Genomic DNA, 57,671 nt, shown 5'->3' on the forward strand with positions numbered 1-57,671 from the left:
TTTCTTAACTTAATGACATTGATGTAATAGGGGACAATTTTTATGATATAGTCAGTATATCTGATATTAAGGGACGAGCAGTTGTATTATACATGGATAATGATAGCAATTTAATTAGAGTAGATGATGATAAAACTGTATTATTCAGGAATATGTATTTTTCATATAAAACAACAAACGATACACTAGTATTTACTAAAGAAGGGCAAGATGGAAAACAAATAAAAGATACTGTCTACTTTTATGAAATCGATACAGATAAAATGTATGAAATAAAATTAGATAAAAACGATACTGATATTGGTAATTTAGAGTATTATATTGATGATGAAAAAATAACTATAAAAATTGATAACAAAGAAGAATGGTCAAAGAAAATTGATGATATAGAATGGTCATCTGAAAAAGTAATTTATTTAAATTAAAGAGGAACTATAAACAAATTAGATTAAAAAAGGTGGCTGTTAAAATACTTATTAGTATTCTAAAACAGTCCCTTATTTTAAATATATACGTAGGAGAATAGATTAAAATGGAAGATTTTGAAGCAATCTGGAACATATATTGCGATTCATTTCCAGAGAATGAACGTAGAAGTTTAAAACAGCAGATGGATATAATGAAAGAGGATAAATATAGTTGGTATCCTGTAAAAGATAATAATATAATTGTAGGATTTTATACAACTTGGGATCTAAGTGATTTCGTTTACATCGAGCATTTAGCTTTTGACAAGAATAGTAGAGGAAAGGGTTATGGAAGTAATATAATCAGAGAAATCATAGATAATAACAATAAAATAATATTAGAAGTCGAAGAACCAAATACACATGAAGCTAAAAAAAGAATAGACTTCTATACACGATTAGGATTGATACTTAATAACTATGATTATGTTCAGCCAGCTTATGATAAGAATAAAAAAAGCGTACCTCTACTTATCATGTCATATCCCTCTAAGATCAGTGAGGAAGAATTTAAGAGAATAAGGAATGAATTATATAAAAAAGTCTATAAAGTAGAAGGTATTATTCAATAACAGATCATATTATTATAGATTCCTTTTATCTATATTTCAGGAATATCAATAATATTACAAAGCAAAAAATATACTAACATATAATAAGAAAAATGTCACATTAAAATTATTAGTTTTTTTATATAATAACAATTAATATTTAAGTGCTTTTACAAAACAACTAATATTTATTTGCATTTTACTAAAAATAGAACAATAAATAGTTGATTGCAAAATATGTTGAATTAATTGAACAATAGCAAATTAAGTGATATAATAAATATAGAATATATAATTAATACTAGTATATTAATTTAATATTATGAATTTATTGGAGGGTGTTAAAAAATGAAAGGCAGATTAAAAAGTACATTAATTTACGCTTTATTTTTTGGAGGAATTTGGGGTATCGCAGAAGCAACACTTGGTTATCTATTGAATTTGAGTACTATTGGTATTAGTGGCTGTATTATGTTTCCTATAGGTTATTGTATTTTACGTAAAGCTTATAAGCAAAGTAATAATATTTCAGTGATATTCTATTCAAGTTTGATAGCTGGTATTATTAAACTAGTCAATTTATTAATGCCTATTTCACATCCAGTGAAAGTTATTAATCCAGCATTTGCTATTATTTTAGAAGGCTTAAGTGTAATGGCATTAGTAACATGGAGTGTTAAGAAAAACAAGGAGATTGGACTAACTAGTGCACTATTTGCAGGTTTTTCTTGGAGAATTATATATTTTATAGATGCTATTATTCTATTTAATATTGGTATTCCATCTAGAATGATTAGTAAAGGTCCACAAGAATATTTATTGAAATTCTTAATAATCAATAACTTGGTTAATGCCTTCATCATAATGTTAATTGCTAAAGCAGAGAAAAGAGGTAAGATATTAAATATTTCTGAACGTACTGTAAGACCTATTACAGCTGTATGTTCTCTTGTATTAGCTATCGGTGTTCAATTATTGATGACATACATAAAAACCATAGCTTAATTAATATTTAGTAGTTGTTAAAAATTTTATATTTACAAAATAAGAAATGCTGTTATAATATGTATGTAAAAGTAAATATGTTCGGATGAAGATTGCGGAAGATTATCAACCGCTATTGGACGAACCTCTGGAGAGACTCTTTAATGAGCACCGAAGGGGAAAACTAATTAATAATTAGTGAAACTCTCAGGTAAAAGGACAGAGGATATATTCACGATAGAATATATTTTTGTAACCAGAGGTCAAATCATATGATTTGGCTTTTCTTATTTTCAAGCCATGGAATCATACCATTGGCTTTTTTTATTGCAAGGAGATACTATATTTTCCTATACTAAGACATAAATTATTAAAGACGGAGGATTTCTAATGGATACAATGATTGAAATATTTAAAAGAATCGACAGCGTGGTATGGGGGCCCCCATTACTTATATTGTTGGTTGGAACAGGATTATATCTTACCATTAGACTTGGACTAATACAGGTTTTTAAACTACCTTTAGCACTTAAATATCTATTTGGCAAGGATCAAGATAATAAAGCTGAGGGAGATGTATCGAGTTTTGCAGCATTATGCACTGCTTTAGCAGCGACTATAGGTACAGGTAATATTGTTGGAGTTGCAACAGCTATGAAAGCAGGAGGTCCAGGAGCACTTTTCTGGATGTGGATTGCTGCATTTTTTGGAATGGCAACTAAATATGCTGAATCCTTATTGGCAGTAAAATATAGAGTGATTGATAAAAATGGTCAGATGTCAGGTGGACCTATGTATTATATAGAAAAAGGTTTAGGTAATAAATTTCTTGCTAAGCTTTTTGCGATATTTGGTATTGGGGTTGCATTCTTCGGCATAGGGACATTTACACAGATCAATTCTATTACAACTGCTGTGAAAATCACTTTTAATGTTCCAATTGTAGTGACGGCAGTTGTATTGACATTGTTAGTGACTTTCGTTACATTAGGTGGAATAAAAAGTATCTCAGGTGTATGTGAATTTATAGTTCCTATAATGGCTGTTTTATACATAATTGCTTCTCTTACAATAATTATATATAATATAAAATCTGTACCAAGTGCCGTTTCATTGATTATAAATAGTGCGTTTACACCTATGGCTGCTGCTGGTGGATTCTTAGGGACAACAGTAATGAAGGCTATTCAGAATGGAATTTCAAGAGGTGTATTTTCCAACGAATCAGGACTTGGTTCTGCTCCAATAGCGGCTGCTGCGGCTAAGACTAATTCATGTGTTAAACAAGGGTTAATATCTATGACGGGTACTTTTTTTGATACTATCATAATATGTACCATGACAGGTATAGCATTAGTTATGACAGGTGCTTTTAAGTCAGAATTTGCTGGAGCCGAAATGACTAACTTGGCATTTAAACAAGGATTACCTATAGCTGGTGGAGAATTCATTGTAACTATAGGACTTATATTCTTTGCATTTACAACAATTCTTGGATGGAATTATTATGGAGAAAGATGTACAGAATATCTATTTGGAGTTAAAGGCATTGTACCATACAAATTAATATTTATAGGATTAGTTGGAGTAGGGGCTTTCCTAAAATTAGACTTGATATGGGTTATAGCTGATATTGTAAACGGATTAATGGCTATACCTAACCTTATTGGAATTATTGGTCTAAGTGGAGTCATATCATTTGAGACTAAACAATATTTTAAAACTCTTAAGGAAGAGAAATATAGATAGATAAAATTAAATATAGAGTAATAATTATAATAAAAGCTTATGATGTTAATAATCCATAAGCTTTTTAGATTGTTTGATAAAGGACAATATTGTGCAATAAAGAACAAGATTATCTTCTAGTATCTAAAGTTAACGTATGATATTATCTAATAAAATAACAATTATTTATAAACTTATCTTCAAATTCCTTCTACATTAATAATAAAAAAAAAAAAAAAATATTCCTTCTTTATTTTTTTGGTTAGATAGATTATTACATGAATATTTAATCTATTAAATATATTCATATGGCAATAGGTTTAACTAGAATTGGCTAGATTAATACCCATTAGTGACAAAAGAAATAAAAAAATAGGAGGAAGAATTATCATGAAGAAATTTCACAATCTTATGACTCTAATTATTGCGGTTCTATTACTTTTTACAACAATCACAAGTACTAGTACGCAGGCACAACAGATCAATGAATGGCAGGCTGGAGTAAGTTATAGTGTTGGGGACTTAGTAACTTATAATAGTACAGTTTATGAATGTAGGCAGAATCATACATCATTAGTAGGATGGGAGCCACCTAATGTTCAATCACTATGGCTGGTAACTACAACACCTGATCCAGACCCTAATCCAGACCCGGATCCTAATCCAGACCCAGACCCAGACCCAGATCCAACACCTCCACCAACTGGTAAAAGGATAGTTGCTTATTATCCTGAATGGGGAGTTTATGGAGGACATAATCAATATAAACCATCTGATATTCCATGGGATAAAGTTACTCATATTAATTATGCTTTTGCAGATATCAAAAATGGGGAAATAGCATGTTTTGATCAATGGGCAGCTAAAGAAATGTCATTAGGAGAACCTTGGAATTCTCCTTACAAAGGATGTTTAGGTCAGTTCAAGAAATTGAAGCAGCAATATCCTAATACTAATATTCTTATTTCAGTAGGAGGATGGTCAAGGTCAGCAGAATTTCATAATGTTGCGGCTACGCAGGCTTCAAGAGAGAAGTTCGCTCTTAGTGTAGTTGCCTTTCTAAGAGAATGGAACTTTGACGGTGTTGATATTGATTGGGAATATCCTACATTCTATCGTGCAGGAGATACAGTTGATAATCCTAATGATTTAGGTACACCTTATGCGACTCCAGATGAGAAACAGACTTTTACTTTATTACTACAACAACTTAGAACTACTCTTGATCAAGCAGGTACTACTGATGGAAAATATTATTATGTAACTACTGCTGTAGGTTGCGGTAAAGATAAAATAGACCAGACGGAGCCTAATCTATATGCACAATATGTAGACTTTATCAATGTTATGACCTATGATATGCATGGTGCTTGGGAAGGCATAACAGGTCATCAATCACCAATGTATTTTAATACAAATGCAGAAAATGCTTACAGATCATATTTCCAAACATTATATACTGACCCTGTTCAAGTTGAAGCTAATGTTGAATTAGCTAAGAAATACACAGTACATGAAGCAATGGAGTATCTAAAAACCTTTGGTATACCAGCTGATAAACTAGTTCTAGGTTCACCATTCTATTCAAGAGGATGGGCAAAAGTACAGAACAATGGACCAATAAGCACTTTGCCAGGATTGTATGCAACTTGTTCTGGTACTAATCATACAGGTACTTATGGGGCACATGGTATATGGGATGGTGGAAGATATGCTGGTAATAATCCATACTATGATATGATAAACAAAGAACAAGACAACTCTTTCCAAAAATATCGTGACCCAATTTCAAAAGTTCCATATCTATATAGTGAAAACAAAGGGGAAATGTATACCTACGAGGATGCTGTCTCCTTACAAGAAAAAATAGATTACGTAATTAATAATAACTATGGAGGTATTATATTCTGGGAATTAACTGGTGACCATGTTCCAGCCACTGGCACTAATAAAGGTGGAACTGGCGAATTAGTCAATCTACTTTATAATGGGTTACTTGGACAATAGAATAAATAATTAAAGAATGGTATCAATATTGGTATCATTCTTTTTTTATAAATATTTTCATAAAAAAAACCATCCAAATGTTAAAAAAATGGATGGTTTTTGTTATAATTAATAATAATGACCATATACTACCATGATAAAACAACAGGGGGACAATTATGGGGAAAAAAGTAGTTAAAAGGCAAAGCATTACTACCAAGTATTTTTTGAATTTTATTTTATTGATTATTATACCTGTATTATTAATTAGTTTTCTACTGAATATGGCTTATAAAAATATCTTTGTAAATCACTATTCCGAGATGGTTCTGCAAACAATGGAACAGATGTCTATAAGAATACAGGATGAGTTAAATAATATTTCTTTAAAAGGTGCGATGATAGGAAACGATTCTGAGATTATCGATCTAGTGTCTAAGATGAAACAATCTGAAGCTGAAGGTTATCAGCGTTTAGACTTATCCAATCAAGTCAATTCTAAAATAAATTCATTGTTGAATTGTTCTGATGACATATATTCAGTTATTTTCTTTTATAAAGATGGTGAACATTATTACTTCAAAAGTCCTTTAATAGAAGATGAGAAAACTTTGAGAAAAGAAGCGTGGTATGGTGAAACCATTAAGAATAAAGGTAGAATCATAATGCCAGAAGAAACAAAAGAACTAATTAGTACTGGACTTAGTCAAAAACAATTACTTTTTACTATGAGTCCAGATATCTTAGGTGAACAGAATCAAGTTGAAGTAGTTTGTTTTGTTTTTATGCCCAAGAGTATAGATTCCATATATACCAAATATCAAAATCATAGGATGGGAACAGGATTACTAATAAATAAAGATAATGATATTATCGTATCATCAGATAATAAAATCTCAAAGGAAGATATTAAGGAGTGCGGTGTATTCAATAAAGATTGTGTTAAGAGCAGTTATAATAATATATGGATCAATTATAAAAAGAGTATGATTTATACTTATTCAACTAATAACGATAAATGGTTACTAGTGAATATAATTGATTACAATATGTTAACCAGTGAGATGAATCAGGTAATGATGTATTTTGTTTTAATCTACATAGTCATAATTATTTTATTCATTATTTTTGCTGTTTTCTTTATCAAAGACATAGTTACTCCAATCAAACAATTAATCAGTAAGATGAAAAGTGTGCAAAAGGGGAATTTTGATGAGAAGATTGTTGTAGAAGGTAGTTCAGAAATAGTTGAGATGGGTGAATCTTTCAATAATATGGTATCCGAGATAAATCAATTGATTATTGAAAGGGACATACAAGAAAAGGAGAAAAGAAAGGAAGAAATGAAAGCCTTGCAGGCTCAGATTCAACCTCATTTCATATATAATACATTATCATCAATAAGACTTATGGCAATGATAGCAAAAGTAGATGGAATCAAAAATATGACAGATGCTTTTATGAAACTCCTGTCTGCTATATTTAAACATAATAATTCATTGATTAAGGTAAAAACAGAAATAGAATATCTTGATAATTATCTATACATAATGAAAGTCAGATTTGATGAACTATTCACAGTTGAATATGACATCAGTGAGGAAATAGAATCGTTATATATGATAAAGCTTACATTACAACCTCTTATAGAGAATGCTATCCATCATGGAATTAGTAAAATAGACAGAAAAGGTATCATAAAAGTTAGAGGTTACATAAAGAAAGAATTATTGATTTTTGAAATAGAAGATAATGGGATAGGTATTGAAAAAGAAAGAATATATGACATAATCAATAGTCAAAAAAGTGAAGACAGAAAAAGTTTTAACCATATAGGTGTAAACAATGTAATGCGGAGGATAAAATTGAATCATGGAGAAGGATATGGTATTACAATTGATAGTGAGTATATGAAATATACAAAAGTTACATTAATACTTCCTATAATAAATGAAGGAGGAAAAAGTGATGTATAAAATATTACTTGTAGAGGACGAACCTATTTTCAGATTTGCGTTAAAAACATTGATAGAATGGGAAAAGTACAACATTGATATGAGTTTGGAAGCAGCTAATGGGAAAAAAGCATTGGATATCATAAAAGATAATATGGATATAGATGTTATTATAACAGATATTAATATGCCTGTTATGGATGGATTGAAATTACTGGAAGAATTAAAAAAAATGTCAATCAATCCTGCAGTTATCGTACTCAGTGCATACGATGATTTTCACTTAGTTCGTCAAGCTTTTCAATATGGGGTAACTGATTATATACTTAAGAGAGAAATGGAACCTGAGCAAGTACTAGAATTAGTGCTTACTGTTATAAATAAGCATAAGAAAGTTAAGAAAAATCAAAATCAGATTAAGAAAGACAAAAATAAATTTATAAAGGGTTTATTATTTGACAGAGAAAATTATGATATTGATCAAGATATATCTGAGTATTCAATTAGACTGGTTAATAATAACTTGGCGGTATTGTGTATTCTAATAGATGATTTTCAACAGATTGAAAATAGATATAAAAATAGTATTAAGGATTTTGAGAGAAGTGTTGTAAGAGCAATAGATCAAGTATTGAATAAATTGGAATTCGGAGAAGTACTTCCAATGTCTTCAAAGGAATATATTATCATTCTATCAAGCAAGTCATATAGCCTGTCTAAGATAAACAATGAAATCAATGAAATTTTGGAAGGTGTCAGGCATGTACTTTTTAATGGAGTAAATATTAAGACTAGCATTGGGATTAGTGATATAAAAAGCGGATATGACTATATACCATTTTCTTATACACAAGCAAAAAAAAATGTACAGTTGAGATTTATATTGGGAAAAGGAAAAAATATATTTCCAAAAGATGCTATATATGTAGAAGAAAGTAATAGACATAGCATTATAGGTGAAGAAAAAGAATTATTGAAAGCATTGGACAACCTAAATAAGCAGGTTGCTTTTCAAGAACTAGATAGGATATTTGAGATTATCAGTACGTTCAAGATAAAAAAAATAAATGATATCCTCATACCATATATGGAATTGTTTTTCCTCATTTCACAGTACATAAATGATATAGATACTGATTACAGTCTTCCTAATGAAAAGGTTGATTTTTATGAGCATATAAAGATATATGAAACTGTTGATGAAGTGAATGCATGGATAAAAAGTTTAGTAGAGGATATATTCAATTATCTACAAGAGGATAGATACCTAGGAATAAGTTCATCTAGTAAAAAAGCAAAACAATTCATTGAAAAGCATTATATGGAGAGGATCACATTCAAGAATGTATGTGAGCATGTTCACCTCAGTGAAGCATATTTCAGTAAGATATTTGCTAAAGACCTAAATCTTACATTTACAGAGTATCTAACGAAAAAAAGAATAGAAAAAGCGAAGTTATTATTATCGGATACAGATATGAAGATATATGAGATTTGCTATTCTGTAGGATATGCTAATGTTGAACACTTCAGCAGAACCTTCAAAAAAATTGTGGGTATGAGTCCAAAACAGTATAAAAAGTTATAAATATTGAAATAAAGCACAAAAAAATATCAATAAAAACAATAAATATCATGAAATCCATAAAATATTATTGGCAGATAAAATAATTAGTAAATAATTGCATAAAAGATATCATGAATAGCCTACTATAAATCATTAAAAATTACCAAATAATATTGTAAGATATATATGAAATTACATATAAGGTAATTACTTATATAAACTCAAGGAGGGAATGAAAATGAAATCATTCAAAAGGCTAAGTGTTTTATTATGTTTAACTTTATTGATAAGTATCATTGGGGTAGGATGCCAAAAGAAAGAAGATAACAATGGGGGCAAAGAAGTTTCCAAAGATGTTCAAAAAGAAAACAACGAGGAAACTAATAAGAAACCTGTAACTCTTACTTTTGTACTATGGAATGAAGTTGGTTATGAATATCTTACAGGGATAAACAGCATTAGTGAGGCTTATAAAAAAGATCATCCTAATGTAACTATCAAAGTAGAACAGATACAGCCAACAGAATATGATAATACAATGAAAATAAGAAATTCAGCTAATCAATTACCAGATGTATTCTTGGTAAGAGCGAGTAATCTACTAACATACAAAGAAATAATGGAACCATTAAATGAGCTTGAAGCTACTAAGAATAATAATGTAGCTCTTGATTATGCGCTAGATGGTAACGTTATAGGAATTCCACAAGGAGCATTTAATGAATTTGTTTATTATAGAAAAGATATCTTTGAAAAATATAATCTAGACATTCCTAGAACTTGGGATGAATTCATTAATATTGCCAATACAATCAAGGAAAAAGATGAATACATACCACTATTACTTGGTGGAAAGGATTCTTGGACTACATACCCATTCAATGAATTCATGCCATTGTTACAAGCTGATGATGGAAAATACTGGAGTGATATGGCTTCAAAAGATGAACCATTCAGCAAGGGCGAACCTTTCTATGAAGCATATTCTAAGATTAAAGTACTCTATGATGCAAAAGTATGTGGAAACGATCCACTTGGATATGGTTGGGATCAACAAAAAGCTATGTTCCTAGCAGGTGAAGGTGCAATGTTAGCAGCTGGACAATGGTTTGCTCAAGAATATGACACTATGGGTGGTAACAAAGATGAAGATCTTGGTATATTCGTTCTTCCAGTACGTGAATCAAAAGACGAACCATTGAATGTTATTACAACTGCTGAAGGCTTCATGGGTACTCCAAAAACAAGTAAGCATATTGCTGAAGCAAAAGAATTCATCAACTGGTTTTATATGAGTGAATACTATAAAGAATATGTGGATTACACACAACAATTATCTACTATGAAAGATGTAAGTGCAGACATACCTTTCTTCAACCAAGCATTTAAAGGCGTTGATCTGGAATATGTAGTATATGATGCAGGAAATGAAGAATATAAGAAAATAGCTGATACCATAAGTTTTGATGTAAAAGGTATGGGACAAGATATGTTGGCGGGCGTAGATTTTGAAAAGATGATGAGCGATATGAATAAGAAATGGAAAGATGCAAGAAATAAATAAGTTGCATATAATCTAGAGGGATTCTTTATTTTAATTATAATGACAAAGCTTTGAAAGAAGTTATATTATTTTCTTTCAAAGCTTTATTTGAAACAATAATCGGTGATAACTTTTTACCTTATATAGAGGGGATGGACAGTATATATGTTAACTAATAGAAATAGACAAAAAAATATAATAATTGTAAGTTTCTTAGTTATTCCTACTATCCTATTGGCAGTGTTTGTGATATTTCCTTTGTTCAAACTTTTTCATCTAAGTTTTACTGATTGGGATGGTATGAGCAAGACAATAGGATATGTTGGAGTAGATAATTATGTAGATGTTTTTAAAGACAGTGATGTATGGGTTAGTTTGAGGAACAATGGTACTTATTTTGTGATTCATCTACTATTTATTCCTATAGAAATGTTTATAGCATTTTTATTAGATAAAAGAGTAAGATTTTCTAAGACATTCAAAGGAATAGTTTTCCTGCCATATATAATTAATGGTGTTGCAGTGGCATATATGTTTTCATTTCTTTATAGTTCTCAAGGAGGAGTATTAAACTCAATCCTAGAATTGTTTGGAGCTGCTCCTGTATCATGGATCAGTAATATGAAAACAGTTAATTTCTCATTGGCTGCTGTATCAATTTGGCGTTTCTGCGGTATACACGTCATATTATTTCTAGCAGGTATTCAATCAATTCCGGGAGAGATGTTAGAGGCTGCTAAGGTCGACGGGGCTAATTCGTTCCAATTATTCGTTAAAATAGTTATACCTAACATTAGAACAGTAATTGAGATTATACTATTCTTGAATGTTAGAGGTGCATTAATGATATTTGATATTCCATTTGTAATGACAAGTGGAGGACCGGGAAAATCAAGTACAACTTTTACTCTGTATACAATACAGCAAGCATTCACTTACAGCCATTTTGGTAAAGCGTCAGCCATGGCAGTGGTTTTATTGTTGATGATAGTAGTAATCAGCGTTATACAGAAAAAGGTAATATCAGAGAAGAGGTGATTGGATGAAAAGGAATAACAAATATAAAAGTAAAAGAAACTTGGTTGAAGTATTAAAAATGATTTTTTTCTTAGGTATTACTATAATTGTATTTTTACCTATTATGGTTACTGTTTTTGCTTCTTTCAAAACACAATTTCAGATTGGTTCAGAATTTCCTTTGAAACCTCCTACACAATTTTTCTTGGATAATTTCAAGTTTGTATTTGAGAAAGGAAATGTACTTACAGGACTTAAGAATTCACTTATTCTAGTAACTGTTTCAGTAGTGGTAAATGCAGTATTATCAACTATGATTGCCTATATTTTAAGTCGTTTTGATTTCAAACTTAAAAAAGTGTACTTTTTAATATTTTTAATGGGTATGCTTGTACCAAGTTTCGTTACAGAGATAGCAAGGTTTGGAATTATAACTAAAGTGGGCTTGTATAATACTCTGTTAGCACCAATAGTCATATACATAGGAACGGATTTGATGCAGATATACATCTATCTCCAATTCATGAATCAAATACCTATGAGTATTGATGAAAGTGCAATGATTGATGGAGCTTCATATTTTACCATATACAGGAAAGTCATATTTCCAATGGTAATACCAGCTACTGCCACTTTAGGTATACTTAAGGCAGTTGAAGTAATGAATGATATGTATATTCCTTATTTGTATATGCCATCAGAAAGTAAACGTACGTTGACAACCATGTTGATGAGTTTTGCAAGTCAGAGAAGCGGGGCATGGCCTCAATTAAGTGCCGCAGTAATAATAGTAATGATACCAACAGTTACTCTATACATTGTTTTTCAGAAGTACATATTTGATGGTATTGTTGCTGGAGCTGTAAAAGAATAGGGAGTTAATATAAATCTATTTTTCAAGGAGGAGAAGGTATATGAAAAGAAAAAGAATAAGAGGAACAAAGGTGATGGTATTATCTTTTGTACTCATGTTTTTACAGGTTTTTGGAGTTTTTATGCCAGTATCAGCTAAAGAAGTTATCAATGAGGAAAAACAACAAGAACTGACTGCATCTGGGGTTGCAGAAACTTTGGACAGTAATATGACAACTATCAGTTCTAATCAAATGACTGTCATTATAGATAAGAATTTCCCAAGAGTGGAAAAATATCAAATGACTTCAGGAGAAATAATGTATGGTCAAGAGAGTACATTGGATAGCATCAAAATCAATGGAGTGAATTACAAACCGCAAGTTGATTTTTCCAAAGTAAATGATAATCAAGCCGAGTATACACTTAACATCACTGATATAGATGTGGTTATGACAATCAAGTTGGAAGTAGTAGATAATAAACTATTCTTTGATGTTACTGGTATTATGGAAAATGGAAATACCTTAGCAAAGAATATTGAAATACCTAATCACAGCTTATTAGCTGTACATAGCAATCAAGAAGGTGCAGCTTTTGCAGGGACACGCATGTATAATGCAGTAAGTGGCAGTGGTGACGTTTTTACATCTGTAGAGAACAATGTAGCTGTAGATAATCAACCCCTTAACTATATGTATGCAATTATTAATACTAACCAGTTAGCAGGAACTATATGGACTAACGCATTACCTGATTATAGCAGCGATAGAGATAATGAGCGAATCAAGAAGCAGACTGTAGGAAAAACAGGTTATTACAGTACAGGAATCTGGAGTGCTTCTTGGTTATACAGACCAGACAAAATTGATGAAGTAGAGCCATTACCAAGTGTAAAAGTGATTATTACCGGTAATGCCAATAATGACGATTGTGTTGATTGGCAGGATGGAGCAGTTGCATTTCGTGAAATAATGAACAATCCAAAGTTTAGTGAAAAAGTACCAGATTTATTGATACATAGGATACCATTTAATTTTGCAAGTCAAGCAACCAATCCATTCTTAAAAACTCTAGACGAAACAAAAAGATTATATCTGGCTACTGATGGACTTGGACAGTTTGTAGAGCTTAAGGGCTATCAATCAGAAGGACACGATTCAGCACATCCAGATTATGCAGGACATATTGGTATTCGCCAAGGTGGAGCTTGTGATATGAATACATTGATTGATGAAGGTCATAAATACAATGGATTTTTCGGTGTTCATATATCCGCAACAGGTGCTCACCCTGAGGCTTATGCATTTGACAATGAATTAGTTAACATAAATAAACCAGGTTGGGATTGGTTGGATCCATCATATGATTTTGATAAACCAACAATGAGAAGAGAAGCTACTACCAATAACAGATTGAATAGATTCAGAGCGTTGAAAGAAGAAGTGCCAAACCTTGACTTCATTTACGCTGATGCTTGGTTTGAGAATGGATGGAATGGAAGAAGGCTAGCTAGAGAGATTAATTCACTAGGTTGGGCTATGACTACTGAATTTCCTAATACATTAGAAGAAGATTCTATCTGGTATCACTGGGCTGTAGATTATAATTACGGCGGACAGGATATGAAAGGCTTCAACAGTAAAATAGCCAGATTCATACGTAATCACCAAAAAGATACATGGATTGCACGTAATGAACTTCTTGGTGGGGCAGAAGTAACTGACTACGAAGGATGGCAGGGAAGTAAGAACTTTGACAATGCTATAAAAGTTGTATTTGAGGTTAATATGCCAACGAAATATCTACAACATTTTCCTATAATAGAATGGGAATCTGATACTATTAATTTTACCGACAATGTAAGTGTAAGTAATAAGACAGGAACAAAAATCATTACAAAAGACGGTATCAAGGTTCTAGAAGGAAGTAAATATCTATTACCATGGGACCCAGCTACAGAAGAAAAATTATATCACTATAATAAAAATGGTGGTACTAGTACCTGGAAATTGCCTTTAAGCTATGACGGGCTTGATACAGTCAAGTTATACAAACTTACTGACCAAGGTAGAGAATTAATTGAAGATATTCAAGTTATTCAGGGACAAATAACTATTAATGCAGACCCAGCTACACCATATGTAGTGTATAAGCAAGATGCACAGGTACATGAAAATGTTGATTTTGGGCAAGGAACGCTTATCAAAGACCCTGGATTCAATAATGGTGATTTAGATGATTATACAGTCACTGGAGAAGGAGTGTCAGTGAAACGTAATGATTCTTCACAATACGAATTAGTAATAGAAAATGGTAGTGGTGCAACTATAAGCCAAGAGATTACTGGTTTATCAGAGGGAACATATGCGGCTTCAGTATATGTAGAAGTAAAAGGAAATAGACGTTCATCTATTGGTGTGATGACTAGTGATGGAAATGACAATTCCAACTACACAGATAATTCCATAGCTTATAACTATATCTTGGCTGATTCAAAAAACAATACCAAAATGCAGAGAATGAGAGTATTGTTTGACGTTCAATCAGGTAGTGACTCAGCTACTATATATTTAAAAACAGAAGCAGGTACGGATACAGCCATATTTGATGATTTACGTGTTGTTAAGACAACAAAAGTTGCTAAAGGGGAAGATGTGTATTTTGCAGAGGATTTTGAGAATATAGTTCAAGGGATATATCCATTTGTTAAAGGTTCTGCTGGTGGTGTCAATGATCCAAGAACCCATCTATCTGAACTTAACGCTCCATATACTCAAAAAGGCTGGAACCAAAAAGAGATAGATGATGTAATTAACGGTAACTGGTCACTGAAAGCACACAAGGAATCAGCAGGACTTGTTTATCAGACTATACCTCAAAATCTAAGATTTGCTGAAGGTCAATGTTATGAAGTGACTTTTGTATACGAAACTAATGCTGATGGTGCTTACGAATTTGTAATTGGCGACGGGGAGACACAAATATATACCAAGCCTATAAAATTTGCTGATGAACCTACACAATTCACAAAATCATTCCAAGCATCTAATTCAGGAGATAGCTGGATAGGCATAAAATGTGTTAATGGAAATTCAAGTGATTTCGTCCTTGATGATCTTGTTATAAAAGAAATTGAATATCTACCATCTGAGCCAACTGAGATAACTCCAGTGGATTTAAGTAAAGTATCACAATCTAATATGACTGCCACAGCAACAAGTCAAGAGACTTGGGACCCTGCCTCAAATGCTATTGATGGGGACAAAGGAACTCTATGGCATACAAAATGGGATTTATCAGATTCACTGCCTCAATCAATTACACTAAACCTTAACGATACTTATAGGATCAATAAGGTAGAGATGCAGCCAAGGATTGGTCAATATAACGGAATAATATCCAAGTACAGACTATATGTATCTAATGATGGAATTGATTATATAAAAATAGCAGAAGGGAATTGGGATGTTAATTATGATGCAAAAACAATTACTTTCAATGAAACAGAAGCTAAGTATGTAAAACTTGAAGCCATTGAAGGTTATGGTGGATGGGCAAGTGTTGCTGAACTAGATGTATACAGGAATGAAGTTTCCATAGTAGAGACTGCACCTATAGAAGTTGAAACTGGGGTAGGCTATGCACCAACACTTCCAGTGGATTTACCTACTAGATTAAGTGATGATTCTATCATGGATTTACCTATAGCATGGGATGGTATTGAGAGAGAAAATTATATGAAGGAAGGAACTTTCATTGTAGAGGGTCATGTCAATGGAAGTGAAACCATAGTTACTGCTACAATAATAGTAAAATGACATTTTCATTATGAAAATAGAAGTAGGGGTTGTATTGTAATACAACCCCTACTATCTTATAGAAAGTCTAAAAAAGTTCATTTAATCGTTCTAAGACATTACCACCGCCATTAAGTGAGATACTACCAATTTTTTCGCATATTTTTTCAATATGCTCTAGCTCTTTGAGTTTGTATAGTGTCTTGTTTTCATCCATAAGTTTTGCTGTGTTTAATAAGCTTCTAGTGGAAGCCACTTCTTCTCGTCTTGTTATAACATTGGCTTGAGCTTTTTTCTCAGCTAATAACACAGTATTAAGTATGTCTTTTATATCACCTGGTAGAATTACATCTTTTATGCCGGCATATATGAATTCAATACCCATTTCAGATTCCTTTTCTTTTAATCTTGACAGGACATAATCACCAATTTCTTGTTTCATTTTTAACAGTTCATCCAATTTTATTGTGCCTACATATTCACGTAGTATAAGTTGTACTAGAATGTATATTTGGTTCACGTAATTTTTGATTTCAAGTGTTGCCTTCATAACATCTTTAACTTTGTATTGACAAAAGAAGTTTAATCTTAGCGTCACTTTATCAGCAGTCATTATTTCTTGACCAGTCATATCTAATTGACATTGTCGCATATCTATACTTTGAGCTGTAACGTCAACATATTTAGTCCAATAATAATATCTTCCAGCACCAAGTATTGTCTTGAAAGTATTATTATAGAATAACAATACTTTCTCATATGGCTGTACATGTATTTCAACAAATTTGTCTCTTAATTTTGGATGAAAGATATTTTTGGAATTGAATATATTTGATTCAACATTTTTACTGACTTCAGGTTCCATCATATCTATTACCTTGAATTTATTTTTTTTATGTATATTCCAAAAGGCATACTTACCTGTTTCATATATGTTAGATAATTTTCCATCTATATAATGTAAAACTAATTCGTTATTTTTAACATCTATAATATCTAGTTCGCTTAATAGCTTTTCATCATCTTTTAATATATCTAGATCGAATTTAACGTTAAAACGTTGTTTAGTTACATCTAAAATAACAACTTTATATTTTAGAAAGGATAGAAATGAATATTTTCCTGGGTCAAGGGACTTGATGTAATCACCATTTCTAAAAAGAAGGCCTCTTTCAGTTTTTTTGATATAATATTTCATTGCATAATCTCCTTTCAATATGTTGATTAGTATGTTAATAGTTCTAATTCCCACAAATCAAATGCGGAGTTAATGTTAAGTAAGGGTTATAGTATATCGGAGACATATACGTTTCAAGATGTTGTGCTATCCTGAACACGATATATCTTGGATATATTCTAATCCTAACGGTATCCCAATAGCCTCAAGTACTTGGTCTGTTGCACTTAAAACCAGATATGAGTTAACTTAGAATCAAGTTACTCATAATAATTTTTGTGCAGGGAATTAGATAAATCAATAAGTTTTTTGGGCAACTATAAAGGTTGCATAATCTTGGGGATTTGAACCCCGAACATTTTTGATGTTCTGGCCATTTAGTGCTCTAATCGAGCATAATTGAGGTACTTAACCTCTTTTATCCGTATCACTTCGGCATACCTTAAGAGAACTCTTAGGCACCGCAAGACATTAAAAGTCTTAGCATAGAAGAAAATACAATTTATAATTAAGGAAGAAGACTTCCAATAATTAACCTTTTACGACACCAATAGTTTTCAGCTTCTTTATTGGTTCTATCAAATCAAGTTCATTATTAATGACAGTATCTATATCTTTATAAGCGAACTTTGATTCTTCAGGTATATCTTTCTTGGATCTTTTACCAATTATTACTTCATTTGCTTTTAGGTCATTGATTACTTCATCAACACCAAAGGTTTCCATTGCTCTTTTTCTGGACATCAATCGTCCAGCACCATGAGAACAAGATTGGAAGCTTTCAGGATTACCTTTGCCTTTTACAATATAACTATAAGAGCCCATTGCACCTGGAATAATGCCAAGTTCATTTTCTCTTACACGTATTGCACCTTTTCTATGCACCCAGACATTCTTACCATAATGATGTTCAATGGCAGCATAGTTATGATGACAATTAATCAAATCTGTATAATCAGTATTTAGATCACAATGTTTCTTAACCCATTTATTTACTATATTAATAACATTATCAAGTATCTGACTTCTATTTTCACTAGCAAAACCTAAGGCTAGATTCATCCAATTGATATAATCTTGACCTTCCTTGGTACTTACAGGTAGAAATGCTAATTTATGTTCATCAGGTACAGAAGAGAACCATCTAGTGTTTAATTTTCTTGCTAATTTATGGTAATAATCACATATCTTATAACCCAAATGACGACTACCAGTATGAAGCATTATACATACCAATCCTTGTTCATCCTCTTGTAGTTCAATAAAATGATTACCACCACCAAGGGTACCCATTTGGTAATATCCATCTTCAATTTCTGGAATCAGCTCTTTTGCATCTTGATATATATTAAGATTCTTAATAGCATCATCCAATATTGTGCACTCTTGTCTACTGGTATGATGGGAAAACCCAACTGGTATATTTCTAAGAATATCACCTATGATGCCTTGAAGTAATGAACCATTAGGTGTTTTGGTATCTTTTAATAATCTTACAGGGATATTAGTCTGGATAAAAGCCATACCACAACCAATATCAACTCCTACAGCATTAGGTATTATCACATTTTCAGCTGCTATTACTCCACCTATGGGCATTCCTTTTCCTGTATGTGTATCAGGCATTAGGCAAACCCATTTATGTAAAAAAGGTAGATTAGATAAATTCGTAGCTTGTGCCATACACTCATCTTCTATTTTACTTTTATCTTCAACCCATATTTTTATAGGAATTCTATTTTTTTCTTTATTATAATTTACAAACATTTATCTCACGTCCTTATCAATTATGTATATCTCATCCTCATGAACCATATGTTACCATCTGGCTGATTATTTATCATTAAAAAAAAGTTGCGAACTTAAAATTGACATGACTTTTTTGTAGTGATAGTATTTTATAGGACAGAAGTTTATCACGATGCAGATAGTGATTTTAGTAGAATAAGAATGAAGGTGATATATATGGCTGGGTTCAACGAGTTAATAAAGAATTATGAAAAGATAAGAGATTATCTAAGGGATTTTCACATTTATGGCTATAAATGTCGTAATGATTTTGGTTCAAAAAGTGGACGAAGTTACGATAACGAGAGAAGAAGGATAGAAAATTATTTGTCTGGTTATATAGGGTATGATAATTCAGTTAGAGGTAAAAAATTATTTATAACAGCTGATACAGTTGATTTAGAAGAGAATCCACTTTTTATAACTTGGATGACAAAAACATTTACCAAGAATGATATCATGTTACATTTTATTATATTGGATATTTTAAGAATAGATGAAAGACTGACATTAAATGAAATTACGGATATTATAGTTAGCGATTATCTAAGTATATTTGATGATATCAAGATACCCGATAATATGACTATAAGGAATAAACTGAAAGAGCTTACAGGAATAGGATTTTTACATAGCATGAAAAAAGGTAGAACATTACATTACTATATTAATAGGCAAGTAATTGATTCATTATCAAAAGAAACTATTGATAAACTACTTCACATCTGTGGTTATTATCAAAATGTATTTCCAGTTGGAGTTCTAGGGAATTTTATTCGTCATAGAGTAGATAATTCTATTGTAAACAAACCTCTATTTTCTTTCCGTCATATTTATTTAGCTCATACACTAGATGATGAAATTTTGCTAAATATTCTAATGGCTATTGGTGAGCATAGAAATATTGAGTTCGTAAGTACCTATAGAAGAAATAGTAATATAAAATTAAAAGTCCTACCATTAAAAATATTAGATAATGTGAGCAGCGGTAGAAGGTATCTAGCTGCATATAACAATAAATATAAGCGATATGGAACATACAGAATCGATAATATAAAAGAAGTAGTAATTGGAGATATAGATGATAGCTATGATTTACATGTAGAAAATCTATCTGAGCGTTTAGAGAAAAGTTGGGGTATTACTATATTTAATGGAAAAAAACTAGAAAAATTAGAGGTAACATTGATTATAGCTGATGATGAAGAATACATATTGAAAAGACTTCATAGAGAAGGTAAACATGGAACTATAGAGAAGTTAAGTGAAAATACATATCTCTATTCAATCGAAGTCAACGATGTCAATGAAATGGTGCCTTGGCTAAGAACGTTAATAGGAAGAATGATATCATTTAAATGTTCTAATGATATTGTAGAAAAAAGATTCTTAAGAGATATTGATGCCATGTATGAAATGTATGGGGGTTAGGGAATGAGTCTGTTTAGTGAAGTATACGGAAAATATTATAGATTGATAAGTGAAATATTGAATGAAGCTCAGGATAAAACCGTTTCAGTGGAGTATATTTATGATTTGATAAGGAACCAAGGATTTGGAGATACTTTACTGACTCTAGCTCCTAGAATTATAAACGATGATGAAGATAGTTATAACTTGTTAAGCAAGAATAAAGAAGGTTATGAATCTATACTAGATAAGGAACCATCGGTTTTATTGACTACACTGGAATTAAGATGGTTAAAAACATTATTGATGGATAAGAGAATACAGTTGTTTTTACACGAAGAAGAATTAAATGTATTAAAGGAACAATTAGCAGATGTAGAAGAATTGTTTGACCAAGATACAATAATCTACATAGGTCAAGCAAAAGACGGAGACCCTTATGATAATATTGATTACATTAATAATTTTAGAAAGTTATTATACGCAGTTAATAATAAGAAATGTCTTAACATAACATACTTGAATGCAGAAGGTGTAAGAAGAAGTGCAAGTTACGCAGGATACAGAATAGAATACTCAGCAAAAGATGATAAATTTCGTCTGAACGCAGTTTTAATCAATAGAGGTAAGATAATATATCATAGCAAGATTAATGTGGCAAGGATAGTAAGAGCAGAGATCATAGAACCAGCCAGTTATCCATCGGGTATATCTGAGTATATATATAATCATAAAATGCCTGAACCAATAGAAATCATTTTAAACAATGAAAGAAATGGCTTTGAACGAGTTTTTGTCCATCTTTCCAACTATGAAAGGAATTCAGAATATGACGAAGAAACGAATACTTGCAGAGTTAAAATATATTATTATGACTTTGATGAATCGGAATTATTGATACAACTGTTATCATATGGACCAATTCTGAAAGTGGTTGGACCAGAAGGATTTAAACAGAAAGTAGTAGATAGGATTAATAGGCAGAAAAGATTATTTAATGAATAATATATAAGGTCAAAAATGTCGAGTATTACTATATATTTAATGATATAATAAATTTACTTCCGGAAGAATTAATATAGAGGAGATAAAATATGGATTATTCTTTTTTTATATGGTCAACAGCAACATACATTGAAGCAAGACTTAAAGAGGAAATAGATTACTCTTGTCTGGAGAGAACTATAGGGTTTTCATATCGTCATATTAGAGAAACGTTCAAAGAATGTACAGATATATCGTTATCAAGGTATATTTTGATGAGACGAATTGCTAATGCAGCATTTGAAATCATTCATACCAATAAAAGCCTTCTAGATATTTCAGGGGAATATACTTTTTATAATTATGATTCTTTTACTAGAGCTTTCAAAAGGTGTACTAAGATAACTCCATCTGAATTCAGAACAAAAGGCTGTAGAGTAGGAAGATACAGATTTCTCATGGGAATGTATGCACCTGTCATATTAGAAGAGAATGAAGATATACTTTTATCTAATTCAATCAGGGAGGTCGAAAATATAATGAGGAATCGTGAAAAGACGGACAATAGTTGTATATTATATGGGGTTCCAAAGGTAGCATATTCATTCGAAGAATGTACACCTTTTCCTACAGCATTAAAAGCATGTCTTAACTATATGGGGCAAGAAATAGACTATTCTTATATAATGGCTACATCGGGAGCGGCATTTCGATTAAGATGGAATATCAATTATTGGGATGGCGGAAATGTAGATATCATGAATATATACGAAGATAAATATGAAGCTTTCAAAAGAGCATTTAAGGCAGCTGGCAGAACCTATAAAATACTTAAAAGAGAGAATGCAAGTAGAAAAGATTTTATTGAATTCATAAAAGTTGAAATAGACCAGGGAAGACCTGTTATCGCCTTAGGTATCATAGGACCACCAGAAGCTTGTCTTATAACAGGATACCAAAACAATGGTGAAACATTATTAGGATGGAACTGTTTCCAAGAAAACAGGGAATTCAGAAAAGATATAAAGATTCACGAATCAGGATATTTCATATGTAATACTTGGTGGGAGAATCCAGCTACAATAGCTGTCATGGCTGTTGGTGAAGAACAAAACCAACCAATGGATGCAAAAAATATAATAGAAGATGCTATTAGAATAATGACCACAGAAAAAATATGTTATGAAAGTACTGACAGGGATAAAAGAATTGAGTATGCAGGAGGTCAAGCCGCTTATGATGCATGGTCTAATGCAATATCAGACAATAATGAATTTCCAAATGATGCTATACTACCATTACTGTTTGAACGTATGATGTGCCAAGGTGATGCACAAGTAATGGTCGGTGAAGGAAGATCATATGCAGCATGTTATATAAGCTGGGTCGGCAATAACAATGAAATCATAGCTGATGAATGTGAACAGGTAGCAACACTGTTTAGAGAAGAGGCACAATGTGCCTTCAAAATGAACGAAGTCAAAGGCGGTTTCATGCAAGACGAACAAGCAACAAGAATATTCGCTAAACCAGACGTAAGAAAACAAATAGTTCTTTTAATTAATAAAGCTAAAGAATACGACGCAAAAGCTTGTACAATATTAAAAGAGATATTAACTAAATTTAAGTAGTAATATTTATGTCAACTAGAATATCCTGATTTATCACTTATTAAAAGCAAAATAATTTTCTTCAGTCAAACTTTGAAGAGTATGATATATTTTTGTTTAAGATAACTCATCATATTAACTTTTATACTTTGTAGCTTAGACGCTTTTAAAAATATTACCCTTAATTATCTCATTTAACTATATATAGGCTATAATAACATTAAAAATAATTTAACGACAACATATGACAGAATTTTTCTTTTATTTATAGTATAATTTATTTATTGTATGCATACAATAAATAAATTATACTACTAATGAAAGGAAAAAAGTTTATGAAAAAAATAACATGCTTAATTTTATCCATTTTGATTACAATGGTTGTAACCTCCAATACATATGCTGCTAGCAACTCCTTTACACTTCGTAGTGTTGTAATACCAAGTGGTGGAGGAGGATCAGATTTACCAATACCTATAGTACAAATGGGTGGTGAAATTGTAAAGCATATAGGTACTGTAAAGCATACATTTACAGCAGAAGAAAGTCGTAATGCCGAAATTGCTGAAAGTACTGCATTAGCTTTACTTGGTGCACTTAGTGGAGGAACAGCTTACTTATTAACTATTACAAGAATAATTACTAAATATAAAACAGTAAATGTTAGTGATATTGGTGGAATATATACAAAAAAATATTATGTTAGAGTAATATTAGACCCTAGCCAAAGACATTTGAATGTTCCAGTACCTTATCAATTTAAGTGGGTTACTATATTCTATGATAGTCCTACAATGAGTGATGATGACATTGTATATACACAATCTATGAATGATGGTTCTCCAAGGTTAGCATCTAACTAATAATAAATATATATAAGGAAATAGCAAAGTGAATATTTCCTTATATTCTACTCATATATGGAAGGTGTTTGAATGAATAATAAAAAGATAATAGTAAAAAAAATAATTGATTCAGCTATTATATTTGTTTTTGCCATATTATTAAACAGAAGACCTGAATTAATAGAATTAGGAAACGAAAAGACAAATTTTTATTGTCATATATTAATATATTCGTTAATAATTATTGTGTTTTTGATAGTTAATAGTTATATATTTAAAAGAATAATGAAAAAATATGAGAAAAGATAAAAGTCTCTTTAGGTTAACGATAGCGTTTAAATGACTCATTTTGTATAATTATTAATATTACATAAAGTATTAAAATATTCTTGAGATATATAACACTTTTAACTAATAAAACAACCAATAGCAAAACTACAAGTTATTTTAAAATTTATTTTACTATAAACATTAAACACATACTGCTTATAAGTATCTTCAGGAAATTTTGGCAATTATTTTTTTAAGTAGTTTTCTCGAAATTCAACACAGCTATTCTTGAATAACCCTTCTTCTTAGATTAAATAATGATATAAACTCACTCATATATGTTTTTTAATGATCCATGAGAAACATCCTAAAAAGATTTATTTTCTGACTTATCTGCAATAAATTCAATCATTAGTTTTCTTTGATTTTCTTTCGATTTACAGATATAATAAGTGATGGTTTATCCTAACTAAGGAGGAATTAAATACATATGAATATATTAAAGTTCGAAGGAGTATCCAAAGAAGATAAGAACACAACATTGATTGATGATATATATTTTACACTGGATAAAGGACAGAGCATCACTATTAAATGTACAGAAGAAATAGCATTGACTATGATAGATATGATTCTAGGAAATATAATTCTATCAAAAGGAAATATCTTATTAGAAGATATGACACCGAAAGAATATATGAAGAACAACAAACAAAATATAGCAGTAATATATAAAGAAGAAGGATTCTATGAAAGATTGAATATCATAGATTATCTAAAATTTTTTCATGGACTATATAATTCTGCTACTGATTTAGAGGATGTAATGACTAGATTCGCTTTGTTGGACATTGCTAAGAATAAGATTGGTTCTCTAACTTACTCTGAAAAAAAACGTGTAAGTTTTGCAAGAGCTTTTATTAGTGTGCCCAATATATTATTAATTCAAGAACCTACCCTTAATCTTGACCGACAGAGTAATCGTATCATTAGAGAAAATATAATCTATATGAAATCATTAGGAATAACCATATTAGCTTTTTCTATAGCTCTTGAAGATACGATTTTATTAGATGGAGATTCTTATATATTGAATGAGAACGGATTGAAACCTATAGAAAGCGAAATTGACAATGAAAACGATAAACAAAAACAAGCACCAGATGAACTACGAAAAGAAACAGAAAGCAATGAAACGAATGAAATGGAATTACCTAATATAAAAATAGATAAAATACCAACGAAAATAGATGATAAGATAATATTATTTAATCCTATGGAAATTAATTATATAGAAACTCTGGATGGATGTTGTTATATTAATGTAGGAACAGAGAAATTTCAATGTTCATTGACACTTAGCAATTTGGAAGAAAGATTAAAACACATAGGATTTTTTAGATGTCATAGATCTTACTTGGTTAATCTTCAGAGAGTAAGAGAAGTCATTACGTGGACAAGAAATAGTTATAGTCTCATATTGGATGATAAGAATAAAAGTTCCATACCATTGTCAAAAGGAAGAATGGAAGAATTGAAGCAGATACTTAATCTATAATTAGATTCATTCAGAGAAGTATATACTCCATTTAGCCTTTTACAGTATAATTTTAACCTGAAAAATGCATATTTCAACATTAATATCACTCCTTTCACGGCAGATTTGTAGTGCTAAGCCCAGTAATCTGGCATAATGTGACTTAGTTACAGAAAGGAGCAATATTCATGGAAAAAATTATAGAAATGAACAACATTGAAAAACATTTTAAACAAAACAGGGTGTTAAAAGGAATAAATTTTTCAGTAGAACAAGGTGAAATTTTTGGATTTCTTGGTCCAAGTGGAGCAGGAAAAACTACTACTATAAAAATATTAACAGCTCAGCTGATACCATCTAGTGGAGATGTAAAATTGTTTGGTAATAATATCAAATCAATAAAAAATAATATATTTCAGCAAATAGGTATCCTGTCAGATAACAGTGGAGTATATGAAAGACTTTCAGTACAAGATAACCTTAAGATATTTGCAGATGTATATAATGTAGATAGAAAACAAGTTGACATAATATTGGAGAGGGTTGACTTGTTAAAAGATAAAAAGAAAGTAGTAAAGAAGTTATCTAGAGGAATGAAACAAAGACTTATGCTGGCAAGAACGTTCATACATAAACCAAAACTACTATTTTTAGATGAACCAACATCAGCACTTGATCCAGGAACTGCTAATGAGATACATAAATTACTTCTTGAACTAAACAAAGAGGGTACAACAATATTCTTGACAACCCATAGGATGGAAGAAGCAGATAAATTATGTAATCGTGTAGCCTTTTTGAATAATGGAGAGATAGTTGAGGTAGGAAATCCAGAAAAACTGAAATTACGATATGCCAAGGAATCTATAGAAGTGTTATTGAAAGATAATAATGAGAAAGTTACTGTTAGAAAAGACACAGATGGATTAGATAAGATAAGAAGATGGATGTCAGAAGATAGATTGTTGACTATTCATTCAAATGAACCTAATCTAGAAGAAATATTTATAAGTTTGACAGGGAGGGAATTATAATGGGATTTTCTATTAAAAGAGTTAATACATTAGTTATAAAAGAAATAAAAGATTTATTAAGAAATGTAAATGTATTTGTAGTAAGCTTAATACCTTTGGTAGGTGCAATATTTTTTAGTCTGATGAGCTCTGAAAAAACATTTAACACACAAGTATTATCTTTGATATTTGTTATGAATTCAACTTTGATTACACCAATGACCATGGCTATGCTTATAGCAGAAGAAAAAGAAAAGAATACTTTAAGAACACTAATGCTTTCTACAGTATCTCCAATGGAATTTTTAATAGGTAAGGCTATTGTAACATGGATACTTGTTGGGATAACTAATATAGCTATATTTTTTATTCTAGAAACGCCAATTCAATATTTACCCATGTATATTGTAGTAGCATTTTTAATATCCACTATAATGATATTAATCGGTGCTATAGTTGGTATTCTATCCAAAAATGTAATGTCATCAGGAACTAACAGTATGCCTGTTATCCTATTATTCTATTTTATTCCTACATTAGGTGCGGCTAATGAGACATTAGGAAATATTGCTAAACTATTACCAACATATCATTCACAATTATTAATGAATGATATGTTCAGTAATGAAAACATATTTTCCATAGGTAAACAAAATTTTATTGTATTATTAATTTGGATTATAATATCTTTTATTGGTTTCACTATGATATATAAACGTAAAAGAATTGATTGATAAAGTATATGCTTATTTACTAAACATGCATAATTAAAAAACATAATGAAAATAATATTGTTAGTAAAAGTATATTTTTTGGAGATGAAACTATGAAATTAGTAGCAGGTGACATGATTTGGACTAATCTGACTAAAGTACCTAATAAATATCCATATCTAAGTGAAAATATAGAATGTGATGCCCTAATAATCGGTGGTGGAGTAACTGGAGCAATTATAGCTTATTATCTAACTAAAGAAGGTATAAATACGGTTTTAGTGGATAAAAACATCATCGGTTATGGAAGTACTAGAGCATCAACAGCCATATTGCAATATGAAGTTGATACCGACCTATGGGGATTATCACATATGATTGGTGAAAAACAGGCTGTTGAATGTTTTAAACTCAGTGAAAAAGCAGTTTATGATATAAGAGATATTGTTGATACATTAGAAGATAATTGTGACTTCCAGTTGAAGGAATGCCTATACTATACATCCAATGCATCACATATTGCCCCATTAAAACAAGAATATGATATTAGAAAAAAATATGGATTTGACGTTGAATTCTTAGATGAAGATAGTGCAAAAGATAAGTTTTCTTTTTCACTTGAAGCAGGAGTATATTCTAAATCAGGAGGGGCATTGATTAATCCATACAAATTCACTAATGCACTCATAAAAGAAGCTGTGAAAAATGGGCTTACTATTTATGAGAATACAGAAATCAATAAGATGAAGTGCCAAGATGACCATGTATTATTGGGAACTCCAAATGATTTTAGCATTAAGGCAAAGAAAGTTATTATGGCAGCAGGATATGAAAGCAAGAAGTATATAAAAGAAGATGTAGTTAGTTTAACAAGAACATTCAACCTTGTTACAAAACCCATAAAAGAATTTTATGGCTGGCATAATACTTGTATATTCAGAGATGATAATGATCCTTATATATATCTAAGAACAACAGCTGATAATAGAATAATAATAGGCGGAGAAGATGAAAAAGTAGGTAAAGAGAGTAGCAAAATGTCAAATCTAACTAATGAAGATACGGTTTCCATCAAGAAATATGATATCTTATTAGAGAAGCTCAAAGCTTTTTTTCCAAATATAAAAGATATAGAAGTAGAATATAAGTTCAGTGGTCTATTCGGTGTCACTAAAGATGGGCTACCTTATATAGGAGAATATCCACAGATGCCTAATTTCTATTTTGCCTTAGCATATGGGTCTAATGGCATTGTCAATGGTATTCTTTGCGGACAGTTGATAAAAGATTTATATCTGAATAATAAAAGACCAGAATTAGATTTATTCAAATTCGAAAGGTAATGAAATAGAATTATTTGAAATAATTTCTAATATATATTAGAAGCTAAATGGTCATTATAATATTATCGAGTATATAATGGTTGAGCTAAGAATTGAATATGCTTTATATAGGTATATTCAATTCAACTGAAGATAGTATATAGGTACAAGCTTATGTATTGTCGGAAGGAAGGTTTTATGTGGTTAACAATAGTTTTATTATAGTCAAATTTATTTGATTGTAATGAGGCTAGGTATTATCATATAGTGCCGAGCAATAATCATATGTAGTGCTTATATTGGTTATATATAGCCGAGAGGTTATATATTGCTGGTATAGTATTATATATGGTTGAACGAACCATCAACTTGGGTGATGAACTGTTGAATTATGGTCCCATATCATAGTTTGGCAAGCAGTTATCTTAGCTGGTGCAAGGTAAATCATTATATACTCGGTTTTTAAATAATGTATTAACTCTGCTTTTGTTTTCTATGAAAGCTTTTTTGTGATGAAGTTACTTTAATCTAATAACGTTATATGTTATACTTTAATTCAATAATTTGAATAATTTAATAAGGAAGGTATTTAGATGAAGAGGCATAAAAGGAAAATATTAGCAGTATCAATGATAATAATATTTATTATTATAGCAGTTTTTATTACTAATAAAAAGGATGAGAGTTTTGAAGTAAGATACGGTATAACTGATAGAGGCGTCAAACAAGCTATTAAAAACAATTATATACAGGATGTAGATATATCTGAAGAACATGATGGGATAATAGTTACTGCTGATAATATTATAATTGATGGTAGTAGAATATTGATTTTTTATAATATAGAAAGTAATATACATAGAGATTCATATAAATATCTAAGTAGTGTAACATATAATATTATGGATGAAAATGGTTCTGAAATACCAGCTATTTTGGAAATACCTGATTATAACTTTAATTTAGACACTAAGAAAAAATTATATAGTCACTTTGATATGATTTTATCACCACAAATTGATATACCTTCAAACATACAATTAGACATTAACTTAAAAGTAGCTACACATAGCTCCAAAAGTAATAATAAAGGTTATTCGAATAAATCAGTAGAATTACCATATAAATGGAAGATGAATATACCCATTGACAAAAAAATATTTGATAATAAAAAAAGAGTTTATGATCTGGATAAGAATATTGAAATTGAAGGACAAAAAATTATAATAAATAAGTTAACAGTGTATCCAACTGCTTCTCTTTTAGATATTAGTTTCGACCAGAATAATACTATGAATATTCTTGGGTTGCAAGATTTTAAGTTAGTTTCAGATGGAGAGGAATATAATAATGGTATTGATGGTGTATCAAGTTCAATAATTGATGGTTATAACAGGGTATTATATTATGAAAGCGATTATTTTGGTAATGATAAAGAGATATATATAAAAGGTAGCGGAATAAAAGTTATTGATAAAAGTAAAGCTGATATTATTGTTGATGTCGAAAATAATAAACTTCTGAAATCTCCAGATGATAATTTGGAGCTAGAAGAGATTGATAACTACAATGATTCTTATAAGATAATATTGAAATATACTGATAAACCTTTTGCATTGGCTAGTATTTTTACAGATGCAGACGGAACTATTTTTGATTTTGAAAATGTTGCTCATAATTTGAGAGAAGACTACATAAGAATTATATATCAAATATCAAATGATGTTAAATTTGTCAACCCTATAACTTTAAAAGTAAACGATTATCCTACAATGATTAATAAAATTTTTAAAGTTGATATTAATTGATTTCTAATTAGGCGTAGATCTAAACTGATTAAATAGCAACATTTTTGGCGAAAATATAAGAAACAAGCTACAAGAAGGTGAATAGTATGTTTCTTATATATGATAAGAAAACTAAAGAAGCAATAAGATGTCATGGTCCTAACAATGATTTCATGGATAGTACATCAAATGAGTTGAAAAAAGACCTGCATCTGAAAAATAATGAAGACTATATTAAACTTAATAAAATATGTATAGATGAGATGAGGAGCAAAGCCTTTGACAATCTATAGTTCTAATCCCTTTTGTTACTTAATATATTATAAGGACAAGGGGGGTTTTTATGTTTATATTCAATATTATAATAAGTAGTGAAATGATAAATAAAATGTATGGAGAGATCAATGTCATATATGATGCAATAAAATTCATATATAATTCTTTTTTTATTGTTATCAGTTTATTAGTTGCACTTTTCTCTTTTATATCTTATACAACTATAAAAAAATATCTACGTAATTTCATTGAAAAAGAACGAACAAAACTCATGTCAAATATGCTCGAAGATTTAGCAAATACCCAACAGATAATAGGTAAAGAATATCTTGGAGATCATAAATTTATAGATGGTATATACATATTTCCAGTTCTAAGTCACAAAATTAGTTTTACACCAAATCTCATTAATAAAATAATATTGACTCCTCTTGAAGGAGACAAAGTACTAGAGTATAGAGCATGGGTAAAAAAAGGACAATTATATATTAAATTCGATAATTTTGATCCAGATAAAGAAAAAGGAGTCAATTGGATAATATTATATAATTCCCATGATAAATAGAAAAAGTATGGCAAATTAGAATGCCATACGATCCCATCCTTTATTTTTTCCATTTAATGGTGGTAAACCTAGTATTTCTCTACTGGTATTAACATAATATATATAGTTTTCAAGCGGTGTGCCGTTAGGAATACGATGGTCCAACCCAAAAACCATTCCACCTTGTTGCATAAGAGGCTGCATTTTATATTCTAGTTCTTTTCTGATATCTTCTTTGCTTTTTCTTAACACATGTTTATCAATACCACCTTTGAAGGCAAGTCGATTTCCATATTTTTTTCGTAATTTAACAATATCCATACCTGCAGCAGGTTCTGCTGGATACATTACTGTAACACCACAATCCAAAAAAGCGTCAATAACTGCTTCCATATTACCATCACTATCTTGGCTGAAGATTTTAGTTCCTTTATTAGATAGCATATCCCAGATTTTCCTATAGTAAGGTTTAATGAATTCTGTGATAATATTAGGACCAATTAGAGAGCCAGATTTTCCAGCCATATCTTCGTGTATAGATAGATTATCGATTGTTACATGTTCACTGACTCTTTCTAATACTTGATAGGAAGTGGTGCAGATAGTATCAAGTATATCTTTCATAACCTCTGGTTGAGTGTAGTAACCTACACATAATTCTTCTTCCCCCATAAGTTCTCTAGCTTCATCGAATCCACCAGGTATTTCGGCTCTTACTAAGATACCTTGTTTCTGAGCTTTTTTTGCAGCTTCTACAGCATTCCAATCTATTCTGTCTTCACTGAATTCGTACATAGGCTTTATTTGCAACCAACTCTCCATGTCTTTTACAGGATAGTCCAGTGGTAATGGAATAGTTGCTTTACCTTTACATAACTTAGTTGTTCTACCTAAATTATCTTTTTGAATGATATGTTCATTAGTTTCTTCTATAATTTTTGGAGTTAAATTACTTATTCTAAATGTATTACCGCCACAGTTTATTTTTGGTACATAGTCCCAATCAAATCCAATCATATCAATTTGGTCTTGGGTAGCCCCTTGCTCACGCCATTCATCTTCAAGTCCTATCAATGGACCAAATAATTCTACAAACATCTGTTTTTTTACATTCCCAAAAGTCATTAATTCAATATATTCTTCTCTTGACCATTTCATAAAAAAGCCTCCAATATACTAGATATTTATGTTGTGTATTTATTATAGTATATTGAAAAAAGCTTTATATATCCATAGATAAAACAAATATAACATGGATTATTGTAATATAAATTTGTGTAGATTATTTTATGAATCCTTGTCTATATTGTGAAGGACTGCAACCTTCATATTGCTTGAAAACACGTGTAAAATAAAATTCGTCACTAAAACCAGTTTGCATAGCGATAGTTTTAATATGTAGACTAGTAGTAACAAGAAGATCTTTGCTATGTTCAATCCTAACTTGATTAATATATTCTATCGGTGTCTTATCAGTAATATTTTTAAATATTTTAGTGAAATGACCACGGCTAAGCTTAATCATAGAGCATAACTCAGATATTTTGATTGGTGTTGTGTAATGTTCATTTATATAATTGAGAGCTTTTTCAACTCGGGTTATATTAGCATAATTTGGTGGAGGATTCTTGAGGTCATATACAGCTTCGTAAATAAATTGTTGAAATAGTATTTTTAGTTTCCACTCATATCCTTTACGTTTTTCTATCCAGGTCTTATATAGTAGTTCAAGTGTTTGCTGGGTTTTTAGAGAGTGCTGTAATTGATTTACAGGGTTAAGGGGTAATCTATAGGGAGAATTATCTATTGTCCATTTACCATTATTATAATTTGTAATAGTAAAAGAAAAATGTACAGCTAAAAAGTGCATTGGAGGGTCGAGACAGGTCTTTCCTGAATGTACGAGATCAGGATAAAAGTAGAAAAGCATTCCAGGACGTACAGGATACTCTATTTCTTCAACAAAAAAACTTCCTTTACCTTCAAGGATTAATACTAATTCATGATCATATATTGTTCGTGAGGGAACACTCCAGCCTTCAAACCCTGTCCTGTCAATGACTGTACGAATATTTGGGACAATGTTTTCAAGGTTGTCATAATTTACTATCTTCATAATATTATCTCCTGACTATCATTTATTCTAACAAAAATGTAAAGGTGTCTTAGCATACTCTCGTGGAGTAATGCCTTTCACTTTTTTGAATACTTTACTGAAATAAAAAGGGTCATTATATCCTACTAGAGTTGAAGTTTCAGTAACTGAATAACCTATACCAAGGTATTCTTCAGCCTTTTCAATCCTTACCTTAGTTATATACTCAATAGGTGTATATCCTGTATGTTTTTTGAACAGGCTACCAAAGTATTTTGGATTAAGATCAATTAATGTGGAGAGATAATTGAGTGTCATTTGGCTGGCATAGTTTTTACGTATATAAACTATGACGTCATTTGTTTTTTTAATAGTATTGTCATTAGTATCTTGTAATAGCAATTGATTGTATAATTCATATAGGATATTAAGGAAAATGCTACGACATTTAAGGATATTATTATTTATTCCTTCTTCCCATACTGTTGAAAGATCTTCAAAATATTTATTTAGAATCCCTTTAGAGGGTATATGTGATTTATTATTAAAAGGTAATCGTTCAATATTATTAGTAACCCAGTTACCATTTGAAGACATAGCTTCTATAACTTGAAAATTAATACCAAAACAATGCATTGGGTTGGTTTGGTTTGTGGTATATCCGTATATTTCTCCAGGAGAATGATAAATCAACATACCAGAGGATAGTTTATATTCTTTGCCATTAGAATACGAGATACCTTCTCCAGAAACAACGTATAATAGATTGTGGAAATTCCTAGTTGCAATGGCAACAAACCAATTCTTATTACAGTATCTATTGGCTATATGTAAAAAATCAGGTATTAGATGATTAAGATTATTATTACTGTTCATAGTACTATCCCTGCCTTCATTATGGATATATTACATTTATTATAAAATATAATCTCTGACTATACAACATTCTTTTGCATCAGATATGGATATATTACATGTTTTATATCTATTCTACATGGAACTTTTTAATTAAATGAGTTACCATATGATAAAATGAAACGAAAAGAGGTTAAGTGATGAATAGTAGACAGATTATTAAAGATGTCATAGAATTCAATTCACCAAAAAGGATAGGTCTAGATTTTAATAAACCTCATCAGGATGATATAGAATGCATATCAGTAACAAAATTGAAAAATCATCTGTATGAAGATCAAATGGAGTGGGATTATTATGAAGATGTCCTAAGAGAAGTACCTGATTTCAAGGGAGAAGTAAGAAGAAATCCTTATGGTAATATTTATGGACGTTTTGAGGAAAAGACTAGTGGAGAATGTATTAAGGGAGTTTTGCAAGGAGGATGGGAATATCTTAATTCTTATAAGCTGCCACAGTATGATGAATCTTATGAAGATGAAGTTAAAAGGCTAATGAATAAGAACAAAGATAAATATCTATTAGGAATATTACCTATTGCTGTTTTTTCAACTATTAGAGATTTAAGAAAAATTGATAATTTACTTATGGATGTTATTTTGGAGAAGGATAATGTAATAAGATTATTAAGTAAAATAGAAGAACTGATTCTTAATTTAATTAATAAGGCAGGAATATTAGGATTTGATGGTGTTATTATCTATGACGATTGGGGAACTCAGACAGCATTGCTGATTAATCCTGTGCTCTGGAGAGAAGTATTTAAACCAATCTATGCTAGAATCGTTGAAGCGGTCCATAATCAAGGTATGCATTTATTTATTCATTCATGTGGATATGTGTATGATATTATTGAAGATTTTATAGAAATAGGTGTAGACGTATTGCAATTTGACCAACCAGAATTAGTTGGTATTAAAAAATTATCAGCTAAGTTTGGAGGAAGAGTAACATTTTGGTCGCCAGTAGATATTCAAAAGGTCATGGCAACTGGAGATAAGGAATACATACAAAATAATGCTAGAGATATGGTAACTTGCTTTGGAGGGTACGGAGGAGGATTCATTGCCAAAGATTATCCTACTTGGGAAGATATAGATGTGAAGGAAGAATGGGCTCAATGGGCTAGAGAAGTATTTGAAAGTTAAACTAGTTAGATAAGATATTTAGATTATTAATAAATTAAAAATCTCAGTGACCTTTCACATTAGTTCATGATATGAATCAATAAAAATAATAAATAATTTATTTTATATAAAAATATTGTGAAGATTATATTGTAATTTGTCAATTTCTGTTATAAAATTAACTATATGGAAATTTTTACAAATAACATTGAATATCAAATAATATAGATGTGAGAGGTGAAAATGAGTGAAAGGAACAGTCGTATCAACATGGATTAAAACATGCAGAAAACAATATGCAGAAAATATAATTAATGAAGCATTAGAAAATGTAGGATGGAAAGCTAACCAAACGTTTTCACCATTGGAGGACGTGGAAGATACAAGAGTTTTTAAACTTTTTTCTACTATAGCTTCAACAGTTAATGTTAGTGAAGACAAGTTATGGAAATTGATAGGTAAGGATAATATTAAAACTTTCCAACAAGATTATCCTGGATTTTTCCACCATGACAATTTATATCACTTTTTAAAATCAATGGATGATGTACATAGTGTTGTCATGAAAAGGATAAAAGGTGCAAAACCACCTAAATTGCAATTTGAAGCGATATCTAGTAGACAAGTTATTTTTACTTATAGTTCTAAAAGAGGGATGTTTGATTATTTCATGGGTTTGCTTGAAGGGGCAGCAGAATATTTTAATGAGAAGTTAAAGATTGAACAACTAGAGAAAAATGAAGGGCAACTAAAATTAAAACTAACTTTTGAAAAAGATATGCAATATAAGAAATCATATATCATGAATAAGATTTTATCATTTGGATTTATTAAAGATGTACATTTGAAAATATCAATATTCACAGCTATTCTGAGTGGATTATTTTTACAATTGGTTCTAGTATTCTTTAATGTTAGAGAATCACATGTGTTAACTACTGTTAGTATAATAGCGATTAGCCTTTTTTCGGTTTATTTATCATCTAAGATACTGTATAGACCCTATAAAGAGATAATAAAAGAAGTTAAGAATTTTAGTGATAAGAATTATACAGTACTGACCAAAATAGAAACGAAAGACCAATTTGAAGAGATATTCAATGAAATAAATACTTATAAAACTAATATAAGAAGGGATTTTGTTGGGTTTAAAGGATTAGTAGATGAAATGAACACATTTACTAGTAGTATTTCAAAATTTGCGGATAAAATGAATAATACTTCAGATGAAATATCTGATGTAGTTGAGCAGTTAGCAACAGCAGCGGTTAGTCAAGCTGAAGAGACGGAACATTCTATATACACCTTGAATGATAATGTGAGCCAGATCAACAATATTGCTGGCGAAGAACAGAATAATAAGGTTGAGTTAGAAGGTTCAGTGGATCAAATAGATAATAGCTTTAAAGAAGTAAAATCAACAGCTACAGAAATCAATAAGTTGTCAGAACGTTTTAAACAAGTACAAGAAAATGGATTGAGGTTAAAAACTAAGGCTGAACAGATTACAGAAATTGTTTCCATAGTATCAGCAATCTCAGGTCAAACTAATCTTCTTGCACTTAATGCATCAATAGAAGCGGCTAGAGCTGGTGAAGCTGGTAAAGGATTTGCAGTGGTAGCTGATGAAGTAAGAAATCTTTCAGAAGAGACTAATGACGCAGTTGAAAAGATTAAGAATAATCTTAGCGAATTTGTTAGTGAGATTGAAAGATTAGTAGAAGATGTTGCTGGACAATATAATGTATTGGTTAAAGAAAATTCCAGTTTAGGAGAAGCGGTTGAAGCTTCAAGTACAGCCAATAGTAATATCAATGTGGTTGCAGATAAAATGATAGATACATCAAGAAGATTAGAAAATGAAGCTAACTCAATGTCCAAAGTCTTCGAGAATATAGAATCATTAGCGGCTATAGCTGAAGAAAACTCAGCTTCTGCAGAAGAAGTTAGTGCTAATGTAACAGACTATACTGTACATATAAAAGGTATAACAGATAATATAAATACTTTTAAAGAGATGACTTTAGATTTTAAGGATGAAATATCTAAGTATAGAATATAAGTTATATATAAATAATAATTACTCTCACTAGTAAAACTGGTTGAGAGTATTTTTTTTATAACTTTATACTTTTTATATATTTTAATTAATATTAATTAATAAATATTTAAAATAATATGCAACATAATCTTAATAAATTATTGGTATTATATATTTGGATAAAATGATTTTAAACTAATACATAATATAATTTAAGTAAGTCGAAAGGAATGTACTAAAAGCATGAAAAAATTAAATACAACTATGATAATAATTACTGTTCTAGCTATATTTTTTACAGGTTGTTCCACTAAGGATAAACCAATCTCTAATACAGAAGAACAACCTGAGCAGGAGGCTGATGTAATAAGAATAAGTGATCAAGAATTAAGTATTGATACTAAAAAATTCAGTGAAGTTGATTTTAATATTACTAATGAATTTCCAGAACAAATGATTTATTCTAATGTAAAGTTACCAGATGATTTTACAATACAAGATGTTGTAATTAAGAAACATGGTGGTATTGATTGGAATTATTCCAGTTATATTTGTTCTTTTCAATTACTGATAGGGGATAAAAAACAAGCTTTGTTTTCATTTGGTAAAAATTATTATTGTGATAATGAAGATGAAGATGATGAGAGTATTTTAATTGATAGTAAATACAGTTTACAGTCAGGTTATCTAGGATGGGATAAACATATTATTTTATTATCCTATGATAATGAGCTAGGAGAAATATGTTTTGATTGTAAGGATTATTTTAACAAATCAACTGTTGACTATAAATTCAACAATTACAGTGATGCAAGTAATTTTAAGCTTATTTCAGCTGATATAACATCTTTTTACTTAATCTATGACAAAGAAGATACAAAATATATTGATACATATTCATTTGGTAAGGAAGGAATAACATTTATAGAAAAACAGCAGTTCAAAGATGATGTAGTTGATATTTATGAAGATGAAAATACAATATTCGTTGAGTATGAAAACGAATATAAACATTATATAGCTATATGTAATAGATTGTTTGCTGTATTAGATGTCATTCAATTAGACAGTAAGATAGACATTGATTCATTTGGATATATTCTTGATGGAAACAAAAAATGTGAGCTGAAACTCTATACTAAAAAAGCTGATAAATTATATGATGTGGGCATACCTATATATAATAATTACTCCAAGTTATATTCATATACAGTACTAATAGATCAAGAGCCTAGTTATAATGAAAAGTATGAACATCATTATATCATCAATGAAGGATATTGGATTTTTGATAATGGTTCTAATGTTGAAGAAGAAAGATTATTAGATGGTAATTACGGTGGGACTAATTATTTCTTGTTAAAGAACGGAGATATAGTCAAGAGTAATTCTGAATATGATGTATGTCATTTGTTAGAAAAGCCATATAATGCTGTTAGTAGATTCATGAATATTGATGATTACTATGTTGGATTAGATGGAAATGATGAAATCTGTTATATTGATGAAGAATATAAAAATAGAGTTATTAATAATGATTTCATAGGTGAGAAATTGTCCTTTGATAATGTAATATTTAATTCATTTGATGAAAGTATAACGTACATCAATAAAGAAGAAAAGACTATATATACCATAACTAAAGATGGAGAAAGAAAACTTGATACAATTATTCCAGATGAGATTTGGGAAGATGCATATAAAGAACAGAATAGCAACCATTTAAGAATGGGGTATGATGAAAAAGGAATAGGTATCATTGAATTCCATAGTTTATATTATTATGATTATAGCAACAAATTATGGAGTACTGTAAAAACAGATGTAGATATTAGTTACGACCCTAGTTATGGATATACATGTAGCGATGTGGATGGTTCATATATATTTGATACGGATAAATATATTTTTAAACCTTATTATATTAATAAAGCAGAAATATATAACAATATGATTATTGACGATATGTTATATGTTAATATATATCCTGAATATGAATGCGAAGATGTTATGAAAGATACTAATCACAAAGCCTTAGAATCAGAATATGTACCACTAGAGACTCCTAATGGAAATTATCGTTTAAGTGATTATAAGATGGCAGATAACCATAAAGTTTTTAAAGAATATAAAACCAATTCTCTATATAGTTTTGCAAAGAATAAATGGAATAAAATTATTTCTGAGCCAGTAAGATTATATAGTATCTCAGATAAAGGAATTTTATATACTGGATTTGAAGATAAAGCATATTTATATTATTATGATTTTAATAATGAATCTACGATAACATTATATAATGATTCTTATGTAAGTGATTTAGAATTAATAGGTGATTATGCTTATTTCAGATCGCTTGATGATTATGTATTAAACAGAATCAAACTAGAAAATAAAATGATGGAATCTATTAAAATCGATAAATCAAGATTGCAGTTTGAAGCATCAAATAACTATATGGCTATTGATGCAGAAGGAGATAATAATATAAATATTATTGACTTGAAAAAATTTGAGATAATTGATAAAATTGAAGGCTCAGATTTTAAATGGAATGAGGACTATCTATTCTATGATTGTAGTGGATACTTAGTTAAATACGATCCATCAAGTAAAGAAAGTATAATAAATGATAAGATTACGTATCCATCTATTCAAGCAATACATAATAATCATATTTACTTCTTGATTTGTTATGATGGTCCAGCCCCATTAGCAATGATGTCTATTGATAAAGTATATAAATTAGATGAAAGTGATAAAAAAGCAGATTATTATTTATTATACAGTGAAACAGATTATTATGCTCATCTATTAATATATGATAATAACAAGAAGAGGCTAAAATCATTAGTCAATGATGAAAAGATAACTTATGAAGTAAATGAAAATGTAATAAGATTCAAAGGAGATTCTTATGATACTAAGGGTAAATGGCAAGAAGTAATTGTCCAAGAAGGAACAAATATAAAAATATCAACTCCTAGTTATGAATAATAATTAAATAAAATATTAAAAATTATTAGCTTTAACTTAACAATTTGTGATAAGTTAAAGCTAATTGTTAATATTTAGTAATAGTAATGTAAATAAATATATGACATATTCTTAATAAATTATTGCTATTATATATAAGATATGTTTTTAGACATTACTTAGTATATCTTTAATGGATATAAAATAATTGTAAGGAGTTTATTTATGAAAATTAATAATATCAAGAAGTTGAAAGATATGACCAAAAAACAGAAAATAACAGCTAGCATTTTGGCTGTAGTTGTTATAGGTATTATTGTGACAAGTACAGTTTTGTTGTCAGCTAACAGTAATAAGCCTGATAAAGATTTAGCAGATGATAATGTTAATAATAAAGTAGAAGACGTGAATGTAGTTGAAGATAATACTCAAGATATAGAAGAAAATACGGATATTTTAGTTGAATCTATGTCAAATACTCTATATGGTATTAATACAAAACCAAAATTAAAAGTAACTTCTAAAACTCCTATGAGAGAGGATAGTATAAAGAAAAATTTGAGTTTCAGTCCTAATCGAAAATATGACATTGAAAAAGTAAGCGATAAAGAATATATTCTATCAGTGAATACTCCTTTTGAAAATAATGAAATTGTAAAAGTAACTTATAATACTAAGGAAGAAGAATTAGGATGGGCTTTCCAAACAGTGAAAAAATTTGCTATAGCTTCAACTCACCCAGCAAAAGAGGGCTATAATGTGCCTACAAATAGTGGTATAGAAATACAATTCACCAAAGATATAGGGGAACACAACTTTGACCAATATTTTGGGATTAAGCCATCGGTTGAAGGTAAATTCAAATATGAAAAAGATAAAATCATATTCGTTCCAGATAAAAAATTAAAAGAAAGAAAAGAATACGAAGTAACCATTAAAAAAGGATATAGTAACGATACAGAGACTATAAACGAAGATTACACATTCACGTTCAAGACAGATGGACATAGTTTTAATGATAAGTATCTTAACTTATATGGTACTACCGAGTCTATTACATATATGAAACCAAATGAAACTCAGATGCTTTCTTGTTATGCTAATGGAGATGTTGAGGAAAAAAAGATTGGTATTAGTATATACAAATATAAGGACAAAGAAGATTTTGTAAAAGGTTATTATGATAGAAGTAATTTTGATATAGATAAATATGATTCCAGTTTAACTGCAACTGAGAATTATACATATGAGGTAACAACTAAAGATTTTGGATATGAGGATGTTATTGAATTACAACATCTAGATGAAGGTTATTATTTTTTAAAAGCCAAGTATTATGATTCAGTAGATTATATGTTCATTCAAGTATCTCCTTACAATGCTTATACAGCTGTTGATCGTGATAAGATAATGGTTTGGATGGTAAATGGAGAAGATAGTGAATTGGTGAACGATGCAGATATAATAATTGGTGATAAAAGTATAGGTAAGACAGATGAAAATGGTTTTGCATTAATAGATAAAAAACAGGAATACAGTGATGATGTACTAATGGAATTAAAAGCAGATTCAACTAATCCATTGGTTATTCCTTTGGTAGTTAAGGATTACGATAAGGACCCTAATTGCTATTATTGGTCATATTTATATTTTGATAGAGGCATGTACTTGCCAACTGATGAAATAAATGTATTCGGTTTTGTACAAAAAAGAGATGGTAAGAGTGTTAAAAATATTAAAGTGGAATTATTAAATGATAATAATACCATAATGGCAGAAAAAGAAGTGGAGTTAAGTAATATAGGTACTTATCAAACAAAATTCAATATAGATAATTATCTTGATAGTTATCTAAGAGTAAGGGTAATTGTTGATGATGATTATGAGATTGAAAATGATTATATAGACATTGCTAGATTCGAGAAACCTACATATAAACTAGATACTTCTCTTGATAAAGAATTCATTATGATGGATGATACAGTTACATACTCAGCAGATGTTTCTTTCTATGAAGGGACACCAGCAGCTGATTCACATATATCTATAGAATCAAATGGATTCAGTTTGTTAGGTAAAGAAACAAGTTCCAGTGAAGAATATATGTGTAATGATAAGGGACAAAAAGAAGTGGAGTTAACGCCTTATCTTGATACAATTAGATGGGACCCTAGATTTGTTGACATACGTACTAGATTTGATGGCCTAGATAAAAATTATATAAGGGATGTGTCAAGTGTCATCCTATTTCCTAGAGATATTATGGTAGAGTCTAAGGATAAAAAAATATCTGATGAAGAAGTAGAAATAACAGTTAATGTCAATGATATTGATATAAGTGATTTTAGTGGAAATCTAGAAGATTATGATTTATATAGAGGTGAGGGAATCCCCTCAAAAGATGTAGCAATAGAGATTATAGAAACATATTATGAAAAAATTTATAAAGGTAAAGAATACGATTACATAAATAAAAAAAGTTATGACAGTTATACATATGAAAGACATGATAACAATTTAGGTACTATAGATGGAATAACTGACGAGAATGGAGTATTAAGATTCAATTTTGATGAAATAAAAGAAAAAAGAGGATATAAATTTACTGTTAAAACTAAAGATAGTAAAGGTAGAGTAGTCGAACAGGAGCATTATTATTCAGAAGCCTATTGTGTTTATGATACAGGGAAATATATGCAAAGATATTCACTGAATAGAAATAAAGGCATGTTCAAGAAAAATGAAAACATGGAATTAACTATTAAGCAAGGTAATGAAAATATACCAGATAGAGATAATGATAAATCTTTATTCTTTATTTGTAAAGAAGGAATAGTGGATTATATAATCAGTGACGATACAACTGTCGATATGAAATACCAACAAAAATATATTCCTAATGGTACGATATATGCTGTATATTTTGATGGTAAATCATTACATACTGATTATAGTATGGAAAGATGGTTTGGCTATGATTATAAGGACGAAGAACTTAATGTGAATATTGAGACAGACAAAAAAGACTATAGACCAGGGGATAAGGTAAAAGTATCAGTCAAGGTAACAGATAAGGATGAAAAACCAGTTATTGCTGATGTCAATATAAGTGTAGTCGATGAAGCATTTTTCACTATTTGTGGAGATTCTACATGGGTATTACCTGATCTTTATAGAGATGTATTTTCATCAGGATTAACAAGTCGATTTCTAGCAGCTTATAACATATATATGGATTTTGGAGGAGCTGAATGTGGTGGGGAAGGTGATGCAGACATAATAAGAAGTAAGTTCAAGAATACAGCAGATTTTGTTACTATCAAAACAGATGAAAATGGAATAGGTACCAAGGAAGTTGAATTACCAGATAACCTGACTAGCTGGAGAATCACATGTACAGCTATAAACGATCAATTAAAAGCTGGAAAAGAAAAATATAATATAAATGCAAAATTACCATTTTTCATATCATCTCTAGTATATGATAGTTATATGAAAGATGATTACATCAATGCTACAATAAAAACAGGTGGAGCAAAACTTAAAAAAGATGATTCAGTAGAATTTACTGCTAAAATAGAACAAGAAAATGGCAAAGTAATGGAGGTTACAGAGACCGGAAAAGGTCATGATTATGTTAATATTCCTATTGGAAAACTTCCAGAAGGAAAGCACAAGATAACTATTATAGCCAAAACAGGTAATTATAAAGATGGTGAACAATACGATATTGAAATAAAAGATTCCCTTCATTATTTTGATGTTATAAAACAAGAAGACCTAAAAGAAGATATTAAAATAATAAGTAATGACCAATATGTTAATCTTACATTCCTTAATAAAGATTTATGTGAGTATTATCTTGGTTTACTAGATATTTATTATTCCAATTATAATGATAGAAGTGAATATATAATATCATCAAATCTAGCAGGAAAAGAATTAAACAATAAATTTGAGAAAGAGTTTGTATTAGATGAACCAAGATGTAAAGAATTCGTATCTTATAATGGATTGTATAGAGATTTTTCATATGGAAACAATAGTGCAGAGATAACAGCCGATCTAATATCAGTAGGCTTTGTAGAAGACAAAGAGAAACAGATAAATGGCTTGCTATTAGCGGCTAGAGATGAAGATAGGACGATAACAGAAAACATAGCGGCTCTATGGGGATTATCCATGTTGGATGAACCAGTATTATTGGAGACCAATGCATTGAATAATAAAATAATTAATGAAGATAAAACATTAAGTTTCGAAAAGATGTATTTGATGTTGACTTTTATTGAAAATGGAGAACTGCAGAAGGCAAAAGAAATATATAACCATATCAAGAATAATTCTATTAAACAAAAACATGAGATGTTATATATTGATGATAATGACACAGGTAAAAAATTTACAGCTATGATGATGGTGGCAGCTGTTAAATTAAACAACTTGGAAGATGCAAAAGGTATGTTTGCTTACCTACAACAGACAGGTGAAAATAAATATCCAACAATAACAGAAAGACTTTATTATCTACAGAACATGAAACCAAAAGAAGATAAAGCTTCTTTTAAATATGAATTAGATGGTAAAAAAGAGATTGTATCATTAGGAATTGATAGGTATCATTCCTTGGATCTAACACCAGAACAAGCAGAAAGCATTAAGTTTTCAGATATTAAAGGTAACGTGAGGGTAATAAAAGATTTCATTGGAACTGTCAAAGATATTGAAAAGACAGATAAATATAATATAGAAAGATGGTATTCTTCAGATAGCTCAGGCAAAGATATAAAACAAGGAGAGATTGTGACGGTCCATATTAGAGTAAATGTGTTGGATAACCGGTTATCATCATTTGTACTAGAAGATATTTTGCCTACTGGGTTGACTTTTATAGGAAAAACAAAGGCGAATTCTGATAAACTATGGGTGTGGGCGGATAATGAAGCTAGACGAACTAAGTTACATGTATATGTTGGTTCTAATTATAGGATGGCTGATGAATATAACTTCGAGATTACTTATAAAACAAAAGCAGTTCTATCAGGAGAATATATTGCAGAACCAATCATAATTAGAGATTATATGAATGATGAAATCACTTGTAGTAAAGATAATGTTGTAAAAATAAAATAGTTCAGGAAATATAATGTGTGTAATGAAGTAGTCATTATACCCATTGTTTGAAGAGGAATGAAATAATGAAACGATTAATGATAAGTATTATAGTATTAATCATGATAATAACTTTATCATCTTGTAATAATAGAACAAAAAAATCCAATAATGTGATTGATAATGATGTTATAGGCAGTGAAGATGAAATAATAATACCTAGGGAAGAAGTGAGTGAACATAGACCACCTTTATTAGATAGCCGTAATTTTATAGATGAAAGGTTATTTATTAAGTTTATCAATGAAAGTACATTATTAAGTGAAGATGATAATATTATAGCTGGGATAATACCTCATCATGATGTAGCAAGTAATTATGTTGCTTCATTATATAGGACTATCGCTAATAATAAACAACCAGAAGTTATAATATTGATAGGTCCTAATCATCCAGGTACAGGACCAAGATTCCAAATAGGTAATTACGATTTTAATACTAGAGCAGGAGTTATCAGGAGTGATTCTAATATACTAAATAGTTTAGCAAATGCTCCAGACATTAATTATGCTATAAAAGAAGTATTTGAAAAAGAACATTCAGTCGGTTTGCATATGAATTATATAAAACAATACTTTGATAAGGCGAAAGTTGTTCCTATCACAATAGGAGAAACGAGAAATGATGAAGGTATATTAGATGTAGCAAAGGCAATAATTGAAGAAATAAAGGATAAAGATTTTATAGTAATAGCTTCAATAGATTTTTCCCATTATCTTACATTAGAAGAAGCTAATGAAAAGGATGAAATAACAAGAAAAATTATTGAAGATTCAGATGTGGGTAGGATGATTAGTTTAAGCAATGATCACATTGATTCACCTTCTTCCTATGCTTTACTAATAGAAATACTTAATGGATTAGGGATAGATTATACATGTTCAATTAATGGACACGATAATTCAGCTAATATAATAGGAGATGAAACGATACAAGAGACTACTAGTTATTTTTCAGTCAGTTATATTATGTAAGTTGATTCAGATACCCTGCTTTACTACTAAGGCAGGGCTTTTATTATTATAATATTCTAAAAATGACAAAAATGTAAGGTTAGTAAGTATAATGTAAGTCAATAAAATGGATATCAGTTCCTCTAAAAGTTAAAATACAATAAAAGGTACAGTTAGATAAATTAATCTTGTGTATTAGGAGGAAATGTAATGACAAAAGTAATTGAAACAAAAGGTATTAAAAAAATCTATAAAGCTAAAGGAATAGAGACATATGCTATAAAAGGTGTAGATATAACGATTGAGGAAGGTGAATTTTTTGGAATAATGGGTCCTTCAGGTAGTGGTAAAACAACTCTATTAAATCTTATGTCAACTATAGATTCACCAACAGAGGGGCAGATATTATTCAATGGAATTGATCTTACTACAATGAAGGGAAAGAAGTTAGCAGAATTCCGCAGAAAAAATATTGGATTCCTATTTCAAGATTTCAATCTGCTGAATAACTTAAGTATAATGGATAATATAGCTTTACCATTAGTATTAGCAGGGGTTAAAGCAGCAACGGTTAAAAAGAAAATCAATGATTTAGCTTCTTTCTTTGGTTTATCAGATCAATTATATAAATATCCATATCAGTTATCCGGTGGACAAAAACAAAGAGTAGCAGCCACAAGAGCTCTCATTACAAAACCTTCTGTTATTTTAGCTGATGAACCAACTGGAGCATTAGATTCCAAATCTGCGTCAGAGTTATTGGAGAATCTAAGAAAAACTAATGAAAAGTTCGATTCAACTATCGTAATGGTTACTCATGATGCTTTTACAGCAAGTTATTGTGACAGAATTATTTTCATACAGGACGGTAAAATATTGACTGAGCTAAAAAAAGAAGGAAGTAGAAAAGATCTATATAAAAGGATATTGGACCAGTTAGCTAGCATGGGAGGTATAAACCATGAATGCGATTAGTATTGCTTATAAAAATATGAAAAGTAATCTTGGTCTATATAAGCTTCATTTTTTGGCATTGGTTTTTTCAGTAATGGCATATTATCAATTCTGTGCCATGAGATATAATCCAGAAGTGCTGACTGTATCTGAACAAGAAATGGTATCAACTCTAGGACATGTAACAGCTATTATGCTTATAGTATTTCTCTTATACTTTTCATGGTTCTCAAGTTCTTTTTTTCTGCAACAGAGGAAAAAAGAGATTGGATTATACACATTAATGGGAGTAAGTAACTATAAAGTTGCTTTAATCTATGCAATGGAAAACTTAATAATGAGTACTTTAGCTATTATTACAGGATGCCTCATAGGTGCGGCTTTTGGTAAATTATTCATGATGATTCTAGCAAGGTATTGTAATATGGGAGTGGATATCAAATTTTTTATATCAGGAAAAGCAATTCTTGAAACAGCTGTTATATTTGGTATTATTAGTTTGTTTTTTTCTTTTAAAGGATATATCAACATTATTAGAAGTAGTCTTCTATCCCTTATAAATGCAATGAAAAAAGAAGAAGCCATTCCAAAAGCAAGCATAATAACTGGGATACTATCAATAGTAGTAATTGGAGCTGGATATTATTGCACAAAATTAGCAATGGGAGTGAATTTTTTAGTATTTACCCTCATAACTACTATATTGGTTATAATAGGTACTTATATGCTATTTAGAAGTACGACAACCATTATTTTAAAAAGATTGATAAATAATAAAAAGATTCTCTATCGTAAAACTAACATAATGACCATATCCAATCTATGTTATCGGATAAGGAGAAATTATAAGGTATATGCTACTATTGCAATATTGCTTACTTGTACTATCACTGCCCTTGGTACAGTAACATCTCTTAATTATACTAACAACAGTATCAAAGATGTTGACTATCCCTTTTCATTTACTGTATTATCAGAAACTGAGCAAAAAGAAAAAGAAGTGGCAGATGTCTTACAGGCTGAAAAGGTAGATATGGCTTTTGAAAATCATTTTGAGCTATTGATGGTTGATAATGCCAAAACAGATGATTTTAATTATGGTGGAGCCACAATTGTAAGGTACGAAGATTATAAGAGAGTAATCGATAATGTTGGATATGAATTTGATAATAGGGTATTGATCAAAAAAACTTTGGATGATTTTGAAGGTGTGTTTAATGAAAATGCACGTACTCTATTCAGTTTATTTAAAGTGAAAGAAATTGATATCAATGGTCAAGAAATAAAAATCAGAAAGATGTTTAGAGCTCCTTTATACGGAACAGGAGTACCTGCAGAAGCTATCATAGTTAATGATGATACCTATAAAGCTCTCGAGAACAAGAGTAAGAAATATTATTTTAATGGTTATAAATTAAAAGATGAAACAATTGAAATTGGTGAATTAGAAGAAAAGGTAGCTAGTCTTTCAGAAAAAGGGTACACTTTCTTTAAAAATGGTAAAAATGATTCTCAAACAAAAAATAATATAATCAAAATTGTATATATTCTTGGAGCGTTCTTAGCGTTAGTATTCATTATGGCAACAGGAAGTATTATTTATTTCAAAATCATAACGGAAGCTATAGAAGATAAAGATAAATACATTACGTTAAGTAAAATAGGAATGGAAGACTCCACAATTAGAAAGATCATACGTACTCAAGTAGGAATGGCATTCATTCTACCATTGTTAGTATCTATAGTTCATACAATAGTTGCTATCAAAGTACTTGAAAACCTCATTGGAATATTACTTAATATACCTATTGTCATAAGTATAGGTGCGGTATCATTAATATTCTTCATGTATTATATAATAACTGTAAAAAAATATCTGAAATTGATAAGACAGTAAAAATAGTTTCACTAATCAAAACATGTAGTTTCGCACTTTAAAGTATGATATAATTGATATTGCTGACTAAAAAGGAGGAACTACATGATTCGTACAATCTTTTGGTTTATTGCTTTCTGGATATATCAATTATTTAGTCTAATCAATAGGTTCAGATATTGGTATCTAGGAAAACAGGGAAATGAAGAAAAACAATTAAGGGTATTGCAAAAAACAGCAACTAGATGGGCTAGGCTCATGGTTAGACTTACTGGTAGCAAGGTAATAGTTAAAGGGATAGAAAATATTCCTGATAGAAATGTTTTGTTTGTCTCTAATCATCAAGGTAATTTTGACATACCTTTACTAATGGGATTCATTCCAAAATTAAAGGGATTTGTAGCAAAAGTAGAGCTTGAAAAAATGCCTATTGTAAGTGGATGGATGAAAAAATTAGGTTGCCTTTTTCTAGATAGAAGCAATCCGAGACAATCCTTGAAAGTGATTCTTAAAGGAATAGATGAATTGAAAAAAGGACACACATTGGTTGTTTTTCCAGAAGGAACAAGAAGTAAAGGCAATGATATGGGCGATTTCAAAAAAGGCAGTTTGAAATTAGCCACTAAATCAGGTGTGCCGATTGTGCCTATTACCATTAATGGTTCATACAAACTACTTGAAGAGAAAAAGAGAATAAGAAAATCTAATGTCAAAATAATAGTTCATCCTCCAATATATATGGATGATATGTCAAAAGAAGACAAAGATAACCTGATAGATAATATTTATGGTATAGTTCAATCTGGATTAGATAAATAAAAGAATATAAGATTTTTTTGAAACAAGTATTTTCTATAATGAGAATACTTGTTTTGTGTTTACTGGTATTATATGCTATAATTATATTATTATGGATATATTTTCCTAATTTTTATACAATTAATCTTATAGTGGGGTGGTTATTTTTGAGAGAGTTGGTTAAAAAACAAAGGAATTATTTTATGACACATGAAACAAAAGATATAGCTTTCCGTAAAAAACAATTAAATATTTTACGAGAAGCTATAAAAAAATATGAAACTATGCTCTTTGACGGCTTGAATAAAGACTTCAGAAAATCAAACTTCGAAACTTACGAGACAGAAATAGGTATGGCTTTAGAAGAAATTAGATATACTCTAAAACATCTAAAGAAATGGGCAAAACCCAAGAAGAAACCAACACCATTAGCACATTTTAAATCAACTAGCAGAATATATTCAGAACCTTATGGATTAGTATTGGTAATGTCTCCGTGGAATTATCCATTTCTATTGACTATATCTCCGGTTATAGGTGCTATGGCAGCAGGCAACTGTGTAGTTGTAAAAACATCTAGATATGTACCTCACACATCTGCAGTAATAAAGAAAATGATAGAAGAGTTTTTTGATCCAAAATACATAACTGTTGTTGAAGGAGGACGTGATGTCAATACTGCCTTACTAGCTGAAAAATTTGATTACATATTTTTCACAGGAAGCCCTACAGTTGGTAAAATAGTGATGGAAGCAGGAGCTAAGAATCTAACACCTGTAACATTAGAATTAGGTGGTAAAAGCCCTTGTATAGTAGATGAGACAGCTAACATTAAAATTGCAGCCAAAAGAATTATATGGGGAAAATTAGTCAATGCAGGACAGACCTGTGTAGCACCAGATTACATATTGGCACACAGAAATATCAAGAAGCAGTTAGTGGAAGAATTAAAAAATGTTATCACCAGTTATTATGGAGAAAACATATATGAATCACCAGATCTACCTAGAATAGTTAATGAAAAACATTACAAAAGATTATCCTCATTGATAAATAAAGATAAAGTTGTTTTTGGTGGAAAAACTGCTGCAGAAGATAATTATATAGAGCCAACAATTATGGATAATATTACATGGGAAGACGATGTAATGAAAGAAGAGATATTTGGACCTTTAATTCCAATACTTGAATTTGATAAAATAAAAGATGTTGTATCATTATTGAATGAAAAACCAAAACCATTAGCACTATACTATTTTTCAACCAATAAATATAGTATAAATGAAGTTCTTAAGAGAGTTTCATACGGTGGTGGATGTGTTAATGATACATTGGTGCATCTTGCTAATATAAATATGCCATTTGGAGGAGTAGGAAACAGTGGAATGGGTGGTTATCATGGAATTGATAGCTTCGGAACATTCAGTCACCACAAGAGTGTATTAACAAAAGCAATGTGGATTGATATACCTGCTAGATACCCTCCATATAATGATAAGAATCTAAAATTAATTAGAAAATTAATGAAATAATTATATATTATTGTCAAGTGTAAAAGCATAAAACAAGTATTATCTTTCAAAAGGTAATGCTTGTTTTTAAAATTACTATTATTGAAGCCTTCTTATAAGGTATGAGAAGAAAAAGCTTGACAGATGTAAAATATGATAATATAATAAAAAAAGAAAGTGTAAGCGATTACATTAATAAGAGGGGTGATGATTATAGCACCGATAACAATTAGCGATATAGCTAAAAAATCCAAAGTATCAGTTGCTACAGTGTCTAGAGTGCTTAATGATTCTGATAAAGTTAAAGAACAGACGAAAGAAAAAGTTCTAAAAGCTATAAAAGAGTTGAATTACGCTCCCAGTGATATTGCAAGAAGTTTATCAAGGAATATAACTAATACAATTGGTGTTGTTGTTCCTGATATCAATAATCCATTCTTCGGACAAGTTATAAAAGGAATCAGTTCTGTAACTGACAAGAATGACTTATATATGCTTTTGGTCGATACAGATGAAAATGAACAAAAGGAAATGAAATTCATTGAAATGCTTAAGCGTCAAAGGATAAGAGGATTAATAATTACTCCAACAGCGGATAATGATAAGTTTAATGCTGAGTACTTGAGTATTTTAGAAAATCTTAATGTTCCCGTAGTGCTGTTAGATAGAGATGTTAAGTACTCTAAGTTTGATGGTGTATTTCTAGATAGTATTTCAGGAACTTACGATGCTATTGAGTGTTTTATCAAAGAGGGACATAGAAAAATAGCAATCATTTCAGGACCACTGAGTTCTAAGCCAGGTAGAGATAGACTAAGAGGATATAAAAAAGCATTGACAATGAACGGAATTGAAATAGATGATAAATATATATTCTATGGCGATTTTAGACTAAAAAGCGGTTATGAATTAACTAAAGAAATTTTAGAAATGGAAGATCCTCCTACAGCTATATTTGTATCCAATAACATGATGAATCTAGGATGTATAAAAGCATTAACAGAATCTAATGTTAGGATTCCAGAAGATATGGCATTGATAGGATTTGACGAAATAGAACTATTGAGTATTATGAATATGGATATTAGTGTTGTAGCACGTCCTACTGCACAAATGGGCGAAGTTGCAATGAAAATATTGTTAGAAAGATTAGATGAACAAAACGTTGATAATCAAGATACGAAAAGAATTATATTATTACCAACATTAATAATTAGAGGTTCAGAAAAAAAAGCAAAATAAATTTTTTTAAATCAAAATGTAAGCGGTACCACTAAAAAGGAGGAAGTTTTATGAGACCAAACATTGTTATTCTAGGCAGCTTTGTTGTTGATTTAATGGGAAGAGCAGACCACTTACCTAAGCCAGGAGAAACTGTAAAAGGCTCAATGTTCAAGTTGGGTCCTGGAGGAAAAGGTTCTAATCAAGGAGTAGCAGCCAATAGGGCAGGAGCAAATGTAACTATGATTACAAAGATAGCAAACGACCTATTCGGAAAAGTTGCAACTGATTTTTTTATAAAAGAAGGTATGGATACAAGCTATGTGTTTGAAGATAAGGAAATAGAAACGGGTACAGCATTAATATTAGTAGATGAGAATACTAGTCAAAACAGTATTTTAGTTACCTCAGGAGCTTGTGGCAATATCAAAGATGAAGAAATATCGCAATGTGAAGATAAGATAAAAGAAGCAAAAGTATTCTTAACTCAGTTGGAAACTAATTTAGAAGCTGTTGAGTTAGCAGTAGATATAGCAAAGAGAAATAACATAACAACTGTTCTTAACCCAGCACCTATCCAGCCTATATCAGATGAATTACTATCAAAAATCGATATTATCACACCTAATGAAGTAGAAGCCTCAATTCTCACTGGTATAGAGATTGAAGACATGGATGATGCTAAGAAAGCAGCAGATGTTTTTATTGAAAAAGGTGTCAAAAATGTAATTATAACTATGGGAAGTCAAGGAGCCTATGTAAGATGCAATGATGAAGAAAGAATAATCCCAAGATATGAAGTAGATGCTATTGATACTACAGGAGCAGGAGATGCTTTTAATGGCGGTTTCGTAACAGCATTAGGAGAAGATAAAGGAATCTTTGAAGCTGCTGAATTCGGAAATGCTGTAGGAGCTTTATCAGTTACAAAAATAGGTACTGCACCTGCAATGCCAACAAGAGATGCTATTAACAATTTTATAATAGACAATGCAACCAACTAAACAAGGAGGACATAAAATGTTAAAAGGTGGAATTCTTAATCCTCAGATGGCAAATCTGTTTGCTGAATTGGGGCACAAAGATACAATTGTAGTTAGTGATGCTGGATTACCTATGCCACTAGATGTAGAAAGAATAGACTTGGCATGGAAACCTAATGAACCAAGATATCTAGATGTATTAAAAGAAGTGTTAAAATCTCTAGTTGTGGAGAAAATAATATTGGCAGAAGAGTTACAAACTGTTAGTCCAGATATGCATAAAGAAATTATTGACTTATTTCCAGATGATATGGAAGTAGAGTATGTTCCACATGTGATATTTAAGGAAAAGACAAAAGGCGCAAGAGGAATAATAAGAACTGGTGAATTCACACCATATCCAAGTATTATATTAGTGAGTGGATGTGCTTACTAAATTATGACAGTGAGGAGAATGTAAGGGGTTACATAAATATATATGAGAAAGGGGCAGAAGATGGCTGATAAGAAACTAATTCTAGAGTTAGAGAATATCACTAAGATATTTCCAGGTGTAAAAGCATTAGATAATGTTAAATTAGAGATATATGAAGGAGAAGTACATGCTTTATGTGGAGAAAACGGAGCAGGTAAATCTACTTTAATGAAAATAATATCCGGTGCGCAGGAATATACTTCTGGTAATATGCTTTATCAAGGTAAAAACGTTAAATTTTCTTCTACAAAAGAAGCACAAGAATTAGGTATATCAATGATTTATCAAGAATTTAATCTAATACCGCATCTTACTGTAGCTGAAAATATTTTTCTAGGCAGATATCCCGTTAATAAGAGAGGCATTATTGATTGGAAAAAAATGAATCAAAATGCCAAAGAGTTGATAGCAAAAGTTGGATTGAATATAAGTCCCAAAAAACTTGTAAAAGATTTATCTGTTGCTGAAGCCCAGATGATTGAAATATCAAAATGTCTATCAATAAATTCAAAAGTAATTATCATGGATGAACCTACAGCTGCATTAACAGATGAAGAAATAGAATGCTTATTTGGTATAATTGAAAACCTCAAGCAAGAGAACATTGCAATTATCTACATTTCACATAGAATGAATGAAATATTTCGTATAACAGATAGAGTCACTATTTTTAGGGATGGTAAGTTCATCAAGAGTATGTTGACGAAAGATACAGATCATGATGAAATAGTTCGTTTGATGGTTGGAAGTGATTTAACCAACTTATACCCTGAAAGAAATTATGTCAGGTCAAAAGAAGTAGTGTTCGAAGCAAAAAATATTAGATATAAAAATAGTATAAATGACGTTTCTTTCAAATTACACAAAGGTGAAATTTTAGGAATAGCTGGATTGTTAGGGTCAGGTAATATATTATTATCAAAATTACTAGCAGGATATTATGGAGACTATGATGGCGAAGTCTTGATGAATGGTAAAAAAGTAAAGATAAAAAATCCTGCACAAGCTCTTTCAAAAGGAATTTTTGTTGTATCAGATGACAGAAAAAATGAAGGACTGGTTTTAGTTAGGAATGTAAAAGAAAACATTTCACTTGCCTCCCTAAAAGCTATAATGTCAAAAGGACTTCTATCAGATAAAAAAGATATGGCAATGTCTAAAAAAGAGATTAAAAAATTAAATATAAAAGTTTCATCACCTAATCAGATTGTAGGAAATCTAAGTGGTGGTAATCAGCAAAAAGTTGTATTTGGAAAAATGCTAGAAACTAATCCAGAAATAATATTCTTGAATGAACCTACAAGGGGTATTGATATTGGAGCAAAAGCAGAGATATATAATATAATGCACGAACTTACCCAACAGGGAATCAGTATTGTCTTAATTACATCTGATCTACCTGAACTAATTGGAATGAGTGATAGAGGATTGGTCATGCGAGAAGGTGAAATTGCAGCATCAATCAGCAAGGATAAATTAACACAAGAAAATGTATTATCATATGCATCTGGAGCAGGAGGGGTTGAATAAAATGAATATGAAAAAAATAGGATTGAAGTTATTAACAAAATATAGAACTGTATCAGTATTAGTTTTGATTTTAATAATTGCAACATGTTTATCTAATTCATTTCTAACATTTAATAACTTATTGAATGTAATAAGACAAGTATCTATTATTGCAATTATTGCATCGGGTATGACATTTGTAATTTTGACAGGTGGTATTGATTTATCTGTAGGTTCCATAGTAGCTATATCAGGAGCATTATCAGCTTATACATTAATAAATACCAACAGTGTAGTGCTAGCTATTATTGTTGCCTTAATAGTAGGAAGTATATGTGGAGCATTTAACGGACTCATAATCACTAAAGGGAATTTACCTCCATTTATAGCAACATTGGCAGTTATGACTTTTGTTAGAGGATTCGTATTAGTATTTACTAATGGTTCTCCTATAGCGGCAAGATCAAAAGTTTACAATTTTATAGGTAAGGGTTATGTATTTGGTATACCTTTTCCAATTATTATATTGATAGTTGTATTTGCAATTGGGTTTTTTATACTTAAATATACTGCTTTTGGAAGAAGTGTATTCAGTATAGGTGGTAATAGAGAAGCAACTAGATTATCTGGTATCAATGTCAAGAAGGTAGAAACTCTAGTATATACAATAAGTGGATTATTGGCAGGTTTAACTGGATTGATATTAACCGCTAGGTTAGGTTCTGCACAACCAACAGCTGGTAAAGGCTATGAGTTGGATGCAATAGCAGCAGTAATCTTGGGAGGGACTAGCCTTTCTGGTGGACAAGGAGCAATTATTCCTACAGTATTTGGAGCATTGATCTTAGGGGTACTGGATAACATATTAGTATTAATTGATGTAAATCCATTTGCATCAGACATTGTTAAAGGATTTGTTATTTTGCTGGCTGTTTTGGCAGACAGTAAATTTAAATCAGTTTCATCAAAACTAGATGAATAATAAAACTTTAAGGAGGATATTAAAATGAAAAAATTTTTAGTAGGTATTTTAGTTTTAACTCTCATGTTTTCGGTAGTAGGTTGTGGACAAAAATCAGATGGTACTAGTAAAGAGGATGACAATTCAAAAGATTCTGAAACAAAACAAATCAAGATTGGTTTATCTATGAATACTTTAAACAATCCATTCTTTGTTGACGTTTCAAATGGTGCTAAAAAAGGTGCAAAAGATAACGATGTTGAATTATTTGTTACAGATGCGCAAAATCAACCAAGTAAACAACAAACTGATGTAGAGAATCTATTACAAAAAGATTTGGATCTACTTATTATCGATCCATGTGATAGTGATGCTATA

The 57,671-nt window shown here is 30.2% G+C and carries 43 protein-coding genes and 1 riboswitch (1 of these 44 running past the window's edge); of the genes, 38 read left to right on the forward strand and 5 right to left on the reverse strand.

Features of this window, described 5'->3' with window-relative positions; genetic code table 11:
- Positions 1–92: 92 nt before the first annotated feature.
- The 11 genes from ACX6CF_RS18465 to ACX6CF_RS18515 all read left to right on the forward strand — a co-directional run bounded on the left by ACX6CF_RS18465 (position 93) and on the right by ACX6CF_RS18515 (position 16,471).
- A complete protein-coding gene (locus ACX6CF_RS18465; protein WP_458786842.1) occupies positions 93–425 on the forward strand; it encodes a hypothetical protein in 333 nt (110 codons plus the stop codon).
- Positions 426–532: 107 nt separating this feature from the next.
- Positions 533–1,039 carry a GNAT family N-acetyltransferase gene (locus tag ACX6CF_RS18470; protein ID WP_458786843.1) on the forward strand — a complete coding sequence of 169 codons (507 nt, stop codon included), beginning with the start codon at positions 533–535 and terminating at the stop codon, positions 1,037–1,039.
- Between the two features lie 327 nt (positions 1,040–1,366).
- Complete coding sequence (locus tag ACX6CF_RS18475; protein WP_458786844.1) at positions 1,367–2,023, forward strand: hypothetical protein; 657 nt, start codon at positions 1,367–1,369, stop codon at positions 2,021–2,023.
- A 117-nt stretch (positions 2,024–2,140) separates the two neighbouring features.
- Positions 2,141–2,235: riboswitch (glycine riboswitch) on the forward strand.
- A gap of 157 nt (positions 2,236–2,392) precedes the next feature.
- On the forward strand, positions 2,393–3,751 hold the full coding sequence (locus ACX6CF_RS18480; RefSeq protein WP_458786845.1) for an alanine/glycine:cation symporter family protein: 1,359 nt from the start codon (positions 2,393–2,395) through the stop codon (positions 3,749–3,751).
- 369 nt (positions 3,752–4,120) lie between these two features.
- A complete protein-coding gene (locus ACX6CF_RS18485) occupies positions 4,121–5,737 on the forward strand; it encodes a glycosyl hydrolase family 18 protein (protein ID WP_458786846.1) in 1,617 nt (538 codons plus the stop codon).
- Between the two features lie 158 nt (positions 5,738–5,895).
- Positions 5,896–7,692 (forward strand): cache domain-containing sensor histidine kinase, encoded by a 1,797-nt coding sequence (locus ACX6CF_RS18490; RefSeq protein ID WP_458786847.1) that lies wholly within the window; start codon positions 5,896–5,898, stop codon positions 7,690–7,692.
- Positions 7,685–9,259 carry a response regulator transcription factor gene (locus tag ACX6CF_RS18495; RefSeq protein WP_458786848.1) on the forward strand — a complete coding sequence of 525 codons (1,575 nt, stop codon included), beginning with the start codon at positions 7,685–7,687 and terminating at the stop codon, positions 9,257–9,259. The genes ACX6CF_RS18490 and ACX6CF_RS18495 overlap by 8 nt, the downstream gene beginning before the upstream one ends.
- A gap of 217 nt (positions 9,260–9,476) precedes the next feature.
- Positions 9,477–10,802, forward strand: coding sequence for an ABC transporter substrate-binding protein (locus tag ACX6CF_RS18500; RefSeq protein ID WP_458786849.1), 1,326 nt, complete (start codon positions 9,477–9,479; stop codon positions 10,800–10,802).
- 144 nt (positions 10,803–10,946) lie between these two features.
- Positions 10,947–11,819 (forward strand): carbohydrate ABC transporter permease, encoded by an 873-nt coding sequence (locus tag ACX6CF_RS18505; protein ID WP_458786850.1) that lies wholly within the window; start codon positions 10,947–10,949, stop codon positions 11,817–11,819.
- Between the two features lie 4 nt (positions 11,820–11,823).
- On the forward strand, positions 11,824–12,672 hold the full coding sequence (locus ACX6CF_RS18510; protein ID WP_458786851.1) for a carbohydrate ABC transporter permease: 849 nt from the start codon (positions 11,824–11,826) through the stop codon (positions 12,670–12,672).
- A 40-nt stretch (positions 12,673–12,712) separates the two neighbouring features.
- On the forward strand, positions 12,713–16,471 hold the full coding sequence (locus tag ACX6CF_RS18515; RefSeq protein ID WP_458786852.1) for an endo-alpha-N-acetylgalactosaminidase family protein: 3,759 nt from the start codon (positions 12,713–12,715) through the stop codon (positions 16,469–16,471).
- A gap of 67 nt (positions 16,472–16,538) precedes the next feature.
- On the opposite strand, the gene ACX6CF_RS18520 is transcribed toward ACX6CF_RS18515, so the two are convergent.
- Together ACX6CF_RS18520 and ACX6CF_RS18525 are read right to left on the reverse strand one after the other, a co-directional pair.
- Positions 16,539–17,648 (reverse strand): slipin family protein, encoded by a 1,110-nt coding sequence (locus ACX6CF_RS18520; protein WP_458786853.1) that lies wholly within the window; start codon positions 17,646–17,648, stop codon positions 16,539–16,541.
- Between the two features lie 510 nt (positions 17,649–18,158).
- The gene (locus ACX6CF_RS18525) at positions 18,159–19,394 is read right to left on the reverse strand and encodes an RtcB family protein (RefSeq protein ID WP_458786854.1); all 1,236 of its coding nucleotides are present in this window, start codon (positions 19,392–19,394) and stop codon (positions 18,159–18,161) included.
- Between the two features lie 198 nt (positions 19,395–19,592).
- On the opposite strand from ACX6CF_RS18525, the gene ACX6CF_RS18530 reads away from it, so the two are divergent.
- From ACX6CF_RS18530 to ACX6CF_RS18585, 12 genes are all read left to right on the forward strand, one after another.
- Positions 19,593–20,846 (forward strand): WYL domain-containing protein, encoded by a 1,254-nt coding sequence (locus tag ACX6CF_RS18530; RefSeq protein WP_458786855.1) that lies wholly within the window; start codon positions 19,593–19,595, stop codon positions 20,844–20,846.
- 3 nt (positions 20,847–20,849) lie between these two features.
- Positions 20,850–21,830 (forward strand): WYL domain-containing protein, encoded by a 981-nt coding sequence (locus ACX6CF_RS18535; RefSeq protein WP_458786856.1) that lies wholly within the window; start codon positions 20,850–20,852, stop codon positions 21,828–21,830.
- Positions 21,831–21,919: 89 nt separating this feature from the next.
- Positions 21,920–23,440, forward strand: a complete 1,521-nt coding sequence (locus tag ACX6CF_RS18540) for a helix-turn-helix domain-containing protein (RefSeq protein ID WP_458786857.1) — start codon at positions 21,920–21,922, stop codon at positions 23,438–23,440.
- 314 nt (positions 23,441–23,754) lie between these two features.
- Positions 23,755–24,282, forward strand: coding sequence for a hypothetical protein (locus tag ACX6CF_RS18545; protein ID WP_458786858.1), 528 nt, complete (start codon positions 23,755–23,757; stop codon positions 24,280–24,282).
- A 72-nt stretch (positions 24,283–24,354) separates the two neighbouring features.
- A complete protein-coding gene (locus ACX6CF_RS18550; protein ID WP_458786859.1) occupies positions 24,355–24,573 on the forward strand; it encodes a hypothetical protein in 219 nt (72 codons plus the stop codon).
- 451 nt (positions 24,574–25,024) lie between these two features.
- Entirely contained in the window at positions 25,025–26,092 is a 1,068-nt protein-coding gene (locus ACX6CF_RS18555; protein WP_458786860.1) for a LytTR family transcriptional regulator DNA-binding domain-containing protein, read from the forward strand.
- 167 nt (positions 26,093–26,259) lie between these two features.
- The gene (locus tag ACX6CF_RS18560) at positions 26,260–27,105 is read left to right on the forward strand and encodes an ABC transporter ATP-binding protein (RefSeq protein WP_458786861.1); all 846 of its coding nucleotides are present in this window, start codon (positions 26,260–26,262) and stop codon (positions 27,103–27,105) included.
- The gene (locus tag ACX6CF_RS18565; RefSeq protein ID WP_458786862.1) at positions 27,105–27,818 is read left to right on the forward strand and encodes an ABC transporter permease; all 714 of its coding nucleotides are present in this window, start codon (positions 27,105–27,107) and stop codon (positions 27,816–27,818) included. Before ACX6CF_RS18560 ends, ACX6CF_RS18565 begins: the two co-directional genes overlap by 1 nt.
- A 92-nt stretch (positions 27,819–27,910) precedes the next feature.
- Positions 27,911–29,140: an NAD(P)/FAD-dependent oxidoreductase gene (locus ACX6CF_RS18570; RefSeq protein WP_458786863.1), complete on the forward strand. Its 1,230-nt coding sequence runs from the start codon at positions 27,911–27,913 to the stop codon at positions 29,138–29,140.
- Positions 29,141–29,712: 572 nt separating this feature from the next.
- Positions 29,713–30,927: a DUF4179 domain-containing protein gene (locus ACX6CF_RS18575; protein ID WP_458786864.1), complete on the forward strand. Its 1,215-nt coding sequence runs from the start codon at positions 29,713–29,715 to the stop codon at positions 30,925–30,927.
- An 86-nt stretch (positions 30,928–31,013) separates the two neighbouring features.
- Positions 31,014–31,199, forward strand: coding sequence for a hypothetical protein (locus ACX6CF_RS18580; RefSeq protein ID WP_458786865.1), 186 nt, complete (start codon positions 31,014–31,016; stop codon positions 31,197–31,199).
- A 50-nt stretch (positions 31,200–31,249) separates the two neighbouring features.
- Positions 31,250–31,747: a hypothetical protein gene (locus ACX6CF_RS18585; protein ID WP_458786866.1), complete on the forward strand. Its 498-nt coding sequence runs from the start codon at positions 31,250–31,252 to the stop codon at positions 31,745–31,747.
- A 15-nt stretch (positions 31,748–31,762) separates the two neighbouring features.
- On the opposite strand, the gene ACX6CF_RS18590 is transcribed toward ACX6CF_RS18585, so the two are convergent.
- The 3 genes from ACX6CF_RS18590 to ACX6CF_RS18600 all read right to left on the reverse strand — a co-directional run bounded on the left by ACX6CF_RS18590 (position 31,763) and on the right by ACX6CF_RS18600 (position 34,697).
- Positions 31,763–32,884 (reverse strand): uroporphyrinogen decarboxylase family protein, encoded by a 1,122-nt coding sequence (locus ACX6CF_RS18590; RefSeq protein ID WP_458786867.1) that lies wholly within the window; start codon positions 32,882–32,884, stop codon positions 31,763–31,765.
- A gap of 124 nt (positions 32,885–33,008) precedes the next feature.
- Complete coding sequence (locus ACX6CF_RS18595; RefSeq protein WP_458786868.1) at positions 33,009–33,842, reverse strand: AraC family transcriptional regulator; 834 nt, start codon at positions 33,840–33,842, stop codon at positions 33,009–33,011.
- Positions 33,843–33,869: 27 nt separating this feature from the next.
- Positions 33,870–34,697: an AraC family transcriptional regulator gene (locus ACX6CF_RS18600; protein ID WP_458786869.1), complete on the reverse strand. Its 828-nt coding sequence runs from the start codon at positions 34,695–34,697 to the stop codon at positions 33,870–33,872.
- 179 nt (positions 34,698–34,876) lie between these two features.
- Here ACX6CF_RS18600 and ACX6CF_RS18605 point away from each other — a divergent pair, with 179 nt between their 5' ends.
- The 15 genes from ACX6CF_RS18605 to ACX6CF_RS18675 all read left to right on the forward strand — a co-directional run.
- Complete coding sequence (locus tag ACX6CF_RS18605; protein WP_458786870.1) at positions 34,877–35,884, forward strand: uroporphyrinogen decarboxylase family protein; 1,008 nt, start codon at positions 34,877–34,879, stop codon at positions 35,882–35,884.
- Between the two features lie 226 nt (positions 35,885–36,110).
- A complete protein-coding gene (locus tag ACX6CF_RS18610) occupies positions 36,111–37,925 on the forward strand; it encodes a heme NO-binding domain-containing protein (protein ID WP_458786871.1) in 1,815 nt (604 codons plus the stop codon).
- A gap of 222 nt (positions 37,926–38,147) precedes the next feature.
- Complete coding sequence (locus ACX6CF_RS18615; protein ID WP_458786872.1) at positions 38,148–40,901, forward strand: hypothetical protein; 2,754 nt, start codon at positions 38,148–38,150, stop codon at positions 40,899–40,901.
- A 204-nt stretch (positions 40,902–41,105) separates the two neighbouring features.
- Entirely contained in the window at positions 41,106–46,013 is a 4,908-nt protein-coding gene (locus ACX6CF_RS18620; RefSeq protein ID WP_458786873.1) for an Ig-like domain-containing alpha-2-macroglobulin family protein, read from the forward strand.
- Positions 46,014–46,078: 65 nt separating this feature from the next.
- Positions 46,079–47,026 carry an AmmeMemoRadiSam system protein B gene (gene amrB, locus ACX6CF_RS18625; RefSeq protein ID WP_458786874.1) on the forward strand — a complete coding sequence of 316 codons (948 nt, stop codon included), beginning with the start codon at positions 46,079–46,081 and terminating at the stop codon, positions 47,024–47,026.
- Positions 47,027–47,215: 189 nt separating this feature from the next.
- Entirely contained in the window at positions 47,216–47,980 is a 765-nt protein-coding gene (locus ACX6CF_RS18630; RefSeq protein ID WP_458786875.1) for an ABC transporter ATP-binding protein, read from the forward strand.
- A complete protein-coding gene (locus tag ACX6CF_RS18635) occupies positions 47,967–49,856 on the forward strand; it encodes an FtsX-like permease family protein (protein WP_458786876.1) in 1,890 nt (629 codons plus the stop codon). The genes ACX6CF_RS18630 and ACX6CF_RS18635 overlap by 14 nt, the downstream gene beginning before the upstream one ends.
- 84 nt (positions 49,857–49,940) lie before the next feature.
- A complete protein-coding gene (locus ACX6CF_RS18640) occupies positions 49,941–50,654 on the forward strand; it encodes a lysophospholipid acyltransferase family protein (RefSeq protein ID WP_458786877.1) in 714 nt (237 codons plus the stop codon).
- Positions 50,655–50,800: 146 nt separating this feature from the next.
- Positions 50,801–52,165 carry an aldehyde dehydrogenase gene (locus tag ACX6CF_RS18645; RefSeq protein WP_458786878.1) on the forward strand — a complete coding sequence of 455 codons (1,365 nt, stop codon included), beginning with the start codon at positions 50,801–50,803 and terminating at the stop codon, positions 52,163–52,165.
- Between the two features lie 186 nt (positions 52,166–52,351).
- Positions 52,352–53,386, forward strand: coding sequence for a LacI family DNA-binding transcriptional regulator (locus tag ACX6CF_RS18650; protein ID WP_458786879.1), 1,035 nt, complete (start codon positions 52,352–52,354; stop codon positions 53,384–53,386).
- A 50-nt stretch (positions 53,387–53,436) separates the two neighbouring features.
- Positions 53,437–54,369, forward strand: a complete 933-nt coding sequence (rbsK, locus tag ACX6CF_RS18655) for a ribokinase (protein WP_458786880.1) — start codon at positions 53,437–53,439, stop codon at positions 54,367–54,369.
- Between the two features lie 16 nt (positions 54,370–54,385).
- On the forward strand, positions 54,386–54,784 hold the full coding sequence (gene rbsD, locus ACX6CF_RS18660; protein WP_458786881.1) for a D-ribose pyranase: 399 nt from the start codon (positions 54,386–54,388) through the stop codon (positions 54,782–54,784).
- 60 nt (positions 54,785–54,844) lie between these two features.
- Positions 54,845–56,353 carry a sugar ABC transporter ATP-binding protein gene (locus ACX6CF_RS18665; RefSeq protein ID WP_458786882.1) on the forward strand — a complete coding sequence of 503 codons (1,509 nt, stop codon included), beginning with the start codon at positions 54,845–54,847 and terminating at the stop codon, positions 56,351–56,353.
- A 1-nt stretch (position 56,354) separates the two neighbouring features.
- On the forward strand, positions 56,355–57,314 hold the full coding sequence (locus ACX6CF_RS18670) for an ABC transporter permease (protein WP_458786883.1): 960 nt from the start codon (positions 56,355–56,357) through the stop codon (positions 57,312–57,314).
- 24 nt (positions 57,315–57,338) lie between these two features.
- On the forward strand, positions 57,339–57,671 hold the start of the coding sequence (locus tag ACX6CF_RS18675) for a substrate-binding domain-containing protein (RefSeq protein ID WP_458786884.1). 639 nt of this gene lie beyond the right edge of the window; 333 of the gene's 972 nt are visible here — the first part of the coding sequence; its start codon is at positions 57,339–57,341; the stop codon falls past the right edge of the window.

This window comes from Vallitalea sediminicola (assembly GCF_054408565.1).

Excerpts from the sequence above, each read along its gene's own strand:
- ACX6CF_RS18525 (WP_458786854.1), bottom strand. The coding sequence starts at position 19,394 with ATGTTTGTAAATTATAATAAAGAAAAAAATAGAATTCCTATAAAAATA.
- rbsD (WP_458786881.1), top strand. The coding sequence starts at position 54,386 with ATGTTAAAAGGTGGAATTCTTAATCCTCAGATGGCAAATCTGTTTGCT.
- ACX6CF_RS18465 (WP_458786842.1), top strand. The coding sequence starts at position 93 with ATGGATAATGATAGCAATTTAATTAGAGTAGATGATGATAAAACTGTA.
- ACX6CF_RS18630 (WP_458786875.1), top strand. The coding sequence starts at position 47,216 with ATGACAAAAGTAATTGAAACAAAAGGTATTAAAAAAATCTATAAAGCT.
- ACX6CF_RS18515 (WP_458786852.1), top strand. The coding sequence starts at position 12,713 with ATGAAAAGAAAAAGAATAAGAGGAACAAAGGTGATGGTATTATCTTTT.
- rbsK (WP_458786880.1), top strand. The coding sequence starts at position 53,437 with ATGAGACCAAACATTGTTATTCTAGGCAGCTTTGTTGTTGATTTAATG.
- ACX6CF_RS18605 (WP_458786870.1), top strand. The coding sequence starts at position 34,877 with ATGAATAGTAGACAGATTATTAAAGATGTCATAGAATTCAATTCACCA.
- ACX6CF_RS18570 (WP_458786863.1), top strand. The coding sequence starts at position 27,911 with ATGAAATTAGTAGCAGGTGACATGATTTGGACTAATCTGACTAAAGTA.
- ACX6CF_RS18595 (WP_458786868.1), bottom strand. The coding sequence starts at position 33,842 with ATGAAGATAGTAAATTATGACAACCTTGAAAACATTGTCCCAAATATT.
- ACX6CF_RS18530 (WP_458786855.1), top strand. The coding sequence starts at position 19,593 with ATGGCTGGGTTCAACGAGTTAATAAAGAATTATGAAAAGATAAGAGAT.
- ACX6CF_RS18650 (WP_458786879.1), top strand. The coding sequence starts at position 52,352 with ATGATTATAGCACCGATAACAATTAGCGATATAGCTAAAAAATCCAAA.
- ACX6CF_RS18520 (WP_458786853.1), bottom strand. The coding sequence starts at position 17,648 with ATGAAATATTATATCAAAAAAACTGAAAGAGGCCTTCTTTTTAGAAAT.
- ACX6CF_RS18490 (WP_458786847.1), top strand. The coding sequence starts at position 5,896 with ATGGGGAAAAAAGTAGTTAAAAGGCAAAGCATTACTACCAAGTATTTT.
- ACX6CF_RS18560 (WP_458786861.1), top strand. The coding sequence starts at position 26,260 with ATGGAAAAAATTATAGAAATGAACAACATTGAAAAACATTTTAAACAA.
- ACX6CF_RS18580 (WP_458786865.1), top strand. The coding sequence starts at position 31,014 with ATGTTTCTTATATATGATAAGAAAACTAAAGAAGCAATAAGATGTCAT.
- ACX6CF_RS18640 (WP_458786877.1), top strand. The coding sequence starts at position 49,941 with ATGATTCGTACAATCTTTTGGTTTATTGCTTTCTGGATATATCAATTA.
- ACX6CF_RS18565 (WP_458786862.1), top strand. The coding sequence starts at position 27,105 with ATGGGATTTTCTATTAAAAGAGTTAATACATTAGTTATAAAAGAAATA.
- ACX6CF_RS18550 (WP_458786859.1), top strand. The coding sequence starts at position 24,355 with ATGAATAATAAAAAGATAATAGTAAAAAAAATAATTGATTCAGCTATT.
- ACX6CF_RS18540 (WP_458786857.1), top strand. The coding sequence starts at position 21,920 with ATGGATTATTCTTTTTTTATATGGTCAACAGCAACATACATTGAAGCA.
- ACX6CF_RS18600 (WP_458786869.1), bottom strand. The coding sequence starts at position 34,697 with ATGAACAGTAATAATAATCTTAATCATCTAATACCTGATTTTTTACAT.
- ACX6CF_RS18475 (WP_458786844.1), top strand. The coding sequence starts at position 1,367 with ATGAAAGGCAGATTAAAAAGTACATTAATTTACGCTTTATTTTTTGGA.
- ACX6CF_RS18620 (WP_458786873.1), top strand. The coding sequence starts at position 41,106 with ATGAAAATTAATAATATCAAGAAGTTGAAAGATATGACCAAAAAACAG.
- ACX6CF_RS18590 (WP_458786867.1), bottom strand. The coding sequence starts at position 32,884 with ATGAAATGGTCAAGAGAAGAATATATTGAATTAATGACTTTTGGGAAT.
- ACX6CF_RS18670 (WP_458786883.1), top strand. The coding sequence starts at position 56,355 with ATGAATATGAAAAAAATAGGATTGAAGTTATTAACAAAATATAGAACT.
- ACX6CF_RS18510 (WP_458786851.1), top strand. The coding sequence starts at position 11,824 with ATGAAAAGGAATAACAAATATAAAAGTAAAAGAAACTTGGTTGAAGTA.
- ACX6CF_RS18635 (WP_458786876.1), top strand. The coding sequence starts at position 47,967 with ATGAATGCGATTAGTATTGCTTATAAAAATATGAAAAGTAATCTTGGT.
- ACX6CF_RS18585 (WP_458786866.1), top strand. The coding sequence starts at position 31,250 with ATGTTTATATTCAATATTATAATAAGTAGTGAAATGATAAATAAAATG.
- ACX6CF_RS18555 (WP_458786860.1), top strand. The coding sequence starts at position 25,025 with ATGAATATATTAAAGTTCGAAGGAGTATCCAAAGAAGATAAGAACACA.
- ACX6CF_RS18535 (WP_458786856.1), top strand. The coding sequence starts at position 20,850 with ATGAGTCTGTTTAGTGAAGTATACGGAAAATATTATAGATTGATAAGT.
- ACX6CF_RS18505 (WP_458786850.1), top strand. The coding sequence starts at position 10,947 with ATGTTAACTAATAGAAATAGACAAAAAAATATAATAATTGTAAGTTTC.
- ACX6CF_RS18615 (WP_458786872.1), top strand. The coding sequence starts at position 38,148 with ATGAAAAAATTAAATACAACTATGATAATAATTACTGTTCTAGCTATA.
- ACX6CF_RS18500 (WP_458786849.1), top strand. The coding sequence starts at position 9,477 with ATGAAATCATTCAAAAGGCTAAGTGTTTTATTATGTTTAACTTTATTG.
- ACX6CF_RS18485 (WP_458786846.1), top strand. The coding sequence starts at position 4,121 with ATGAAGAAATTTCACAATCTTATGACTCTAATTATTGCGGTTCTATTA.
- ACX6CF_RS18545 (WP_458786858.1), top strand. The coding sequence starts at position 23,755 with ATGAAAAAAATAACATGCTTAATTTTATCCATTTTGATTACAATGGTT.
- ACX6CF_RS18665 (WP_458786882.1), top strand. The coding sequence starts at position 54,845 with ATGGCTGATAAGAAACTAATTCTAGAGTTAGAGAATATCACTAAGATA.
- amrB (WP_458786874.1), top strand. The coding sequence starts at position 46,079 with ATGAAACGATTAATGATAAGTATTATAGTATTAATCATGATAATAACT.
- ACX6CF_RS18495 (WP_458786848.1), top strand. The coding sequence starts at position 7,685 with ATGTATAAAATATTACTTGTAGAGGACGAACCTATTTTCAGATTTGCG.
- ACX6CF_RS18470 (WP_458786843.1), top strand. The coding sequence starts at position 533 with ATGGAAGATTTTGAAGCAATCTGGAACATATATTGCGATTCATTTCCA.
- ACX6CF_RS18575 (WP_458786864.1), top strand. The coding sequence starts at position 29,713 with ATGAAGAGGCATAAAAGGAAAATATTAGCAGTATCAATGATAATAATA.
- ACX6CF_RS18480 (WP_458786845.1), top strand. The coding sequence starts at position 2,393 with ATGGATACAATGATTGAAATATTTAAAAGAATCGACAGCGTGGTATGG.